This is a genomic window from Ruegeria sp. BG3 (assembly GCF_056538485.1).
The window spans coordinates 115344-170926 of sequence record NZ_JBQFTE010000009.1 but is presented as its reverse complement, the minus strand read 5'-3'; the positions used below and the strand labels follow the sequence as shown (position 1 = coordinate 170926).

The window sequence follows — 55583 nt, the reverse complement described above, 5'->3', positions numbered from 1 at the left end:
CGAGGTCACCTGGAACGAAATCCGGGTCGGGAAGTTCGCCTTGATCGTACCGGTGATCACGTCGACCGAGGGGCGCTGTGTGGCCATGATCAGGTGGATACCCGAAGCCCGCGCCATCTGCGCCAGTCGCTGAATACAAGCTTCGATCTCCTTGCCTGCGACCATCATCAGGTCGGCCATCTCGTCGACGATGACGACGATATAGGGCATCGCCTCAGGCGCGAACTCTTCCGTCTCGAAGGTGGGTTCGCCGGTCTCATCGTCAAAGCCCGTCTGGACCGTGCGGCTGAACATCTCGCCCTTTGCCAGCGCGTCCTTCACCCGGCCGTTGTAGCCTGCGATGTTGCGGACACCCATTTTGGACATCTTGCGATAGCGATCCTCCATCTCGCCCACGACCCATTTCAGAGCGACAACCGCCTTTTTCGGGTCTGTCACAACCGGCGACAGCAAGTGCGGGATGCCGTCATAGACCGACAGTTCCAGCATCTTGGGGTCGATCATGATCAGGCGGCATTCGTCCGGCGACAGCTTATAGAGCAGCGACAGGATCATGGTGTTGATCGCCACCGACTTACCCGAGCCAGTCGTACCCGCGATCAGCAGGTGAGGCATTTTGGCAAGGTTCGCGACAACCGATTCACCACCAATATCCTTGCCCAGCGCAAGAGGCAGAGCATGGTTGCCATCACCGAAATCGCGGCTGGCGAGGATTTCGCGCAGCACCACCATCTCGCGGTTTTCGTTGGGCAGTTCGATCCCGATCACCGAGCGGCCCGGCAAGGTCGAAACACGAGCCGACAGCGCCGACATCGACCGCGCGATATCGTCCGCCAGACCGATCACGCGGCTGGCTTTCAGACCCGGAGCAGGCTCCAGCTCATACATGGTGACCACCGGACCGGGACGGACGCTGACGATCTCACCCTTCACGCCGTAGTCGTCCAACACGTTCTCCAGCATCCGCGCGTTTTCTTCCAATGCTTCGTCGCTCAGGTGATGACGCTGAATACTGGCCGGGTTGGACAACAGGCCCAAGGGGGGCAATTCGAAATCGGAATGGCGTTCCTCGAACGACAGGGTCGGCTGCGCCTCGGCCTGTGCCCGACGGGACGGCGGCGGAGTGCGACGGACGGGTTGTGCAACAACCGGCTTGCGCGGCTCGGCCACTGGGATTTTCATCGCCGGACGGGCTTGCAGCGCGGGGTCGGGCGCATCCTCGAACACAGCCTCATCGTCGAAATCATGCGCGGCATAGTCATCCTCCGGCAGGTAATTCGCCTCGGGTGCATAGTCGGGCTCTGGCTGATAGTCATGCGCCGTGTCTTGCCGCGTCGGTTCAGCCGACAGAACAGGCTCGGGCGGCAGGCCGGCGGCGGTCATGGGCGGCTCGGGCGGCAATTCATCCACCCCTCTGGCGTTCAGGATCAGCGGGTCCGGCCCACGACCGCGGCCCTTGGTCAGAGGCAGGTTGGGGTCATGTTCCGGGGCCATCTCACCGGTCGCCACCTTACGATTGCGCACAGCGGCCGAAATCTTCGAGCGGATACGATCTTCACCCGGCATTTCATCAAAACCCTGCACTGGCATGGCTTCGACCAATTCAGGCTCTGGCAGCGGCTCGGGGCGACGGATCAGCGCGGGCATCCGGGCCAGCAGGCCGGTTTTGGGGGCAGGTTCGGGTTCTTCCTCGACCTCTTCGAAGATTGGGTCTTCAAACGCGATCTCATCATCGAATACGGGTTCGAGCCGCGCGGCGCGGTGCTCTTTCCATTGTTCACGACGCTCTCGAGCGGACTGTACCGTGGCCGAGGCGCCCCGACCCAGTAGGTTCATCAGCATGTCGTATGACATCACCAGCCCCAGCAGGAAAGCTCGCGTTCCACGCGCGACATCAACTTTGGTGAAGCCAAGAACAAAAATACCCAGCGCCAGCATTCCGACGGCCATGGCCAGCGACATCAGCTTGACTAGGAAATGCGAGGAGATCGGCAGAAGCGTCAGCAAGGCCCCCATGACAGTGTCGCCAAACAGTCCGCCCAAACCGTAGCTATGGGTCGCGCGCCAGACCTCGCCCGGAACCAAAGTGGCGGCGTAGACGGACACGATGGCAATCCAGATCGGCGCAAAAATCAGCCGCGCCACGGCGCGATCTTCGCCGAAATGACCGGCAAAACGCACACCCCAACCGATCAGAACCAGCGCGATCCCCCAGCTGCCCCAGCCAACGATCATGAACAACGGCGCAGCGATCGAGGCGCCAATCCGCCCCATCCAGTTCTGCACTGGCGCGTCGGTCGAGACCATCCAATTCGGATCTTCCGGCGTGTAGGACCAGATCATTGCCGCAGCGGCCAGCCCCAACAAGATCAGAGCGATCCCGATCAGTTCCTTGGTACGCCGCTCAATCGCGGCCTGAGTCGTGCTGTCCAGTAGTGGATCGCGGTTGCGCGCGTTCAATGATGCCATTTTGCCCTCGTACCTCACGAATAGATGCAGTCACGAAGCTTGATCAGCCCCTGCTGCAACTCTTTTTTTGGAGCCACCAAAGCGGCCCGGATAAATTGCTCTCCCGGGTTTTGCCCCGGATCACCCTGAGAAAGATATGCGCCCGGCAGGACCCGAACGCCGGTCTCCTGCCACAGCTTCAATGCGGTTTCTTCGCCGTTCTCGACTGGCAGCCACAAGAAAAACCCAGCCTCGGGCGGCATATAGCCCTGCAGGCCCGAGAAGACCTCATCCGCGATGGCGTATTTTTCCTGATAGAGCGCGCGGTTCTGGGCGACATGCGTCTCATCGGCCCAGACCCGCGCAGCGGCAGCCTGCAACGGCAGCGGCAATGGCGCACCCGCGTAATTTCGCAGCTGTTTGACCCGTTTGATACTGTCCGGCCCGCCCGCAATCAGGCCCGAGCGCAGCCCGGCCAAATTCGAACGCTTGGACAGAGAGTTGAACAGCAAGACCCGCTCAGGATCCGCGCCCAGCTCGTGCGCGACGGTCAGGGCACCAGTTGGGGCCTCATCGCGGTAAATCTCGGAATAGCACTCATCGGCGAAAATGCGGAAATTGTATTTCTCGGCCAGGCCGATCAACTCGGCCCAATAGTCGCGCGAGGCGACAGCCCCCTGCGGGTTCGCAGGCGAGCAGATATAGGCGGCAACCGTCCGGTTCAGCACATCCTCAGACAGGCTGGCATAGTCCGGCAAATGGCCGGTCGCCGCGGTGGCGGATACGAAATAGGGCTGCGCCCGGACCGAGATGGAGGCGACCATATAGACCTGATAAAAGGGGTTCGGACACAGAATGATGGGATCTCGCCCGTTCTTCTGTTCAGGGCACAGCGCCATCGCGGCATTGTACAGCCCCTCCCGCGTACCGTTCAGGGCCATCACGTTGGTATCGGGGTCCATCGTCACGCCGTAGCGGCGCTTGATCCAGTCGGTGATTGAACCTCGCAGCTCGGGCGAGCCTTCATTCGGGGGATAGCCCTGAAACCCGGCCGCATTTTCTGTGATGACGTCTGTGACCCAAGCGGGGAAATCATGCATCGGCGCGCCGATGGTCATGTGAATCACGTCTCCGCCCGGTTGATGATGGTCCAACAGGGTGCGCAGACGCGGGAATGCGTATTCCGGTAGGTTCGAAAACCGCTCGGGGAAATTCATATCTACTGCCTCAATATCGGGATCGTTTTCGCCCCGTTTGATTGGCAGATTACAGATCAGACCCCGCCCCGTCCAGACAAAGAGGTTCCGAATCAGGGGATTGTGGCATTCACGCCAATGCGGTTTCCGCCGCCGAACCCAACCGCAGCAGTGCTTCTTCCGAGCCGGGATAACCCAGCATCATCAATCCACAACCCGCAGTTCTTGTTGGTAGCGTCAGCGCCGCAAGCCCCATCAGATTGCCGATACGCGTATTACGCAGGGCCAACAGATTCTCGGTTACGTAGTAGTCGTGATCGCTGAGGAGCCGCTCTAGGTTGGGCGGTAGGATGGGAGCGGTTGGCGCCAGAACCGCATCAAACTCAGCGGTCGCCGCATCCCATGCCGCGCGGCAGGCCTTGAGCTTGGACCACGCGGCCACATAGTCGGGGCCTGAAACATCTTTGCCGGTGCGGAACCGCTCAAGAATCTCGGGATACATCGCCTCGGGGTTGGCTTCGATGACGTCTTTCCACAGCCCGTAGGCCTCAGTCGTGTAGAGCACACCCGAAAGCGCCATTGCATCGTGCAGTTCAGGCACCTCCAGCGGCACGATCTCGGCCCCGGCATCGCGCAAACGGTCCAGCGCATCGTCGAAGGCCTGTCGCGGCGCATCGCGCAGGTCGTCCTTGGCGACGTTTTGCAACTCGGCAAAGCGGCGGCCTTTCAGGCTGGCACCACGCAGATCCGCAGGTGTGCTGCCTTCCAGCAAGGCCAGCATATGCGCGGCGTCTTCGACGGAACGCGCCAGAGGGCCAACCGTGTCGAACCGCAGACAGAGCGGCACGACCCCTTCGAGGCTGAGCCGACCGGCCGTGGTTTTCAGCCCCACCAGATTGTTCCAAGCCGCCGGTATGCGCACCGACCCACCCGTGTCCGAGCCAATCCCGCAGGCCGCCAGCCCCCAGGCCACCGAGGCCCCGGCCCCCGAGGATGAGCCGCCCGGCACGGCGTCCTCATCATCCACACAAGGCGGGGTGTCCGTGATCGGGTTCAGGCCAAGCCCTGAAAACGCCAGCTCGCTCATATGGGTTTTACCAAGGCAAACGGTGCCCATGGCCGTTGCGTTGCGCAAAACCACCGCATCCGCGTCCGGCACGCGCCCTTTCAACAGGGCCGAGCCCGCCTCGGTTCCAATACCAGCCGTGTCGAACAGATCCTTCCAGCTGATCGGCACGCCATCCAGCAAGGATCGACGCAAGCCTAAGGCGGCGCGCTCTTTCGCGGCTTTCGCCTCAGACCGGGCGCGGTCATGGGTGACGCGCGCATAGATACGGTCGCGATGGGGATGGGCGTCAATGGCGGCCAGATAGGTCTCGGTCAATTCAACGGGGTCGATTTGCCCCATACCGATACCACGGCCCAAATCACAGGCCGTCATGGTTAGCCATTCCTGCATCACACCCCTCCTTGCGTCTGACTTTCTGGGACGGTAGCGACAGGACCGCACATGGACAATCCCGAAAGGGCGCGCATATTGCAGGGCATGACACAGGCATCGAAAATCCTGATCGTGGGCGGAGGCCTGAACGGCGCGGCCCTGGCATTGGCACTGGCACAAACCGGGCATTCTGTTTGCGTGATAGACACGTTGGGCGAAAAGGTCCGCAAAAACGCGGCATTCGACGGGCGGTCTTATGCGCTGGCGCTGGCGTCAAAGCGGTTGCTCGATGCAATCGGCGTGTGGGAGCGGGTCGAGGACCATGCCCAGCCCATGCTTGAGATCAAGGTAACCGACGGCCATGCGGGTATCGGGCCGTCGCCCTTTTTCATGCATTTCGACCATACCGAGATCGAGGAAGGCCCGATGGGCTACATGGTCGAAGATCGCCACCTGCGCCGCGCGTTTCTTGAGGCGATGGCGCAAGACAAAGCGATCACCCAGATCAACGGCAGAACGGTCGTTTCGCAACAGGTCGATGCAACCGGCGTGACGTTGAAGCTGGATGATGGTGCGAGTGTTGAGGGTCATCTAATCGTAGGCTGCGACGGGCGCAGCAGCGGAACCGCGTCCCGCGCCGGGATCAAGCGTACCGGTTGGGATTACGGCCAGACTGCCCTTGTCTGCGCGATTGAACACGAACTGCCGCATCACGGCATTGCCCATCAGTTCTTCATGCCTCCCGGCCCACTTGCGATCCTGCCACTGACCGGCAATCGTAGCTCGATCGTCTGGAGCGAACGCACCGAAGCCGCGCAGCGCATCAATGCCCTGCCCGAGGCCGAGTATCTGCAGGTCTTGCGCCCTCGGTTCGGGGATTTTCTGGGCGACATTCGCCTGCAGGGTGACCGCTTTACCTATCCATTGAACCTGACCATAGCCAATTCCTTCATCTCGGATCGCCTTGCCCTTGTGGGGGATGCCGCACACGGGATGCACCCCATTGCAGGCCAGGGCCTGAACGCCGGGCTGCGGGACGTGGGTGCCTTGGCCGAAGTGCTGACCTTGGCCGGACGGCGCGGCGAGGATATCGGGTCGGTTCTGGTGCTGGAGCGCTATCAGGAATGGCGGCGGTTCGACACGGCCTCGCTGGCGATGGCGACCGACGTGTTCAACAAATTGTTTTCAAATGACAACCCGCTGCTGCGCCTTGGGCGGGACATCGGGATGGGCATTGTCGGATCCCTGCCCGGCCTGCGCCGAGGGTTTGTCCGCGAGGCCGCCGGGTTGACCGGCGACCTGCCGAAGCTCTTGCAAGGACGGGCAATCTAGAGCATTCGTGAGCGTTCAGAACCGCTCAGTCCAGCGTGCGCGCCTCATCGACCAGCATCACGGGGATGCCGTTGCGGATCGGAAAGGCCAGACCCGCGGCCTTTGACACCAGTTCCTGCTTATCCGCATCATAGTGAAGCGTCGTATGCGTCTGAGGGCAAATCAGCGCCTCAAGCATGTGGCGGTCAAAAGCGTGTTCAGGCTCGCTCATTGCAGTTTTTCCTCGTTTGATCCGCCCCGCAGCGCGAATTCGATCAATGTCACCAGCGTCTCACGCCTTGTGCGTAGACAAGGGGCCTCTAACAGGGCCTGTTTGTCCTCCGGATCGAAATCCATCAGCATCGACAGTGAATTCACCAAAAGCTCATCATCTGCTTCTTTCAGCGAATCCCAATCCGTCGATAGATCGCGCGAGTCGAAAAAGCGTTCCAGCAGGTTCAGAAAGCGGCTGCGGTCGAAAATGTCGTCCTTCTCGGCCTTACCAAGATCGCGGTCAAACCCCTCCCAAGACACTTCGCACCGGCGGTAAGGTGTGAAGGCGTCCAGCTCGGACTTGATACGGAACCGGGACACGCCGGTCAGGGTGATCAGATAGCGGCCATCCTCAGTCTCTGAGAATTGCGTGACGCGACCGGCGCAACCGATCCGATGCAGCTTTGTGTCATCGCTCAGCGAGGGGTTCGGCTGAACCATTCCGATCAGCCGCTCCTTTGTTTTCAAGGCATCGTCAAGCATCTGAAGGTAGCGCGGCTCGAAGATGTGCAACGGCAGTCGCGACCGGGGCAGCAACAGCGCCCCGGGCAATGGAAACACGGATATAGTATCCGGCAAGTCGGCGGGATGAATCATAGTCCCGAGTCTAGCTCTGATCCGAAATTAGGCAAATATCATGGAGCTGAGTTTGCGCCGCCCGTTCAGAACAATCGGATCGTTTGGCTTGAGCGCGTCGAAGATCGTGAACAACTGCGTTTTGGCAGCGCCCTCGTTCCACTCACGATCGCGGCGGAACAGCTCCAACAGTTGCGTCACAGCCTCTTCCACATCGCCATTGGCGTGCAAGGCCTGCGCCAGATCGAACCGGGCCTGATGATTGTCGGGATCGGCCTCAACGGCTGCGGTCAAATCGGCCACCGGGCCCGCATCCGCCGCCTGCTTGGCCAGCTCCAACTGGGCATGAGCGGCTTCGAGTTCCGGAGCGTTGGATATCTCGGCAGGCGCACCATTCAGGATCGCCTCGGCCTGTTCCAGATCGCCCGAGGCAATGTGCGCCCGCACCAGACCACCATAGGCAGCGGCATGGTTGGGGTCCTCGCCCAGAATCGCGGCAAAGGTCTGCGCCGCATCCACGGCGGCGCCTTCAGCCAGCATTTCCTCAGCGGCTTGCACGGCGTCCTCCAGTTGACCACCGGGGCTTTCGCCACCCGCCGCCTCGATCACACGGTCGATAAAGGCCTTGATCTCGGACCCCGGCAAAGCGCCTTGAAAGCCGTCCACCGGCTGGCCCTTGAAGAATGCATAGACGGTCGGAATCGACTGAATGCGCATCTGAGACGCGATCATTTGCGCCTCGTCCACGTTGATCTTTACCATCTTGACCGCGCCTTTGGCCGCGGTCACCGCCTCTTCAAGCGCGGGTCCAAGTGTCTTGCACGGGCCGCACCAAGGTGCCCAGAAATCCACGATCACCGGAACATCCTGAGACGCCTCGACCACATCTTCCATAAAGGTGGCTTCGCTGCTGTCCTTGATCAGATCGGTGGCTGAGTTGCTTTCCGCGCCGCTCAGAAGGTCCATGGCATTCACACTCCGGTTCAAACGTGCGCCCTATATGCAGTCCCTTGCTGCAGAAACCAAGAGCCGAGTTGCAGGTCTAAAGGTCGAAACTGGCGAAAACCGGGGCGTGATCGCTTGGTTTTTCCCATCCGCGCGCATCGCGCAGGACACGGCTGGAATGCCCCGCGTTCGAGATATCCGGCGTGGCCCAAACGTGATCCAGTCGCCGCCCCTTGTCAGCAGCGTCCCAATCGCGCGCCCGGTAGGACCACCAGCTATAAAGCTGCCCTTCGGGGATATCCTGCCGGGTGATATCGACCCAACCGCCCGCATCTTGTGTTTCGGCCAGCGCCTCAACCTCGATCGGCGTGTGCGAGACGACCTTGAGCAGTTGCTTGTGCGACCACACATCATCCTCGCGCGGGGCGATGTTCAGATCACCCACCAGAATGGACTTCTCAGGCTTTTCCGCATGGAACCAGTCGCGCATGTCGGTGAGGTAGTCGAGCTTTTGCCCGAACTTCTCGTTTACCTCACGATCCGGCACATCCCCGCCTGCAGGGACGTAGAAGTTCTGGATAGTGACGCCATTTTCCAACCGCGCTGCGATGTGACGAGCATGGCCGAGACCGGCGAAATCCTTGTCGCCCACTTCCTCCATCGGGATGCGCGACAGGATGGCGACACCGTTGTACCCCTTCTGCCCACGGGCCACGATGTGGGTGTAGCCCAGTTCCGCAAACCCTTCGGTCGGAATTTTTTCGACCGGAGATTTGCATTCCTGCAAACACAGCACATCCGGTGCCTCTTCCTGCAGCAATTTCAGCACAATAGGCTCGCGCAGGCGGACCGAGTTGATGTTCCAGGTGGCAAGTGTGAAGGGCATGATTGGGGAATCCTCTGTCGCGATTGGGCTTGGCGTAGCACGGCGTTGGGCGCCACGGGAACAGGACACATACGGTTAGGGTTCGTCAATGACCGATATGCGGGTGATACGTGCTTTTGCTGCGATCAATCCACGTCGCCGAAATAGACGAAACTCATTTTGTTGCCATCAAGATCCCGGACATAAGCTCCGTAGAAGTCAGGGCCATATTGCGGGCGTGGGCCCGGCTCCCCTTCACTGGTTCCGCCAGCAGAGAGTGCCGCCGCATGGGCTGCCTGTACTTCAGCCTCACTATCGCACAGCAAACCGACCATATTTCCATTGCCAGGCGTTGCTGCTTCCTTGTTGTACGGCGGCGTGACCCAAATCCGCCCACCACCGCGCAGACCATAGCAAAATCCATGGGGCATGAGTTCCATGACCACCGTTCCACCAATCAGGGGCAGGACGGCATCAAAGTATTCCCTCGCCTTTGCCACATCGTTTGAACCGATCATCACGTAATTAAGGGACATAGTATACCTCACGAAATATAAATGGAACATATCGGGAACAAATGACATCCCATCGACCTTGGCGCAACCCCGAAATGCGTAGGCCACGAAATGACCTATAACTCAGGCGCTGGTTCAAGAGACGCATCTTGCCGAGTGAAACAAGCATTTATTGAGCGTGTAGTGATAGGCAGCCCGCAACCTGGGTATGAGCGATTGCGAAGGCGCCCAACGAAAAAAGCCGGGCCATCTGGCCCGGCAGTCCAACAGGGAGGTACATGTCATTACCCGGACATGCACGGGTTGGGAGTAACCTAATTATGACTTCAGGGTATCACTTTGATCCAAATCAATCCACCTCGGATCAAGATACCAGTCGATATCCACCTGACTCTGTGACCAAAAGGCGAGCATTTGACGGATCAGGCTCGATTTTCTGACGCAGGCGGTAAATGTGCGTCTCCAGTGTGTGAGTCGTAACACCCGCGTTGTAGCCCCAGACCTCATGCAGCAGGACATCCCGCGCCACCACGCCATCGGTCGAGCGGTAGAGGAACTTTAGGATGTTGGTTTCCTTCTCGGTGAGACGGATTTTTCGGTCTTCCTCGGTAATCAACATCTTCATTGCAGGCTTGAACGTGTAGGGGCCAAGCACAAATACGGCGTCTTCGGATTGCTCGTGCTGGCGCAACTGCGCGCGGATGCGCGCCAACAAAACCGGGAATTTAAACGGCTTGGGGACATAGTCATTGGCACCGGCATCGAGACCCAGGATCGTGTCGGCATCGCTGTCATGGCCCGTCAGCATCAGGATCGGGCTTTTAACACCCTGCTTGCGCATCAGGCGGCACAGCTCGCGACCGTCCGTGTCGGGAAGACCCACATCCAGAATCACGAGGTCATAGATCGCTTCGCGCGCGCGCTCCATCGCGGACGCTCCGTCCGAGGCTTCGAACACGTCGAAATCCTCGGTCATCACAAGTTGCTCGCTGAGCGCCTCGCGCAGATCCTCGTCATCATCCACCAACAGGATTTTCTTGAGCTGAGCCATTCTTGGGTCCTCCAAAGCCTTTCCCATCACTTGCGTGTGGAATATGCAATCAACAAGATTTACTGCAACCGTCTCACGCCTTCGTGTCAGACGCAGCGGAAATGTTTCACAATTCCAGCCGAAAGCGCTAGGAAAAGGGTCGAACGTTATAGGGTAACATAGATGAGTCTCATCCCCGATATCACCGAATTGCTGGCGCGCGCGCGGGCTGACCTGCGGATGGGCGTGCCAATCGTGCTGGTGGATGACAATGGCGGCAGCGTTCTGGCCATCTCGGCCGAAACGATCACGCCCCAGAGACTGGCCGATCTGCGCAGTTTGGGTGGGGCACCTGTTGTGGCCATCACCGGGCGACGGGCGGAAACGCTGAAAGCGCGCGCTTACGATGGCGATCTGGCGCGGGTGTTGATCCCTGCAGATGCAGACATGGCATGGGTTCAGGCCGTGGCGGACCCATCGGACGATCTGAATGCGCCGATGAAAGGCCCCCTGATGACCGAGAGGCAAGGCAATGCCAATCTGCACCGCATTGCTATCGCGCTGGCCAAATCGGCCCGATTGCTGCCTGCCGCCGTGGTGCTGCCGGTCGAAGACGGTCGTAATTTCGTGGCGACCCACGGGTTGACCTGCATCGATCACACCCGCGCCGCGCCGCATCTTGCAGATCGCAGCGCCCTGCACCCCGTTGTCGCCGCGCGCTTGCCGATGGAAGTGTCCGAGGCCGGTCGGTTGCACGTTTTCCGCCCCGAAGACGGCGGGGAGGAGCATTACGCGGTCGAGGTCGGACGACCGGATCGCAGCAAGCCCGTCTTGGCTCGGCTTCATTCGGCGTGTTTTACAGGCGACATCATGGGTAGTCTGAAATGCGACTGCGGCCCTCAGCTGCGCGGCGCACTGGCTCAGATGGGAGCCGAGGGCGCCGGAGTGTTGCTCTATCTAAATCAGGAAGGGCGCGGAATCGGTCTGGCCAACAAGATGCGCGCTTATTTCCTGCAGGATCAGGGCTTTGACACCGTCGAAGCCAACCATCGCCTTGGATTTGAAGATGATGAGCGCGATTTCCGCCTCGGGTCGGATATTCTGAAATCGCTGGGCTTCAGCTCGGTACGGTTGCTGACCAACAATCCCGCGAAGATCGCCATGATGGAGCGGACAGGGATCGCCGTCGCCGAGCGGGTTCCGCTGAAAGTCGGGGAAACCGCTCATAACCGAGGTTATCTTGAGACCAAGGCCGCGAAATCCGGGCATTTGCTGTGACGCCCGCAGACTTGGTGTTGACCCCACGGGGCATTCGGTTCCGGGGGCGGTCCTTTCCCTGCTCGATAGGGAAAGGCGGGCGAAGTAGCACTAAACGCGAAGGCGATGGCGCCACGCCAGTCGGTGTTCATCGCATTGTCGGCATGCTCTACCGCGCGGATCGGATCTCGGCCCCCACGTCATGGGCTATTCCGATCGGCCCGCAAGACCTGTGGTCGGATGATTCGAACGACAATCGCTACAACCAACTGGTCACTGCCCCCTATCCGTTCAGCCATGAACGGCTGCGCCGCGCGGACCCTCTCTACGATCTGGTGCTGTTGACCGATTGGAACTGTCCGAGTGCAGTGCCGGGCAAAGGCTCTGCCATCTTCCTGCACCAATGGCGGAGACCGGGTTATCCGACCGAGGGTTGTGTCGCTTTCCGCCGCGACCACCTGCGCTGGATAGCCGAGCGGATCACACCCGGCACGCGCCTGATCATTCCTGAGGTCTGACCCGTTCGCCAAAGATCGCCGAGCCAACGCGCACGTGGGTAGCCCCCAGCGCTATCGCCTGTTCGAAATCGCCGCTCATGCCCATCGAAAGACCCTGGAGGCCGTTGCGGTCGGCAATCTTCGCCAGCAAGGCAAAATGCAGCGCGGGTTCTTCCTCGACCGGCGGGATGCACATCAGACCACGTATGGGCAGGTCCAGCGCCCGGCATTCTGCAATGAACCCATCCGCATCGGCAGGGAGGATACCGGCCTTCTGTTCCTCTTCCCCCGTATTGACCTGGATGAACAGGTCCGGACAAGACCCCAGCTCTTGTGCCAACCGAGCCAGAGTTTTCGCCAGCTTCGGGCGATCGACCGAGTGGATAGCATCGCAAAGCTCCATCGCTTGGCGGGCTTTGTTGGTTTGCAAAGGGCCGATCAAATGCAGATCAATTCCGGCGAATTGCTCCTTGAACGCGGGCCATTTACCGGCGGCCTCCTGCACGCGGTTCTCGCCAAAGCACCGATGACCCTTTTCCAGCACATCCTGCACACGCTCATTTGGCTGCACCTTGGATACGGCGATCAGCTTCACCGTCCCAGCAGCCCGCCCGGCTTTGGCTTCGGCTTTTGCGATACGGGCGGAAATCTCTGACAGCGACATAGCGATCCTTAAATCTGGTTTGCAGCGAGACAAACACCAAGTCGGCGCAAAAGAAAAGGGCGGGTCCGAAGACCCGCCCCAGAACCATGTGGTTCAGATCAACTTAGAAGTTGAACTGGGCACCAAAGTCGGCGCGGACAAAGCTGTCTGCTTCACCTTCTTTGATTTGGCCGATACCACCGCGCAGCGATACACCGCCACCCAGGTCGTAGTGAGCGCCGATACCAACGTTGCGGGTATCGCCATCAGCCGAACCGTCACCGTAGACGAACTGGATGGTGGTCGCAGCGCCAACGTTGTAGGCGATCGACAGACCGTATGCAGTGCCGTCGGTGGCATCTACTTCGGTGTTATCGTCTGCAACAAACAGAGTACCTGCGAAGTCACCAAACTCACCACCCAAGGTCAGAACGGTCAGGCTTGGGTCGTCGCCCGAACCACCGTCGGTCTGACCGTAGGCCAGAGCAGCAGTGATGTTGTTGAAGGTGTAGGTCGCGCTGATGTCCCAACGGTCTCCATCTGTTTCAACCAGATCAAGTGTACCGACGGTTGCTGGCGGAACCGGAGCAACAGGGTTGCTTGCGGTGATGGTTGCAGCTTGGTCATACGACGCGCCGAATGCGAAGTCACCAACAGCGTACTGGAAGAACACGCCGTTTACGCCCGCACCGGTCGAGCTGTAGGTCGCGAAGCTGTAGTCAACACCCGAGTACTGACCCAGGAATGTTTCCAGACCTACTTCGTAGCCGTAGTAGTTTGCAAGGTTGTCGAACGAACCGGCGATGTTGCCAGCGTCAACACGCAGACCACCGAAGATGACCGAGTAACGTGCACCGTTCAGCTGAGCCTGACCAGCTTCACCTTGGCCGTCGTCGTCAGCCTGTACACGAATACGGCCTTCGAAGCGAACGCCGCCATCGGTTTCTGCGATGCCGTCAATGTTCAGACGGAAGCGCGAAACCAGGATAACGTCGTCAGACTCAGTCGTACCTGCATACGACACATCATCGGAAGTACCCGGAACGCCGTCGGCGCCAGCATCGGTCAGGGTGGTGGTTTGCGTACGGTCTTCCTGGTAACCCAGGCCGAACCGGCCGTAACCGCTGAAGTTAACTTCAGCTGCTGCAACGCCTGCGGTCGCTACCAGCGCCGTCGTTGCGAAGAGAACTTTTTTCATCTTGTTTCCCTCGGTTTCAAAAAGTTTATCTACTCGACACATGCAAAGCATATGTCTCAGCACGGACATCGTTTCGCTCTTTTCCCCCCCTTTGCGCAAGGTTGGCCTAAATAACAGGACCGCATTGAAGTTGGATTGGTGCAAGGATGCCACAGTCCTGATCGCCGCCCTGTCACGCGGATATAGTGGGATTTGATAAGAATAGGCTTGTTGCGCAAAGGGTCCTTGGCTAGGAGTAGCTTCCAATGACCGCAAATATAGCGAAACAGGACCGACCAACGATGCGCTTGCCGACGACTTTGGGTTTGATCTTTCTGACTGCCACTCTTGCAGCGTGCGGACAGAATCGCAGCGCCGTTACGAACCCCGACCTACTTACTTCCAACAGCACCCGCACCGATGAGCGCGAGCTGGATGATCCTGAACGTACGTCAATCTGGGATATCTTCGGCCCTAACAATGCCGAGCAGACTACAAACGTGAACCGTTACCTATGGGCGGCGTCGCTGGATGTTCTGAATTTCCTGCCCGTGCAAGAGGTTGATCCCTTTACAGGTGTAATCGTAACGGGTTACGGCACCCCTCCGGGCGGTGGGCGGCAGTATCGCGCCACCGTGCATATAAGTGACCCGGCGCTTGCCGCGCGGTCCCTTTCGGTTGCGCTGCAGTCCAGCGGGGGCTCTCCGGTCAGCGCCGCAACCACCCGCGCGGTCGAGGATGCAATCCTCTCGCGCGCAAGACAGCTACGGATTGCAGACAACAAGTTCTAGCAACCCGATCAAAATCGCTCTAAAGACCACGCCGGGTTCCTACCCGGCGTTTTCAGTTACGAAGGACCGCATGATGTCGCGCTACTCGGCCAGTGAAATCGAAGCAAAATGGCAAGAGGCCTGGGACAAGGCCGGAATCTTCACCGCCGACCACAAGGCGGACAAGCCGAAATACTACGTGCTTGAGATGTTCCCCTACCCCTCTGGCCGAATCCATATGGGACATGTGCGCAACTACACGATGGGCGACGTGATCGCGCGGCACAAGCTGGCGACCGGCCATAACGTCTTGCACCCGATGGGATGGGACGCGTTCGGGATGCCGGCAGAAAACGCCGCGATGGCGATTGGCGGCCACCCCAAAGACTGGACCTACGGCAACATCGCCGACATGCGCGGGCAGATGAAGCCTCTGGGCCTGTCGATCGACTGGTCTCGCGAATTCGCCACCTGTGACCCGGAATATTATGGCCAGCAACAAGCACTTTTCCTCGATATGCTCGAAGCTGGTCTGGTTTATCGCAAAAACGCCGTTGTGAACTGGGACCCGGTCGATATGACCGTTCTGGCCAACGAGCAGGTCGAAAACGGACGCGGCTGGCGCTCGGGCGCCTTGGTCGAACGCCGTGAACTGACGCAATGGTTCTTCAAGATCTCGGACTATTCCGAGGAGCTGCTGGACGCCTTGGACACGCTTGAAAACTGGCCCGCCAAAGTCCGACTGATGCAGGAGAACTGGATCGGCAAGTCGCGTGGCCTGCAATTTGGCTTTGAACGCACCGATGGAGGTGAGCCGATCACCGTCTACACGACTCGCCCCGACACCCTGCTAGGCGCGTCTTTTGTCGGCATCTCGCCAGATCACCCGATTGCCAAACAGCTTGAGGCTGAAAACCCAGAAGTCGCTGAATTCGTTGCTGAATGCCGCAAAGGTGGCACCACCGAAGAAGCCATCGAGACCGCCGAGAAGCTGGGCTATGACACTGGCATCAAGGTCAAGCATCCGCTGGATCCGAATTGGGAACTGCCGGTCTGGATCGCGAACTTCATCCTTATGGACTACGGCACCGGCGCGATTTTCGCCTGCCCGGCCCATGACCAGCGCGATCTGGATTTCTGCCGCAAATACGGCCTGCCCGTGGTCGATACGTTCTTTGCGCTGGACGATGAGTCTCCGGTCGACAAGCTCGCTTTCGTTCCACCAAAAACCGAGAAAGTCCGCTGGGTGAACCATTTCGCGGGCTTGACCGAGGCAACCGGCGAAGAGGCCATCAACGTTACCGTCGATTTCGCAGAAAAGGCCGGTTGGGGCGAAGGCGTCACCAAATTCCGCCTGCGCGACTGGGGTCTTAGCCGCCAGCGCTACTGGGGCTGCCCGATTCCCGTGGTTCACTGCGAAAAATGCGGCACGGTGCCCGAGAAGAAAGAGAATCTGCCGATCGAGCTGCCCTATGATGACGGCAACGGCAAACCCATCGACTTCTCAATCCCCGGCAATCCGCTGGACCGCCACCCCAGCTGGCGGGATACGCCCTGCCCGTCCTGTGGCGCTCCGGCCAAGCGTGAAACCGATACGATGGACACGTTCGTCGATTCGTCTTGGTACTACGCGCGCTTCACCGCCCCACGCGCGGAAACCCCGACCGATCTGGCAGAAGCCGAGTACTGGATGAATGTCGACCAGTATATTGGCGGCATTGAGCATGCCATTCTGCACCTGCTCTATTCGCGCTTCTTCGCACGGGCGATGCAGATCACCGGCCACCTACCGAAAAAGGCCATCGAGCCGTTCAATGCACTGTTCACTCAGGGCATGGTAACGCATGAGATCTACCAGACGCGCGACGCCAATGGCCGCCCGGTCTATCACCTGCCCGAGGACGTGACCGACGGCAAATTGGCGGATGGCACCGAGGTCGAAATCATCCCTTCGGCCAAAATGTCTAAATCCAAGAAAAACGTTGTGGACCCGGTCAGCATCATCTCGGCCTTCGGCGCAGATACCGCCCGTTGGTTCGTCCTGTCCGATTCGCCGCCCGAGCGGGATGTGGAATGGACAGCCTCCGGCGCTGAGGCCGCGTTCAAGCACCTCAGCCGTGTCCATCGCATCGCCTCCGAGATCGCCAAGTCGGACGTACCGTCCAATGGCGAAGACGAAACCCTGCTGCGCGAGATGCACAAAGCGATCCATGATGTTTCGGGTGGAGTCGAATCCTTTGGCTTCAACGCCTCGATTGCCAAGCTTTATGCCTTCACCAATACTCTGGCGAAGTCGAAAGCGGGAACCGAGGCCAAGCGCGAAGCCGCTAAGACTTTGGCGCAGTTGATGTCGCCGATGACCCCACACCTGTCCGAGGAACTCTGGCAGCTGCTGGGTGGTGAGGGTCTTGTGGCAACAGCTGCTTGGCCGGTCGCGGATGAGGCGATGCTGGTTGATGACACCATCACCCTGCCGATCCAGATCAACGGCAAACGCCGCGCGGAAATCAGCGTTCCCAAGGATATGCCCAAGGATGAGGTTGAAAAAATCGCGCTCAACACCGAAGCTGTGCAAAAGGCGTTGGAGGGAGCCGCGCCGAAGAAGGTGATTGTTGTCCCGGGCCGGATCGTGAATGTCGTCGTTTAACCGCAGAAGTTTCTTGTTTGCCCCGCTGGCTGCCTGTTTTCTTGGGGCCGCCTGCGGGTTTGAACCGATCTATGCGCCCGGTGGGGCGGGGTCGGAACTCTTTGGCAAGGTTGAGGTATCGGCCCCGAACACGGTCGAGAGTTACCTACTGGTTCAAAACCTCGAACAAAAGCTAGGGCGCAGCGCGACCTCAGGCAATGCCTACCATCTGGATGTCCGTGTTGAAACCTCCACCCAGGCCGCCGCGATCACGACCACAAACGAAATCAACCGCTTGTCCATCGACGGGCGTGCGGAATACACGCTAAAATCGAATGAGACAGGGCAGATTCTGGCCTCGGGCGAAGTTACGGATTTCGTGGGCTATTCCGCGGCAGGCTCGACAGTTTCCACCCTTGCGGATGAGCGCGACGCCCGTGAGCGCCTGATGGTGATTCTGTCCGACCAGATCGTCAATCGCCTCTATGCGACTCCGGGCCTGACCTCATGAAGTTGAGCCCGCGCGAGGCTGACGGGTATTTTGCCAGACCGGACGCGGACAAAACCGGGTTGCTGATCTACGGCGCCGACACCATGCGCGTGGCTTTGAAGCGCCAACAGGTTCTGACCGCCTTGCTTGGGGCAAATGCCGAAGAAGAGATGCGTCTGACCCGGATGCCTGGCAGCGATCTGCGCGGCGACCCGGCGCTATTGCTGGATGCGGTCAAAGCGGTTGGTTTTTTCCCCGGCCCCCGCGCGGTGTTCGTGGAAGAGGCAACCGATACCGCCGCACCCTCGATCCTTGCTGCGCTTGAGGATTGGGCCCCCGGTGATGCTCAGATCATCGTGACGGCGGGCCAGCTGAAAGCCAGTTCGAAAATCCGCAAGGCCTTCGAATCGCATCCGGCGGCCTATGCGGTGGGCATTTACGACGATCCGCCCTCTCGGGCCGAGGTTGAACGGATCCTGACACAAGCCGGTTTGCAGAACATCCCGCGCGACGCGATGTCGGCGCTGGGAGAGTTGGCGGTCAGCCTCAGCCCCGGCGATTTCACCCAAACGGTCGAGAAGCTGTCGCTGTATAAACGCGGCGACGATAGCGAACTCAGCCTTGAAGACATCGAAGCCTGCGCGCCGCGCTCGACCGAGGCGGCGCTGGATGATGTATTGAACGTGGTCGCCGAAGGCCGCGCCGGAGAAATAGGCCCGCTGATCCGTCGCCTGCAGGCGCAGGGCACCAATGGGGTGACGCTGTGTATCGGCGCGACCCGGCATTTTCGTACGCTTTACGCTTGCGCTTCCGACCCCGGTGGGGCGGCGCAAGGGATCGGCAAACTGCGCCCGCCCGTCTACGGCAAAAGACGCGACCGTATTTTACGGCAGGCTCAAGGGTGGGGTGCGCCAAAGCTACAGACGGCGCTGACAGTGCTGACCGATACCGACCTGTCCCTGCGCTCGGCGGGGCAAACGGCCCCCGCGATGGCCTTGGTCGAACGCGCAATGATCCGGCTGGCGATGCTGGCCCGGTCGCGTTAGCGGTTCAGCCAGTCCGCCGCAGCCCGTCCAGCCCAGCGCCCCGTCGCCAGACAGGCGGTGAGAAGATATCCGCCGGTGGGTGCCTCCCAATCCAACATCTCACCGGCGCAGAACACACCGGGCATCACGGTCAGCATCAATTCGTCGGTCACGGCAGCGCGCGTGATGCCTCCGGCGGTCGAGATCGCCTCATCCATCGGGCGCAATCCTGCGTGGTGTACCGGCAGGGCCTTGATCAACGCCGCCACGTCGTCGGGTGTAGTTGGAAGGGGGCGGGCGAACTCCATAAGCAACGCGGTTCGTACCGGCCCGAGTTTCAGCGCTTTGCGCAGGTGATTGGACAGGCTCATCTTGCCGCGCGGTTTTGCCAGACGCGCGGCTACTTCTGTGGGCGACAAGTCAGGCATCAGGTCGATCGTCAGGGGCGCCCCCTCTCGCACGGGCTTACAGATGGAGTAGATGCCCCCGCCTTCCAAGCCGCGGGCCGAGATCACCGCCTCGCCCCGTGAGCGCTGGGTGCCGGCCTGTAGCGCGACCCCTTTGATCGGTGTGCCGAAATGCGCGGTCATGTGATCCGACCAGTCAACCAAAAGCCCAGCATTTGCGGGTGCAAACGGCGCAAGCTGCACACCCCTCGCCGCCAGCCAGGGTGCCCAGGCCCCATCTGAGCCCAATCGAGCCCAGCTGGCCCCGCCCATGGCAAGCACGGTTGCGTCTGGCTGCAAGCGTTGCGGGCCATCCGGGGTGTCAAAAACCAGCGCGTCGCCCTCCCACCCGGTCCATCGCCAGCGGGTTCGGATCTCGACACCGCGATCAGCCAGACGCGCCAGCCATGCGCGCAGCAAAGGTGAGGCCTTCATAACGATCGGAAAAACACGGCCCGTTGAACCGGTGAAAAGCTCTTGTCCTAAGTCGCGCGCCCAGTCCTGCACGGCCTGCGCATCAAACTCGGTCAGCATCGGGCGCAGCCAGTCTGCGGCTTCATCATACGATTGGATAAGGGTATCAAGAGGTTCATCTTTGGTCAGATTCAAACCCGACTTGCCCGCCATCAGGAACTTGCGCGCGACCGAGGGCTTGGCCTCGGCCACCAGAACCGAGTGACCGGCAAGGGCAAGCTGCTCGGCCGCCATCAACCCGGCCGGTCCTGCCCCGATCACCACTGCCTGCGCCATCTTCGCCCTCTTGCCTTCGCCGCCCGCAGGCGCATCATTCTCAACCATGACGAACAGCGATCCGATCTGCCCGCTTTGCGACCGCCCCATTCCCGATGGCGGCGGCAGCCTGCATCATCTGATCCCAAAACTCAAAGGAGGCAAGGGCGGACCAACCGTTCTGCTGCACCAGATCTGCCACAAAGAGGTCCACGCCACCCTGTCCGAGGCAGAGCTGGCGCGCAGCTTCAACACGGTCGAGGCCCTGCGCGCCCATCCAAGGCTTGAGAAATTTCTGAACTGGGTGCGCAAACGCCCGCCCGGTTTCCGGTCGAAAGTCCCCGGCAAACGACGCGGGCGCTGATCAGAAGGGCAGAACCGGATCGCCAAACGCATCCGAAAGTGCGGCGGGCAGACCTTCGACCTCGATCCCCTGATAGTCGGGAACAGGCGCAAATTGGGCGCCTTGCACATGCTGGAACTCGAGCGTTGTGTAGGGTCGTTTCCAGAGCCATTCGCGATTCTCGACCGCCCAAAGGTCAGGATCGGGCGGAGCCTCTTGCGTGAAGGCGTAGAAATGCAGGTCAAACCCATAGGCCGCCACATCCTGCATCGACAGAAGCTTCATACCCTGAGCACGGCAGAATGCATCCTCGGCGGCGATATCCCCTGTGCGCAAGGTGATCTGCCCCACTCGTGCCCCGGTAAACGGGGCCGCAGGGTCGGCGGCATTGTCCGGGCGGTTGCCTTCAAAATCATGCTGCAAAAGCTCAATCACAAAGCCTTCGGGGTCGCTGAGATGCGCCATATACCCGATATCGAGGAACTGGCGCGGCTCGCTGACAGCATAGCCTTTGGCCCGCAGCGCCTCGGCGGCCAGATCGACATCGGGCAGAGTGATCCCGATCTTCCAGTAGCGATGCCCCTGATCGTGGGAATACCCCCTGCCCCCTGGTAGCAGCAGCAGATCAGCATCTTCGCCGACGTATCCGACACGCCGGGATTCGCCGATTTCCTGCACGGACATGCCCAAAACATCCCGATAGAACCCGGCCAGACGAGCCGGATCAGCGACGCGCAGCCTGACTGCGGACAACCTCAGCGACAAAGTTCTGCAATCCCTGTTGCGATCTCTGGTTTAGCCGCCAGACTGTCGGCCACCAGCTCGCGCGCCGTCGACATCAGATCGTCAGGCGAGACGATGCGATCCACCAGACCGAACGCATACGCCTCCTCAGCCGAGATCTTCTGGCCCGACATCAGAATCAACTTGGTGCGCGCCGGACCGATCAGTGCGGCCATGCGCTTGGGGTCGGAGGGCTGCGGCAAAAAGCCCAGCTTCATCACCGGATAGAAGAACTTGGCCGAAGGCACCGCGATTCGAAGGTCGCAGGCCAACGCCATGCCGTTTGCACCACCCGCCAGCGTTCCGTTCAATGCCGCAACGGTCAAGCATGGCAGCGCCGCGATTGAACCCGACAACCGCTCCCAGACGTCCGAGGTCGCAAGCCCCGCGCGGGCTTCTTCCAGATCAGCACCGGCGCTGAAGACCTTGCCTGCGCCGGTCAGGATCAGGGCGCGAGCCTCGGTTGCGGCCTCAGAAATTTCGGCCAACTCAGTCAGCATCGCGCCTGTCAATGCGTTGGCCTTGCCCGGATTGTTGATCGTGACGGTCCACAACCCGTCTTCCTTGGTCAGTTCGATCACGTCAGGCCGATCCTTTGGCGAATGTCGTCCTGGCGCAGGGAAATTTCGGCCCCCAGGTATTCATCGGCGTCAGAAGAACTCATCCAGAGCAATGCCCGTGCAGGCCAGTCCGCCGGGATGTGAACATCCCAGTCCAGCTGGCTGACGGGGTTGATGCCGCTGGCCTTGATGACACGCTGCATATCGGTTGCCACTGTTCCTGGCGACAGGCCCATGGCGCGGATGCCGTTATGAGCCTCTTCCAGATGCAGACATTCCGTCAGCATCTTGGCCCCGGCTTTCGAGGCGCAATAGTGGCTCCAGGCCTCAACCGGGTTCGAGGCTGCGCCTGAAGAAACGGTTAGAACGGTCCCGCCGCCCGCCGCCCGCATCACTGGCAGAGCGGCACGCATTCCGTAGAAAACACCTTTGAGGTTGATATCAATGGCCTGACTCCAGGCGCTGACATCGGCATTTGACAGGTGAAAGATAGGCTCGATCACACCGGCATTGCCGATCAGAACGTCCAAACCGCCGAAACGCGCGACGCAATCGGCCACCGCTTGTTCGACCTGCGCGAAATCGCTGACGTCGCAGGCCAGTGCCATCGCATTGCCGCCCAACGCAGCCGCAAGCGTATCAATTTGATCATGACTACGAGCCACCAGCGCGACATTCGCCCCTGCTGCGGCAAACACGCGCGCGGCCTCGGCACCGATTCCGCGGCTGGCCCCTGTTATGAGTACTGTTTTTCCCTGCATTTAACGCTCCTCACGTCTTGGGCTGACCTTTGACTACAGGCGTAACGCGGAAACGGGGAAAGGGTCCAGCCCTTGCCCCCTTGACGATGCCTGCCACAACCCCGACCATGCGCGCAAATTGATCAAGAAGGGTTACCTTATGTCTGTTTTCATCCGCCGCAGCTGTGGCGCCGCTCTGGCCTATGCCGTCGCAACTCAAGGTGCATATGCCGACCTGACTGCAAATGACGTCTGGAACGACTGGCAAGAGTATTTCCGATCCGTAGGTTACACGGTCGAGGGCGAACCCAGCAGTGCTGGCGATGTCATGACCATCAACGATATGACCCTGTCCATGGACTTCCCCGAAGAGGACGGACAGTTCCAGATGACCATGCCCGAGGTCACGTTGACCGAAAACGGCGATGGCACCGTCAACGTCGGCTTCCCCGGTAGCTTTCCGATGGTCATTTCGGGCGGCGTTGAAGATGAAAAGTTCACAGCAAACCTGACCTACAGCCAGACAGATTTGGAAATGGTTGTGTCAGGTGATCCGTCCGACATGACCTATGACTACTCGGCGGCAGCCCTCGGGATTGTGTTGGATTCGATCGAAGGCGGCGACGAGCCAATTCCTGAAGATGCGCTTGAAGGTGGTATCGAATTTACAGGTATGGCTGGCACATCGCGCATGCTGATCGGCGAAAATCGCGAGATCACGCAGACGCTCGACGCCGACCAAATGGCCTATAAGTTCAGCTTCAAAGACCCTGAAACCGGGGAATCGGGGTTGATTGATGGGGTACTGAACGGCCTGACATCCAGCGGCGACAGTGTCCTGCCTTCTGGGTTTGATCTGGCAGACCCGCAGGCACTGTATGACGCAGGCTTCGCCTTTTCCGGCATGGTCGCCTATGGCTCGGGCAAGACAGACATCAGCGGCGTTAGCGAAGGTGAGCAATTCACCATGGCAAGCTCGTCGCAAGGTGGCCGACTTGAGGCCAGCGTAGATGGCGAACGTGTGGCCTATGACCTTGAACAGAATGACGCGAAACTGGCAGTGACCACCGGTGACCTGCCCTTCCCGATCGAGATAGCAATGGCTAAGGCGGGCCTGAACCTAGACATCCCAGTGCAAGAATCGGAGGAGGCCGCGCCCTTTGCCTTCGGCCTGAACCTGACCGATTTCACCATGTCTGACGTCCTTTGGAGCATTTTCGACCCCGCGGGCAACCTGCCACGCGATCCTGCCACCATTGCGCTGGACACCACCGGCACCGCGAAAGTTCTGTTGAACATCTTCGATCCGGAACAGGCCGCTGCGCTTGAAGAAGAAGGGGAAGTCCCTGCCGAGCTGCATTCGCTGAAAATCAACGAATTGCTGGTCTCGATGGTTGGCGCGCGCTTGACCGGGGATGGTGATTTCACGTTGGACAACGAAAACCTCGACGAATTCGGCATGCCCATTCCGACTGGCGTTGCGAACCTGCAATTGGTTGGGGCCAATGCACTGATCGACAAGCTGATCGGCATGGGCCTGATGTCCGACAACGACGCCTTGGGTGCGCGTATGATGATGGGCATGATGGCTGTTCCGGGTGATGAACCCGACACGCTGAATTCGACAATCGAATTCACTGAAGACGGTCAGATCAAGGCCAATGGTCAGCGCATTAAGTAATGATATCAGGGAGGGCCGCACGTGATCGGCCCTCCCACACAATACCGTCAGGGTCTTGCGAGAGGCGCGGTGCAAGGCTAGGTCCTTGGCAACACATCCGGAGGCCGCATGACCCGCACACCAGAAGAAATCAGCCAGCACTTGCTTGACGCCGCACGCCTCGCCGGGGCCGAGGCGGCAGATGCCATCGTGATCGACGGATCATCCGTTTCGGTCGAGGTACGTGGCGGCGCGCTGGAACATGCGGAACGCTCGGAAGGCACCGATCTCGGGCTGCGGGTGTTTCTGGGGAAGCAACAGGCCATTGTTTCAAGCTCGGACAGCCGTCCCGAAACGCTGACGGCCATGGCCGAACGGGCCGTCGCCATGGCGCGCGAAGCGCCTGAGGACCCTTTCACCGGTCTGGCGGCCAGCGAGGAATTGACCAACAACTGGGATCTCGACGCGCTTGAGTTGTTTGATCCCTCCCCGGAACCCTCTGCCGAAGCGCTGATGCAAGATGCGCTGGCGGCTGAGGCTGCCGCTCTGGCCGTATCCGGCGTATCGCAAGTCTCGGATGCAGCGGCAGGCTATGGCACGCACCGGGTGCATCTGGCGGCCACCAACGGGTTTTCGGGCGGGTATGCGCGCAGCAGCCGGTCAACATCCTGCGTTGCGATCTCGGGCGAAGGCACCGGGATGGAGCGGGACTATGACGGCGACAGCCGCACCTTCCAAGCCGACCTGCGGGACGCCGAGGAGATTGGGCGCAAGGCAGGGGAACGCGCGGTCGAACAGGTTGGCGCGCGCCAGCCCGCAACGGGCAGTTTTCCGGTTCTCTTTGACGAGCGCATTTCATCCTCACTGATCGGGCACTTGCTGGCCGCCAGCAACGGCGCGGCGATCGCGCGTGGGGCGTCGTGGCTACAGGATTGTCTGGGCGAACAGGTTCTGCCGGAGCATCTCTCGCTGATCGAAGACCCGCACCGCCCACGTATCTCAGGCTCACGCCCATTTGACGCTGAAGGGCTGGCAACGCGCCGCCGGGCGATTGTTGAGAACGGAGTGCTGACCGGCTGGACGCTGGATCTGGCCAGCGCCCGCAAGCTTGGCATGACCTCAACCGGAAATGCAGCGCGCGGTGTCTCGGGGCCGCCCTCGCCCAGCAACTGGAACCTCAGCCTGACCCAAGGCACCCAAAGCCGCGCGGATTTGATGCGCGATATGGGAACAGGGTTGCTGGTCACCTCGATGATCGGATCGACGATCAACCCCAATACGGGGGACTACTCGCGTGGGGCCTCTGGCTTTTGGGTCGAGAATGGCGAGATCACGCATCCGGTCAATGAATGCACCATCGCGGGCAACCTGCGCGACATGCTGAACCGGATCATCCCAGCCAATGACGCGCGCCGTTACCTGTCGCGCGTTGTGCCCTCGGTGCTGATCGAAGGGATGACCCTTGCCGGCAACTGACCTGCCACTGCTGATTGACGCCGCATGCAAGGCCGGAGAGATCGCGACCCGTTTCTCGGGGGCGCAGGCGCAGCGTTGGGACAAGCCCGACGGTGCCGGGCCGGTTACCGAGGCCGATCTGGCCGTCAACGAAATGCTGGAACAGATGCTGCCCAAGGCGCGACCCGACTATGGCTGGCTCAGCGAAGAGACCGAGGATAGTCCGGAGCGCCTGTCGCGGGACCGCGCCTTCATTATCGACCCGATTGACGGCACCCGCAGTTTTGCCGAAGGCTCGCGCACTTGGGCGCATTCGCTTGCCGTTACGGAGCACGGAGAAGTCACCGCAGCCGTGATCTATCTGCCCCTTCGCGACCTGTTCTATGCGGCGGCGAAAGGTCAGGGCGCCACCCTGAACGGTGCGCCAATCCGCGCCTCGGAGGCTTCGACGCTTGGGGCTGCCACAATTCTGGTCGCCAAGCCCAACATGAACAGCCACCATTGGCGCGATGGTGACGTGCCGGAGTTTGACCGTGCCTATCGCCCGTCGCTGGCCTATCGCATGGCCCTGGTCGGTGAGGGGCGTTTTGACGGCATGTTGACCCTGCGACCCAGTTGGGAATGGGATATCGCGGCGGGCGACCTGATCATTCGCGAGGCCGGAGGGATATGCACCGACCGCGCTGGCCAGCCCCTGCGGTTCAACAACGCGCGCCCCCGGCTGAATGGCGTTCTTGCCACGGCGCAGGATATCCACAACCAGCTTTCGTCCCGGCTTGACCCGAACGGCCCCGGCATCGCCTCATGAGCAAACCGCGATCTCTGAGTCTTGCGGCCTACCGGGTCCTGTCCTGGGGGGGTGCGCAGCAAAGCATCCGACCGGATCAGCCCCGCCCGGACGGAGAGCTTGTGTGGGTGCACATCGCAACCCGCGACCGCATGCGTGCGATCAGTGACTTTTGCCTCAGACTGCAACAGGCCCGACCCGGCCTGTCGATCCTGCTGAGCGCCCCGCCAGAGATCGACCTGAATCGCTGGACTGGAAGTCCCTTTCACATGGTCAACCTGCCCGCCGAACAAACCGGCGCGGCGCGGGCTTTTCTGGACCATTGGAAACCCGATCTGGGTCTGTGGGTCGGAGGGGGATTGATGCCCAGCATCATCACCCGCGCGGAAGAGCGCAAAATCCCGATGCTTCTGATCGAGGCGCAGTTGGATGTCGTCTTGTCCCGCAATGCGCGGTGGCTGCCGGATATCAGCAGATATACGTTCGATTGCTTCGAACATATCCTCACCACCACTGACGAAACGGCCCGCCAGATCCGGCGGATGGGGGTTGCCTCCTCGAAAGTGCGCAAGGCGCCCCCACTGCAGTTCAGTCCGAACCCGCACCCCTGGCCCGAGGACGAATTGATCGAGACCAACCACGCCCTCGCCGGACGTCCGGTCTGGCTGGCGGCGCGGGTTCAGGCGAAAGAGTTCATCTCGGTCCTCAGTGCCCATCGGCAAGCGCTGCGCATTCTGCCGCGATTGGCGCTGATCTTGCACGTGGCGGATCGGGCCGAGGCCGCGCCGCTGCAGCGACGGCTTGAAACCATGGATCTGCGCTGTTCCAATTGGGATGACGGCGGCCCTATCGAGGACACGACGCAGGTGATTGTCAGCTCTGAGCCCGAAGATCTTGGCCTGTGGCAGCGTGTGTCACCTGTGTCCTTCATGGCCAGCTCGCTGGAACGCGGCGCGGGCGGGCAGGACCCGCTGGATGCTGTCGCGTTGGGATCGGCGGTTATCTATGGCCCTCATGTCGATATCTATCAGACGGTTTATGCCCGCCTTGCCGAGGCCGGTGCCGCCCATCCGGTCAAAACCGCGACCGAGCTTGGAGATGCGGTCGTCGCCCTTCTGGCCCCGGATCGCGCGGCGGGGATGGCGCTGGCAGGTTGGCAGGCGATCACCGAAGGGGCACCTCAGGCCGAGCGGCTAGTCGACATGCTGCAGGACCTTTTGGACCAGCGGAGTAACCACGATGCGCGCCCCTGACTTTTGGAACTCGGACCCCGCACGCCCGGCGCTGCGTGCCCGACTACTCAGCCCATTGGGGCGGCTATATGCGGCGGCGACGGCTCGCCGGGTCAGCTCTCATCCCGGGTTGAAACCGGGTGTGCCGGTAATCTGCATCGGCAACCTGAACGCAGGCGGAACCGGCAAGACCCCCACGGTGATCTGGGTACTGGAACAGCTGCGCAACGCCTGGCACGAGCCGCATGTTGTCACGCGCGGCCATGGCGGTTCGCTGGAAGGCCCGGTTCGGGTTGACCCCACCAAACACAGCGCCGCGCAGGTCGGGGATGAGCCGCTTCTGCTGGCCATGTTCGCCGAGGTCTGGGTCGCCAAGGACCGTGCCGCAGGTGCGCGCGCCGCGGCCGAAGCGGGCGCAAGCGTGATCGTTCTGGATGATGGCTTCCAAAATCCCGCAGTCGCCAAAGACTTTTCGATCATTGTAGTGGATGCCCAGCGCGGATTCGGCAACGGGTTGTGCCTGCCAGCCGGTCCCCTGCGCGAACCCGTAGAGGTCGGCTTGAAACGCGCCGATCTGGTACTGTCATTGGGCGATACGCAAGCGCAAGAAGACTTCGCGGCGCAATGGGACCGCAAGCTAACGGTGCCTCATGCAACGGGCGTTGTCGCGCCGTTGCAAACCGGCATGGACTGGGCTGGATCGCGGGTTCTCGCTTTTGCCGGGATCGGTCACCCCGAGAAGTTCTTCCAGACCCTGCGCCAACAAGGGGCTGAGCTTTTGCGCGCTGAGGCACTCGACGATCATCAACCGCTGACCCCTGCGCTGATGACCCGGCTTGAAAATGAGGCACGTCTGCTTGGCGCTCAGATGGTCACGACGGAAAAAGACGCAGTGCGCCTGCCGCAAACCTTCCGCAACAAGGTCGTTACCCTGCCCGTCCGGCTGCAAGTGAACGACCCAGAGCAGGTCAGAGAGATGATCCTGAAGGCGGCCCCATCCCCCAAGTGACCGAATTGGTCGGCCCGAGAACAGGCCGACCAAAGAGCAATTAGCTGCCCAACTCGTCTTCGATCAGCTTCTTGAAGTCCTCATAGGACTGGTTCGAAACCTTCTTGCCGTTCACAACAAAGGATGGGGTGCCCGTTACATTGTCGCGTTCAGCGTTTTCCTGATACCAGGCCACCAGAGTCTGGGCGCGAGTACCGTCCTGCAGGCAGGCTTCCAGCTTGTCATTGTCGATACCCGCCAGACGGCCGATCTTGCGCAGCTCATCCACGATCTCCGTTGGACCACCGGCGCGGGTCCATTCGGACTGACCCTGATAGATCAGATCGGTGATGCCGAAGAACTTCTCGGGCCCTGCGCAGCGCGCAACCATCGACGCCCACAGGCCATAGCGGTCAAAGTAGACCTCACGATAGATGAATTTGACCTTGCCGGTGTCAATGAAGTCCTTCTTCAGCTGCTTATACGCCCCCTGATGGAAGGTGGCGCAATGCGGACAGGTATAGGAGGCATATTCGATGATCTCGACCGGCGCATCCTCGGCCCCCTGCACCATCTCAACAATCGTAGAGGTGTCGAGATTGGCCTCTTGCGCGATGGCGCTGCCAACCAAAGGATTGACGGAAGACGTGTTCGAAGCTGTCATCCAATAGCCACCAGCGGCTACGGCGACAGCCGCACAGATTACGGTTGCAATACGGCTCATTCTCAGCCCTTTCTCAGCGTTTCTGCTTGGATAAAACGTTGCGGCCCAGACGTTCAAGGGCCGCACGTAAATCTTCATCATGGACATCCTGCGAGACCCTGCCCGCTTCGGCCATGATTTCAGGTTTGATCTCTGGTTTCGCTTGTTTCGGCTTGTGGTCGAAACTGGCCTGCCCCTCGGCAAATCCGGTCGAAGCGGTCTGGGTGATGCGCACTCGGCTGATCGCGTTGTAGCCGTAAACGGCGTTCACCTTGCCGCGCAGTTGTTCTTTCTGCATTTCCAGCATTGGCGCCTGTGGCCCGGTTGTCAGTACGGTCAGGGTCGCCCCCATTCCGTTCCTGCCATAGCCCACATTCACGGGTCTTGCGATGGCGGCAGTGTCCTGACCGACGATCTCGGCCCAGTGGGTCAGAAGGCGCGACACGGCAAAGCCCCGGCTTTCACCGGCGCGCCTGATCTGATCGTTCAGCAATGTCGCGGTGCGTTTGAACCCGCGGGTCGAAGAACGTCTGCGCTGCATCTGGTTTCCAACTCCTGCACCGCTATTGTAGTAGGCAGGCCAGCAGGCGCCAGCGAAACCCGACAGTGAGATAGATAAAACTTGCGTGACAGCCCCGAATTTAACCTGAGCGCTGAATTGCTCGACTGGTATGACCGCCACGCGCGCGAGATGCCATGGCGTGTTGGCCCCGCCGATCGCGCCGCAGGCGTGGTGCCGGACCCTTACCGGGTCTGGTTGTCCGAGGTCATGCTGCAACAGACAACCGTCGCCGCCGTGCGGGACTATTTCACCCGCTTCACCACGCGCTGGCCGACCGTGCAGGCGCTAGCCGCAGCCCCCGATGATCAGGTCATGGGGGAATGGGCGGGCCTCGGCTACTACGCCCGCGCGCGCAACCTGCTGAAATGCGCCCGTGTCGTGGCCGACAAGCACGACGGACAGTTCCCCGACACCTATGACGCGCTGTTGGAGTTGCCGGGGATCGGCCCCTACACCGCAGCCGCGATCTCGGCCATTGCGTTTGACCGGCCTGAAACCGTACTGGACGGCAATGTCGAGCGGGTGATGGCACGGCTTTACGACATTCACGACCCGTTGCCCGGATCAAAACCTGTTCTGAAAGAGAAAGCGGCCGCGCTGACACCGCAGCTGCGCCCCGGAGACTACGCGCAGGCCGTAATGGATCTGGGAGCCACAATCTGCACACCAAAATCCCCGGCCTGTGGAATCTGCCCCGTACAAACCCCCTGCCTCGCCCGCGCCGAAGGCACGCAGCCAGAACTACCGAAGAAAACACCCAAAAAGCCGAAACCCACGCGATTCGGCCACGTCTACATCGCGCAACACCCAAACGGAGCGTTCCTGCTGGAACGCCGCCCCGACAAAGGTCTGCTGGGTGGTATGTTGGGCTGGCCCGGCTCGGACTGGTCCGAGGCCCCGCCCGAGGCCCCTCCGTTTTCGGCAGAGTGGCGCGCGCTGAACGGCGAGTTGCGCCACACCTTCACACATTTCCATCTGGTGCTGCGAATCTGGACCGCACCACTGCCCGAGGGCCCCGAACCCGACGGGCTGACCCTATTGCCCAAGCATGACTTCAAACCCAGCGACCTGCCAACGGTGATGCGCAAAGCCTACGACCTGTGGCGGGGTCAATAAGCCCGCTGGGCAAGCCCGGTCTGTCCAGCTACGATGCACCTGCCTATTCGGAGCATCATGGATGATCGCGACTCAAACCCTTTCGCGCTGGCAAGCTGCCCTGCCCTATTGGGTGTCCTTCCTGTTGATCCCGCTGATCTGGGCAACGGCCTTTGCAGGGGGTTGGTGGGTTTTGCTGATCCCCCTGTCCACATGGTGGGCCTTTGCGGTTCTGGACCGCTTGACCGGCCTCAACCTGCAAAATGCCGACCCTGAAACCCCCGATGATGCGCTGCATTGGTACATCCTGCTGACCAAGCTCTGGGTGCCTGTCCAGTTCCTCACGCTATTTGGCCTGATCTGGTACGCAACCCATAGCGATCACTTGTCGAGCTGGTCGAAGATCGGGCTGTTCTTCGGCATGGGCGTCATCTCAGGAACGATCGGGATCAACTACAGCCACGAGCTGATGCACCAGAAATCCCGCTCTGAGCGTTGGCTGGGCGATCTCCTTCTCGCGATGGTCCTCTATTCTCATTTCCGGTCCGAGCATCTGCTGGTCCATCACCGTCATGTCGGCACTCCGCGCGACCCGGTGACGGCGCGCTACAACGAAGGCTTCCACCGCTTCTACCCCCGCGTCCTGCTGCAATGCTTGATCTCCGCCTTCCGGGCCGAGCGCGACAAGCTGGCCCGCAAGGATCGCCCCTGGACTGACCACTCGAACCCGTTCTGGCGCTACTGGGCACTGCAAACCGGCATGCTGATCCTTGCCGCCCTGATCGGAGGGTGGCCCGGCCTCGCCTTATTCCTACTGCAAGCGGGCGTCGCGATCTGGCAGTTAGAGCTGGTCAACTACGTGGAACACTACGGCCTGACGCGAAAACACTTGGGTGAGGGCAAATACGAACACGTTCTGCCCCGGCATTCGTGGAACGCCTCGCAAAAAGCGTCGAACTGGCTACTGATCAACCTGCAGCGGCACTCGGATCACCACTACAAACCCAATCGTCGCTTCCCGCTGCTACAAAACCACGCGCAAGAGGACGCACCGCAATTGCCCTACGGCTACCCGGTCATGACCGTCGCCGCGATGATCCCGCCGCTGTGGCGCCGCGTCATGAACCCGCGCGTCCGCGCCTGGCGGCGGCACTACTACCCCGAGATCACTGACTGGTACCCGTACAACAAAGCACTGAACCCCGACCCAAGGGCGTGACCGCAGCGCGCACCGCGCGCTGCCCGGCCCAACTGGAGGGGCTGCATCTTTGATGCTGTCCAAACAGGCGGGAGCCGTTCACAACACCCAGAAATCCATAGGGGTTTCAACTCCGCGAACGGTCTGGCCCTGGCGTTTCTGAAACCCATCCATCAACGCTCCGCCTTTCGGATTCTCGCGCAAGGCCTGCTCGCGCAACGCATCACTGACCACGATCCGGGCGTTAAAATCACGGGTCATCGCCTCCAGCTTGGCCGAGACGTTCACCGCATCCCCAATCACAGCAAATTCCAACCGGTTGGCCCCGATATCCCCCAGAACGACGGAACCAAAATGCACGCCGATCCCAACATGGATAACATGCTCTCCCTCGCGAAGCCGTTCCTGGTTCCAATCGTCGATGACGTCAACCATCGCACGCGCACATCCCAGCGCATTGTTGGCGTCCAAAGGCGTTGCGACCGGAGTGCCAAACGTCGCCATCAGCCCGTCACCCAGATATTTGTCCAGCGTGCCATGATGACGGAACACCTCAGCCTCCATACGAGCGTGAAACCCGCGCAACACCTCAATCACCTCATAGGGGTCCCGACCTGCCGCAAATTTCGTAAAGCCCACAATGTCGATAAACAGCACCGCAATATCCGCCTTGCGTACCTGTTTAAGCGGCTCGTCATTCTGGCTGAGCTCATCGACCACATTGGGCGAGAAGTAACGCGAAAGATTCGCCCGCTCCCGCTCCAGCCCTGCATTGCTCATCAACAAGCGATTTAGCCGTCGCATCGACACGCCAAGCGTCACTGCGACCATAACGAACACGATCACCTGCTGAATACGCTGCGGGATATCGAAACTGTTGGGATCCAACAACTCCGCGACGTCCGGATAGCCCTGCAGAACCGCGGCCACCTTCTGGCTGATCCCTGGAATCGGCGTGGCCACCCACCAGGCGATGATCCAACCCGCCGTCCAAATTAGTGCCGTCCAGGAGCCAATCGCGACAACCGTGCGCCACGAATAGGCCAACGTGCCTGCGGCCAGAATAATGAAGAAATACTGAAAATTGTCGAACCGGTACTGCATGGCCAGCGGTCGCACATCATCGCTGAACGGGTTCGGCACAATCATCCCAAGCGTCATGATCAGGAGATCGACAAAGATCAGCAAAAGCTCGGTCCGCGATTGCCCAACCCGCCCTGCGCGCCGGATCAACCAGCCATTGGCGCAGATGAGAAGCAGGATGAAATGATACCAAAGAACCTCCCATTGCGGGTTCAGAAAGATCAACAAAACCCCGGTCAAAGCCATGGCGATCCACCGGGCGCGGACGGCCAGTTCCAGACCCTCCTGCTTGTGCCGTTGCATTGCGGCTTCGGTGTATTTGTTGTCCAGATCTACAGCATCCGGCTGCGTAACGGCGAACCGTTCCAGTCTGGATGGGCTGGCAGTTGTCTCGCTCATGACGGGAACCTCTGAGGCAGTACTGGCGACGCGCCCATGCAATCACCTCTGGCTGGAAAACAAAAGACCCCGCCGAGAACGGCGGGGCAAGGCGTAGTGCCTTGTGTCAGGCCACAGGCACCGGCGGTTTTCGTGATATCAGTTGTGCATCTCGGCCCGGATCTGCTGGCGAAGCACATCGATCGGCACCGTTTTGCCATCTCGCTTGAAACACCAATAGGTCCAGCCGTTACAGGAGGGGGCGTTCTCAAGATGTGCGCCAACCTGATGAATCGAGCCTTTGACGTTCTGCCCTACTAGCGTCCCGTCGGCGCGAACCTTCGCCTTGTGGCGCTGGTTCATCGAATACAGCTCTTCCCCTGGGCGCAGCATCCCGCGCTCGACCAATTGACCGAAAGGAACACGCGGTTCGGCACGTTTGCTGGCGCTGACTTCCAGTGCTTCGCGGTCGAATTTGCGCACCTTCGAGATGCGCTTTTCAGCCACTTTGCGATAGCTTTCTTCGCGCTCGATCCCGATGAACTCACGCCCCAGCATCTTGGCGACGGCACCCGTTGTGCCGGTGCCAAAGAAAGGATCCAAAATCACGTCGCCCGGATTGGTCGAGCCAATCAGAACGCGGTGCAACAGAGACTCGGGCTTCTGTGTCGGATGTGCCTTGTCGCCGTTTTCGTCCTTGAGGCGCTCATGCCCGGTGCAGATCGGCAAAACCCAGTCACTGCGCATCTGTACGCCCTCGTTCAGCGCTTTCAGAGCTTCGTAGTTGAACGTGTATTTCGCGCCTTCGCTCTTCGACGCCCAGATCATCGTCTCATGCGCATTGGTGAACCGCTTGCCGCGGAAATTCGGCATCGGGTTAGACTTGCGCCATACGACGTCGTTTAAAATCCAATATCCCGCATCCTGCAGGGCCGAGCCTACGCGGAAGATGTTGTGGTACGAGCCGATCACCCAGATCGCGCCGTTCGGCTTGAGCAGACGATGCGCCGCCTTCAGCCACTCACGCGTGAACTGGTCATAGGCACCGAAACTTGAGAATTGATCCCAGTGATCGTCAACCGCATCCACCTGGCTGTTATCGGGGCGATGCAACTGGCCTTTCAGCTGCAAATTATAAGGCGGATCCGCAAAGATCAGATCAACCGACGCCTCGGGCAGACTGTTCATCACATCGATGCAGTCCCCAGATAGAATCGTGTTTAAAGGGAGCGCCTTTGCGCCCTTTTTGGTGGTCGTTGTCATATCACTGCCTCAAGTATCCACGGCGCTTTTGCGCTCATTTGGTTGAGACAAGGATGAGTCAAAGACGATTCGCCGTCAATTTCTTTTTTGAATCAGCGACTTACGATTTACTCTTGATACAAGATATTGTGTACCGTCTTGAACGAACGCCTATGATGTGGGGTCACGCCAAGATTTTGCAGCGCCTCGCGGTGCTGTTTTGTCGGATATCCGGCGTTTGCCTCCCAGCCGTAACCGGGATGCTGTTGCGCTAAATCCACCATCAGCTGATCGCGCCAGTTTTTCGCGATGATCGAAGCCGCCGCAATCGACACGGATTTGCCATCCCCCTTGATCACGGCCTCGGACGGGATCTGCAGGTCATTCGGAATCATATTCCCGTCGATCAGTAAGAAATCGGGCGCCGGATCCAGTGCCTGCACCGCGCGAACCATGGCCAGATGCGAGGCGCGCAGGATATTGAGCTCATCAATCTCGGCAACCGAGGCCTCGCCCACGGCGATCTCGGCCCGGTCCCGCAACTCTGCCTCCAACGCTGCGCGTCGCTTGAGCGAGAGCTTCTTGGAGTCGTTCAGCCCGTCAGGAACATCGTCTGGGTTCAGGATCACGGCAGCGGCGACCACGGGGCCGGCCAACGGGCCGCGCCCGACCTCATCCACGCCTGCTATCAGGATATGGCCCTGCGCCTGCAGCCCTTGTTCAAGTTCATAAGTCGGTTTTGTCATCCCTTGGGAAAACCGCGTTTTCAAAGCCGCCGCAACAAAAAAAGAGAGGGCAGCTTGCGCCACCCTCTCTCAGCGCGGTGCTGTTTCGCACCACTCCTGCTCGACCGTGTTACTTGTAAACAACGCGGTATCCGTGATGGCGCAGGCATGCAGGTTCATACGCCCGCTTTACCTTGTTGCCATTCCAGAAACCGACCTTGCACTCTTGCGGCAGGCTGTTGGCATGTTTGTAGTGTTTGTTGAGGCAGTTTGTTCCTAGCAGCGGACGCTGCCCATAATTGTCATGCTGGCGTAGGCAGCGTTGTGGCAGGTCATAGCGTGCCACGTGTCTGGGCAAAGGCTTTACCTTGGGATGTTTGACCTGAGGCGCAGTTTGCACATGGTTGTATTGTCGCGCGGCCTTCTCACGGTCCTTGCGCTTTTCCTTGTTATAGTAATGCACCCCTGCGCCAATGAGCGCGATCGCGGCCAGCCCCCCAAGGATATCCCCCGTATCCGCAGCACGCGCCTTTGAGGCCGATACGCCTGTAATCGCCATAGCCGTCGCGATGATCAGAGCGATGAATTTCTTGTGCATGATGCCTGTCCTTTCCGAGATTTTGGCGACCCCGTGATGGACCGCGTCTTTGATGCCTCAACACTGGGTCCACCCCCCTCAGACAAGCAATATCGGCCCCGTGTTATTGGATATCAGGCGCCGCAAACCCCTTTGGTCATTGAATATCAGCCCAAGCCGTGCGCAGGATGCAGCTTATGAAACAGATCTTCTCTTCTCTGGTCGCAGCTGCGCTGATATCGATGGCCCCGGTGGTCTTGGCCGCGGAGTGTTATGCCGACTACAAGGCGAAACAGGACAACCCGCTGCGCCTGCACTACGGCGTGATGCAGGTTTCGTCCTGCGACAAGGGTCAGGCAACGAGTGAAGTCGCCCAGCGCCTTAGCGGTTCTGGGTGGACCCTGCTGAATGTCCAGTCCGTCTTCGGGCCGGAAGGGTTGGATCAAAGGAAGGCCAATGCCGGAAAATTCTATCTCCGTTTCTGAGGCGCGACGCTCGGGCGTGCGTCTTGTCGGTCTGGGCATTGCCGCCATTGTCGTGATCCTGATCACCGCCGCGCTGTTCCTGTTCTGGACGCTGCCCGATGCCAACGCATTCAACGCCCGCGTCGAACGGCTGTTTGTCGAGGCGGATCTGACCTCACAAACGGAAATCCGGTTGCTTGAGATTCTGGCCCAATCGGGAACTGCCTTTGCCGATACGCTTTCCAGCTATCGCATGGTGATCTATGTGCTGTTGGTCTTTGCCTGCGCGATGATGATCTCAGCCCTCGTGTTTCTTGTCATGCTGGCGCTATTGAACCGGCGCATGGCACAGATCGAACGCACCGGCATTCAGGTGACATCCCTGCTGATCAGCCGCGAAGAGAATACCGTCTACCTGAACAACATGGATTTCAAACTGACCCCCGCGGCGATGGAGACCCTCTCGGTTCTGGCGGAATCGCGGTTGGATGATGAGGTCCTGTCAGGCGCACAGATCGAGGCGACGATCTCGGGTCGCGATGCCGCCGATTGTGACGAGGCCGCAGGCGCCACCCGTATAAAACGCCTGCGCGACGCCTTGGGCAATCAGATGGTCAGTGAGTTGCTGGTCAAGAACATCGCCAAAAAGGGCTATATGCTTTCGATCGAAAAAGACGTCATCCAGATGGTTTAGAATCCGCGCCCCTCTTGGAATGCCCGACCAAAACGCCCATTCTATATGGACCCCGGGCAAGGGAGGGATGGCGATGAACGTCCACACCACACCAAAATCCAACGGCTATGACATCTCGGTCGAACATCTGTCCGACAGGATCGCGATTTTTCGCGATGGCCTCCTGTTGGCCGAAAGTCGGAATGCCAAGGTGATGTATGAAACCCGGCTTCCGCCGACGATCTACGTCCCGCGTGCGGATGTGTGCGTCGACCTGAGCGGTGAAACCGACCTGCAAACCTTTTGCCCCTTCAAGGGAACCGCCACCTATCACGATATCAACCTGCCCGGAGATCGCCTGACCAATTCGGTATGGGCCTATGACGACGCCCTGCCAGAGAGCGCTGTAATTCAGGGACATATTGGGTTCATGCCCAGTGCCTATACGGATATCGACTTGGGCAAGAACCAACTGCGTGACACCGAAGACACCAATATCAGCGGTCCGCTGATCGACTGGCTGATGCGTGGGGCGTCGCTGTCGGATACGCCCGAAGCATTCACCAAGGCGCTGGCCGAAAAGATGCTGGAACACGGTATAGCGATCCAGCGCCTCAGTATTCTCGCGTGGTCCCTACACCCCTTGATCGCTGGGAAACACTTCATCTGGGAAAAGGGCGAGGACGAGATTCTGACCCGCGCGCCGACCTATGAAATCTACGACCACCCCGCGTTCATCAACAGCCCCTTGCGCCACGTCTCGAATGGGTTGGGCGGCGTGCGTCAAAGGGTGAACGACGAGAATCCGCATAACAGCTTTCCCATCATCGAGGATCTGCGCGCCAAAGGGGCCACGGACTATGTCGCCATGCCGCTGCCCTTCTCGGACGGGCGAACAAACGTACTAACGCTCAGCTGCGATCATCCCGATGGGTTCACGACAGAGAACCTGGGTCTGGTGTTCGAATGCTCCGCCGTGATCGCCCGTTTTTACGAGGTGTTTATGCAGCGCGAAAACGCACAGGTTCTGCTGGAAACCTATGTCGGCAAACGCTCAGGCGCGCGCGTGCTGGGCGGAGAGATCCGGCGCGGCGACGGGGATGAGATTGATGCGGCCATCATGTTCTGCGATTTGCGCAACTCGACCAGCCTGGAGGAAAGCCTTGGCCGGGATGCCTATATCAATCTGCTGAATGAGTTCTTTGAGACGGTCTCGGGTATCGTGGATAAAAACGGGGGCGAGGTTCTGAAATTCATCGGCGACGCCGTTCTGGCCGTTTTCCCAGCGGGTGAGGAACCCGCGCAGGCCCGCGCGAATGCCCAACAGGCGGCAACAGCAATCGTCGAAAAACTTGCCGAGCTGCGTTCAACGGATCCCGATATCCACTGCGACTGCTCGATCGGCGTGTCCTATGGCCGGGTGACCTATGGCAATGTCGGCTCGCGCGAACGGCTGGATTTCACCGTCATCGGACAAGCCGCCAACGTCGCTGCACGTCTGGGTGAGCATAGCAAGTCGACCGGGTACCGCATTGTCGTCTCACAAGACATTGAGCCCGCATGCTGCAATGCAATCCCGCTCGGCGATATCAAACTGCGCAACGTGTCCCAGCCTGTCACTTGTTTTGCCCTGCGAACGGCGGCTGATGCTGAGGTCGAGGACCCAGCTTAACCTCGGCGAAGTATCAGGTTCGCTGCGTTTGATTTAGTTCGACCATATGATGCGCAAAATAGACTGGGACCCGTCCCGCCACCCTGTCGATTGGCGCGAAATACACGATTTTTAGACCGTGCCCAACAAGATCAAAGCGGTCTGCGCCGGTGATATTGTGCTTTGCAGCTGCGCGATCTGACTGCGCGCCAGATAGGTATCCGTCAGTTTCTGAATGGCTTCAGGCTCGGTGAATTGGGCCAGATCATCAGACCCGGTCAAGCCTGACAAACGGTCCTTGAACACCTCTAGTTGCCTGTCCAGGTCGAGCTGTGAAAACGAGGATGGCAGGCCAAGTGCGGTCTCCATCATGCTGCGCAAGGGCGGCAAGCCCATCAAATCGAACCATTTCGTATCCGCGCTGCTGTCACCGGCAGCCAGTTCACCAAGCGCATGTTGCGTGTAGAGGGAAATCCGCATTGTCTCATTCGTCTCACCGACCGAAACTTCGAAACGGGACACCAGGTTGTCTTCGGCGATCTGCTCCATATTCGTGATCAGTCCAGTCTTGCGCACCTCTCCTGGGCCAAAACCGAAGGCTTGAGAAAACTCGCGATACCGCTTGTCGGACAATCGGTTGGACAGGGCATCATCGGCTCTGGTTCCATCCTCCAATATCTTTTGGATAAAGAACCGATTGTTGATATCCTCTTCCAACCCGAAGGCGCCCAAGGCCACCTGTAGCAACCGGCGATCCGACACCAGATCTTCGGCGGATTGAACCTTGCTTATGTTTTCCAGAAAATACTGCCTGTCCCTCTGGTTGACGCTGGAGTTCGTGAAGCTCTCCAGCTGTGCGTCATAGGTCCGCTGCAAAAAACGCCAGCCGACAATGCCTCCAGAGGGTATGACAGGCTGGAACGTCATTGTTTGTACGCCATCAGCCGCTCTTCCCGTGGCAACAAAGAGCGGAGAGACTTGAGGCTTTTATAGTATTGCTCAGCCACCAGTGCTTCGGTCGCTTCGCTCAGAACGCGCCGACTGTCTGAATCCGTGAACACCTGGCTCAATTCCTCAATCCGGCGCAGCAATTGCTGTCGCGCCTGATCGGGCTCCATATCACCGGACAGTACCAACTGCGCGGCATAGCAAACGCGGCGAACAGGTGTTGTGACTTCGTCTGGGTGGATCGCATCGCGCAGACGCAAAACGTTGGCTTGCGGTGTCATGATCGAAAACCGGCTGCGGCGGTCTCCATTTTCGATCACTACACCATTGATCAACACCCGTTCTTTCGGGGCAAGTTTCAGAACCAGACCACTCATCCGGCAGCCCTCATGTGTCGCAGACCGCGCAGAACGGCCATGTTGATCTCCAGCAAAGGTTCTACTGTCGCGGTGTTCCCCAAAACCTGTGCGCTGTGCTGCTCGGTAAATTCGGCCAAGTAGAAAATTCGCGCGCGCAAATCCTTCGGCAGCGAGTTATCCGAGTCCGCCACGCCGGTCGCCAGCACGGTCCACAACCGCCGATTTTCATGCAGAGCTTGAACAAATCCAGAAAAATCGGTTGCCTTCCGGGCCGCTGCTGCCTTGAGACTATGCGTGATTTTCGAAATCGCCTCATACTCTGCATCCCGCGGCGTGCGGGTCGGAGCGGCAGATTGCGCATAGGCGCGTTGAGCGTAGTTTTTCGGTGTCACTTGAAATCCTTCCAATAGGCCGTCTTCAGGCAGTCAGGACCGGGGCGCGGTGTTTACGCCCCGGCCAGGTTCCGGATTTAGCGGAACAGAGACAGGATCGACTGCGGCGCCTGGTTGGCAATCGAAAGCGACTGGGTGGCCAGCTGCTGCTGCACCTGCAGCGCCTGCAACCGGGCCGAGGTTTCTTCCATATTGGCGTCCACCAATGAGCCGATGCCCGATTTAAACGAGTCAGTCAGGTTCGAAATGAACTCTTTCTGGGTCTCGATCCGGCCCTGGGCCGAACCGAATGCGGCCGAAGCGTCGATCGAGGTGTCGATCAGCGATTCAACAGCTGCCAGCGCGGCGGTTGCTCCCGGACCGGTCGACACGTCAATGCCAGTCAGCGCTCCCAGACCACCCGAGCCTGCGTTCACATACTGAGCAGAGAACGAAACATCTGAACCCGTGCCATTCGTAACGGACAGAGTGCCTGCCGTGCCCGAGTCGTAGTCAACGGTCAGACCGGTTATGCCTAATTCTTCGATCTTGGCTTTCAAACCAACGGCAACAAGGTCACCGGTCGTGGTGGCTGCCGCATCTGCCGCAGACACGGTGTAGGACACAACTTGATCATCAATAGCGACAACCACCTTATCGCCCGCCGCGAAAGCACCACTGGACTCATCGGTCACCAATGCGGTTGCCGATGTAGCACCAGCGGCAATGGTGGCACCGACGCGGTCATTGGCTGTCGACGAGCCGGTCGAGCCGTCGAATACCGCCGCTGATGTATAGCCACCGGTCGACAGGTTCTGACCCGCCACCGTGATGGAAGAAGCTGTCACAGCACCGGTGTTGTCCCGATCCAGAGAAGCCAAAATGGAAGCCGAGCCAGCTGAACCGTCAACAAGGTTCAACCCATTGAACTGGGCAGCCCCTACGACCGAAGTGATCTGGTTCTTCAGCGCAGTCACATCATCGTTGATCTTGCCGCGGTCCACGTTGTCTTCCTGCGCCGCGACGATCTTTTCCTTCATCTGGGTCAGAAGGTCGGTGACAGTTTCTGACGCGTTCCGTGCGACGGCAACCGTCGATTCACCCAGCGAAAGGCTGTCTTTGATCGCGTTAAAACCTTTAACGTCCGATTCCATCACTTTGGAAATCGCCCAGACGGCCGAGTTGTCTTTTGCTGTTGCGACATCCTTGCCTGTCGAGATCGCATTCTGGGTCATCTCGAGGTTTTTGTTCACCGATTTCAGGGTCTGCAGCGCAACCATCGCGCCGTTGTTTGTCAGAATACTGGACATAGTTCCATCCTTTTGCGTTAGGGCTTCAGCGCCCAAGATCACCCCGCTAGACAAGCGGGCTTTGATGTCTTTCTGACCTGTGCGATGCGCCGCCCGACCCATCGCGCCACCCGCTGTTTCAGGTGCAGGACCACCTTTGACCTCGATCCCCTAACGGAGTGCTAAAGCGGCCCGACTCAAAATTTTGGATTTGAATCAACTCCGGCCCTATGCGCGTTTTTCAAGCTTTACCTGACTCCGCACGGCAAAACCGTTGCGTTGCCCGTCGGCCCCATAAGCGCTGAATTCCTGCCGCACGCGGCGCAGCTCTGCCATGCGGCTTGCGACCGCGCGAATCCCCTCGGCCGCGCTGTTCAGCAGCGCCTGATTGCGCTCCACCTTTTGATGGACGCGAAGCAGATCATCGCTGCTCAGCACCTGAAGATCGTTGATCGCACCGATCAGTTTCTCTTTTTCAGGGACCATATGATTGAGACGCTCAAGATCACCGTCCACAAGCGCGACGCGCTCAAGATCAAGAACCTCTTCCAGTGATTTGATCAGAAGACTGGGTTCATGTGTCATCGGAATTCTCCATCAAGGATTGGAACAGAAGTTCAGACAGGCCAACGCCACCGGATTGCGCCATTTGCCGGGCCTGTTGCTGCACAAGAAAGAATGAGAACTGATCTTCTCCGGCGCCGCCACCGAACGAATCGCGTGCTTTGCCCAAACCTGCGGAATTCAGCATTTCGGCAAGAAACGCTGCCTCAAGTTCGACCGCAGCAGCTTGCAGGCGGTCTTGGGTAAAAGGCGGCGACGGCATCGACTGGAGGGGAGGAATATTCATCGGCTTCTCCGAAAATTGCATCGAACTTTCTTGATCCAAGACGAAAGCGGTTAAAATAAACGTAACCTCCTTTGGGCAGTTTGACGGTCAACCACGACGGAGCCGGAGCAAAATGCCCAACCCTCTTACGCTGATGACACCCACGCAAACCGCGGCCACGAAACCGGGGGCGCGCGAAGCCGCATCCGAGGCATCCACACGCTTTCAGGATGTTCTGGAGGAAGAGACGTCGCAGCCTGAACCCGAGGTCGCAGCTGAGGATGAAACCGCTGTTGAACAAGACATCATGCCCGAGGAACCTGCCCCCGAAGGCGTGCTGAAAGACCATCTGCCAGTCCAGCCCGACGCTCCTGAGGAACATGTGTTTGAAGACCTGACCGCACTGCCCATGCCGAGCGTGACGCAGGTCCCGCAAGGGTCTGAATCCGTTCCTATTCCGCCGAAACTCGATAGGACAGAGGCACCAAAGACCGACACTGGCGCAATACATCAGGTTTCAATTGCTTCACCGCAACGACCAGAGGTGGAAAACACACGCAGTTCTCCTGTTCAGCCACACCCCAACATGGTCCAACCGGTTTCCGCCAAGGCGTCGGACGGTCATGTCTTGCCTGCAAAGCCGATTGCGGTGCAGCCTGCTCCAGCTGAACGGGCGCAATCCTCAGCTTCGGCTCTACCCGCTCAAACAGCGGCTTTGCCTCAGATAAATGCGGCTCCAAGCACGCCTCAACCCACCAGATCCTCGCCGACTCTTGCCCAGATGCAGGTGATGGCGTCCGTGCGGGACGCAGATGCCGAAACCGCCACAGCGATTCGCGAAACTAACGGTGTAATCGACACGCGCGAGGAACCGCTTTTGCAGAACACCCGCGATTCGGCTTCTGTTGCGCAGCCCGCGACGCAGGCTGCCAGGGCTGAGATCACACGAGCAATCGCCGGGCAGATGGCAGCGGCGATTCAGGTTCGGGCGGGTTCCGGCGCGATCGAGATTGCCCTCAGCCCAGAAGAGCTTGGGCGGGTTTCCATCACGCTCAACGGTCGCGAGGATGGGATGGTTCTGATCATAGCCGCCGAGCGCCCCGAAACACTGGACCTGATGCGCCGGCATCTCGCGGTTTTGGAGGCTGAATTCCAAAACCTTGGATATGGCGACATCTCGTTTGACCTAAGCACATCGGACGATGCGCAGGATGATACCGCAACCCCGAAGGCAAGCGACTATGGCCCTTCCCATTCGAATGAACTGGATTCGCCAAACGCTCCAATCATTCCCCGAAACCTCTCGGGTCGTGGCATTGATATGAGGCTTTGACCAATGATCACTCCTACAAGTACCGCCCAGGCTGCGGCACAGGCCCCGACCTCGACCGCATCGAAGGCGTCCAAGCTGACCTCGGATTTTGAGACCTTTCTGCTGATGTTGACCGCACAAGCGCGAAACCAGGACCCGCTGGAGCCTATGGATTCCTCGGAATACGCCTCTCAATTGGCTCAGTTTTCGATGGTTGAACAGCAGGTTCAGACCAATGATCTGCTGTCTTCCCTAAGCACGGCGCTGGGCGGGCAAAAGCTGAGTGAGCTGTCCAATTGGGTGGGCGTTGATGTTCGATCAGCTTCGGCTTTTCGATTCGAGAACCAGCCGGTCACTCTGTTTGCTCAGGCCGATGCAACAAGCGATGAAGCCATCATGGTGATCCGCAATGAAACCGGCACCGTGATTGACCGCATTCCCGTCAATCACAGAGACACCGAATTTCTCTGGGCCGGAACCGACGTTTCGGGCAATCCGCTAAGCCAGGGCACGTATTCCGCCACGTTGGAGAGTTACAAGGAAGACGAACTGTTGTCTCAGCGTCTGGCCGCCAGCTACAACCGCGTGGTTGAGGCCCAAGTCGCTGATGGGACGGTGCATCTGTCCCTGCAAAGTGGGGCCACTGTCCGCTCGGATGAGGTGACGGCGATCCGAACAGGCGCTTGATCTGACCGGGCTGGCAGTCCAAACCTTGGCAAATCACGATTCCCTTGCTGAGCGGTACATCCCCTGCCCCATGTCAACGCGCCTCTACCAGACCTGATTGACCAGCTGCGCACGCGCGGGCTGATCAAGGGGTCCGTGCAGTTCGAACCTCTGTTCGGGGGTCGGACCAATATGGTGTGGAAGGTTCTGGGGGAGAGTGGCGACACGGTATTGAAGCTTTACCGAACCAAACTGCGCAACCCCATGTTCCGCAATGACGCCCAACTCGAAGCGCTGTGCTTACGCGCGTTTGAGCAAGACGGGTTCGTACCCCGGTTGCGGGCAACGGGGCAACATCAGGGCGACGCCTGGGTTCTGTACGATCACGCGCCGGGTCGCCCGTGGGAAAGTGACACGGCTCAGGTCGCCTCTTTGCTGCGCAGATTGCATGGCGCGACGGTCGACTTGCCGCTGCCTACAGGACGGAACGGCAGCGCTGATCTGGCTCGCCACGGGGCCGAGCTTTTGGCGTTGTGTTCCTCGGACTTTAAAGATCGCGTCACCGCGATGCGGCCTGAGGACCCTGTACCGCCAACAAAAAGAACGTGTCTGATCCACGGCGACCCTGTGGCCGGCAACATTTTGGTGGACGGGTCAAACCTAACCCTGATCGACTGGCAATGCCCGGTGATTGGCGATCCCTGCGAGGATCTGGCCCTTTTTCTATCGCCTGCCATGCAGCATCTGTATCGCGGCGTTCAGCTGAACCCAGATGAGCACGCGCGATTCCTGATTGAGTATGGCGACCCCGAAACAGTTGCCCGCTACGAAGCGCTGCGTCCGTGGTATGCGTGGCGAATGGCAGCCTATTGCCTGTGGCGGTTTGAGAACGGGTCAACAGACTATAAAAAGGGCCTGCAGCTTGAGCTAAAGGCCCTTGAGGATCGCGCTATTTCTGAATGACGGCGTCTTCCCAGGCCGTCAGGAATTTCCTGCGCTTGAGCGTGTCGAGGTAGGTCAGCAAAGCAGGTTCCAGCGTAATTACCGCGCTCTCTTGCGCCTGCTGTGACGTGAGCAACGGCAAAGGTGCCAACTCAGGTCCTGCAACGATCAGATGGCGGACAAACGCCTCGGCGACAGCAGGATATTGCGTGTTTTTCACCACCATTGCCGTTCGCATCATGGTGGTCTGAAAATCGCTGGGCAGAATGACCTTGAGCGCTTCTTTGCCGTCGACCCGCGCCGTCGCGTAGCTGCCAAGCACGTTATAGGCCACCGCGATCGAGCCGTTTGTCAGATCGTCAATCATTTCGCCCGAGCAGCAATACAGACGCAGGTCCAGCCCGCCCATGACCTCCATCAGACGCCAAAAGGTCTCAGAGGCGCGGGCATCTTGCGTAGCGAACAAATAACCCAAGCCAGATTGCCGGATATCATAGGTGCCGACCTTTCCAAGGAAGGCTTCGGGGCGCGCGCGCAGGGCCTCGATCAGTTCCTGCCGGGTTTGCGGAACGGGATGCCCAGCGAAGGCCGCACGGTTGATGACGATGGCCGCCGGTTCCTGGGTAAAGGCAAACAGGCTGTCATGCCACTGGGCCCATTCTGCGCCCGGCATATCCTTTAAAGGCATTGCAAACCCATCATTCGCGAGTTTCAACTGCAGATCCATTGCGCTAGAAATGACAACATCAAACGCCTCGGGCGTAGCACGCACACGCGAATCTAAATCAGCGGTTCCCGTAACCAGATATTCGACAGAGACGCCTGGGTTTTGCGTCAGGAACCCCTCGATAAACGGCGCGAAAAGCGCGGTGTCGGTGCTGGAGATGATACGCAAACGCGGGCCTTCAGCGGCAGCGTTGAACACCCGTTGGTCCTCCCACTCCTCGGCCACGCAGACTGAGGACAGAAGTGTGACGATCAAAGCAATAAGGTAACGCATGCGCCTGCGCCTCTCCGGTTGGTCAGGATCAGATCGCCGCCATGGGCCTTCGCGACATCCTGAACGATGGTCAGACCAAGCCCCGAGCCAATGGTCCCGGCCGCATTCTTACCGCGCTCGAACCGCCGGGTGAGCGTGTCAATTTCGCTTGGTGGAAAGCCCGGCCCCTGATCGCGCACGCTGATCTGCGCTTGCGTCCCTTGCGAGACCTCGATCTCGACCACGCTTTCGGCAGGGGCATATTTTAGCGCGTTGTCGACCATGTTGCGTACCGCATTCTGGATCAGGATCGGATCGCCGGAATAGGTCACAACGGGGTCTCCGACCAATGTCAGGGAAAGGTCCTTCATCTCGGCAATGGGCGTGAGGCGCTGAACCAGATCGCGGACGAGGGCGACAAGATCAATCTCTTCCCGCTCAAGATGATCGGCGCGAAAAGTGATCATTGCGTGATCCAGCAATTGCCCCGCCGCCCGAGAGCTTTCGTCAATCGCCCGAACCATTGAACGCAAAGCCTCTCGATTCTCTTCTTTTTCAACACGTTGCAAGGTTGCATCCGCATAGGATCGAACCGTTGCCAATGGCGTCCGGACCCGGTGTGCCGCCTCGGCTATGAAATCCTCAGACTGGCTGAGCGACTGATCCAAACGCCCCATCAAAGAGTTCAGCGACGACACTAGCGGGGCCATTTCCCGCGGCACCGGTTTTCTGAATGGGCTGAGGTCTTGTGGGCCCCGGCGAGTCACCGACGTCGTCAGCTTGTTCAACTGTCCGATGGTGGCTGACGTTGCCCAGAATGATAACCCGGCGACCAAGGTAAAAAAGCCGATCCCCAGATACGCCGCGTTTCGTGAAATCTGCCTGAGGGTTTCGGCCAATGCGTCTTGCGTTTGACCAAGGGCCACTTCGACTTCGGTCCGGGTGCCCAAACCCACGAGAGTGCGGCTGGCGCTGACCTGGCGAATGGTCTCTCCGCGCACCTCGCCCGATTGAAACGTCCATTCGCCGTTGGGCGTACCATTCGTGGCTGAAAGATCGTCGTAGCCGGATAGCAGTTCTCCGTCCTGAAAGATGGCGTAGAACACCCGATCATCCGACGGCGTGCTGAGCATCGAGAAGGCGGCGTAGGGGATGTCGACCTCAAGCTCTCCGTCCCGCAGGGCGACGGCATCAAGGATCGAGGTGACCGAGGCGCCAAGGATATTGTCCTGCCCTTGCTGCGCGACGCGAGCGGCATAGCTGCGCACTGTAAAGAACAACAGCAACGCCAGAATGGCCGCGCCCCCAATCAAGGTCAGCACCAGACGGTTGCGCAGGGATCCTGAAACCGCGGGGCTAGCTGACATGATCCAGCCTGTAACCCAGGCCACGCAACGTGGTGATCTTCAACTCCGAACGCTCAAGATGTTTGCGCAGGCGGGCGACATAGACCTCGATTGCATTGTCCGAGACATCGTCGTCGTAGGAAAACAGCCTGTCCGCCAGTTTTTGTTTCGAGAACACCTGACCGGGCGCATTGATGAAGAACTCCAACAGGCGCAGTTCCCGGTTGCGCAGCGACAGCGTCTCACCACCGACAATCAGGTGACCGGCAACCGGGTCGAAGACGATACCGCCGATCTCGATGGTTGATTTGGCAATCCCGGATTTGCGGCGCAAAACGGCGCGGCAACGGGCCTCAAGCTCTGCGTGATCGAAGGGCTTGGTGACATAGTCATCGGCCCCCAGATCCAGCGATCCGATTCGATCCGAGACCTGGCTGCGGGCCGTCAAAACGATGACAGGTGTGTCCAGATGACTTGCACGGTGGCGTTTGAGGAAATCGCGCCCATCCCCATCGGGCAGCATGATGTCCAACAGGATCAGGTCATATTCCTCAGCCTCGACGAACGCGGTCGCATCGTCCAAAGTTGCTGCATGATCAACGACATGGCCGTCCAGTCGCATCCGCGAACCGATTGCGTTCGCAAGGTCCATATTGTCTTCGACCAGTAGAAATTTCATGAGGCGTTCGCAGTATTTTCACGCATGACAGGTTGATGTCAGGTTGATGTGTTTTCTTAATCACAATCTGTGCCGTCAAGCGGCCAGTTGTCAAATGGGAGGACATCATGACAACTTTCAAACTGGGCCGTCGCGCCCTGATCGCGGCTGTGGCCGCTGTTGGTCTTGCAGGACCTGTTTTGGCTGACGGCCACGAGGTCGTAGACAGCATCCACTTCCTGATCCCCGGCGGCGCAGGCGGCGGCTGGGACGGTACGGCCCGCGGAACGGGCGAGGCGCTGACCAAGGCAGGTCTTGTCGGCACCGCGTCCTACGAGAACATGTCGGGCGGCGGCGGCGGTAAAGCCATTGGCTACCTGATCGAGAACGCCGACAGCAACCATGGCACGCTGATGGTGAACTCGACCCCCATCGTGATCCGCTCACTGACGGGTGTGTTCCCACATAACTTCCGCGACCTGACGCTGGTCTCGGGCACAATCGGCGACTACGCGGCCATTGTTGTCGGTAAGGACAGCCCGATCAATTCGATGGCGGACCTGCTGGCCGCCTACGACGCGGACCCGGGTGCAACAGCAATCGGCGGCGGCTCGGTTCCGGGCGGTATGGACCATCTGGTTGCGGCCATGGTGATGGAAGCAGCGGGCAAAGACGCGCTTGGCGTCAAATACATTCCTTATGATGCAGGCGGTAAAGCCATGGCAGCCTTGCTGTCTGGTGAGATCGCAGCGCTGTCCACCGGTTTCTCGGAAGCCGTCGATTTGGCAAATGCAGGCGAGGTGAAAATCATCGGTGTGACTGCGGATGAGCGTGTAGACGCCGCGCCTGACGCACAGACCATGAAGGAACAGGGCATCGATACCACCTTCGTCAACTGGCGCGGTTTCTTCGCAGCGCCCGGCCTGCCCGAAGACAAGCTGGCCGCCTACCAAGACGCCATCGCCAAGATGTATGACACCCCCGAGTGGGAAGAAGTACGTGCGCGCAATGGCTGGGTGAACATCCACAATTCGGGCGACGACTTCTCGACCTTTCTCGAGCAGCAAGAGCAGCAGATCAGCGATCTGATGAAAAAACTGGGCTTCCTCTAAGCACCACTCACGGCAGAGCGGCCCGCCCGCTCTGCCACAATCAACAAAAAACACGAGGGAGGGGATGTCATGGCGCTGGATCGCTGGATCGCGCTTGTTTTGCTTGGGGTCTGTCTGGCCTATGGCTACGCCGCCTGGTTTACGATGGATGGCAGCCTGCCCCCCTTCATGCAGCGCAACCCCATTTGGCCAAGCACCTTCCCTAAAGTGCTATCTGTTCTGGGCATCATCGCCTGCACGATCATCCTGCTGGGGTTTGAGAAATCCGAGCCGAAAGCGGCCGATATCGACTACCGCCGTCTGGGTGACTACCACCTTGATCAAGCTTTGATGCTGTTGGCCCTGATGGTGATCTACGCCTTGTGCCTGCGGCCCGTCGGCTTTCTGATCTCAACTTCTGCCTTCCTGATCCTTGGCTCGTTCATACTGGGCGAGCGCAAGTGGCACATCATGTTGCCGGTCGCCTTCATCGCCACAGGCGCGGTCTGGTATCTGGTTCAGGAAGTCCTGGGCATCTACATGCGCCCCCTGCCGGGCATTTTCGGAGGCTGATATGCTCGAAGGACTTCTGATCGGCCTGCAAACGGCATTCTCAATTCAAAACCTGCTGATGGTCATTGCTGGCTGTCTGATCGGCACCTTCATCGGCATGCTTCCTGGCCTCGGCCCGATGTCGATCATCGCCATCATGATCCCGGTCGCGATTTCGATGGGCGATCCCTCGGCAGCCCTGATCCTGTTGGCAGGCGTCTACTATGGCGCGATTTTTGGCGGTTCGACCTCGTCCATTCTGCTGAACGCACCGGGGGTTGCGGGCACCGTGGCCTCAAGTTTCGATGGCTACCCGATGGCGCGGCAAGGCAAGGCCGGTAAGGCGCTGACCATCGCGGCCATCGCCAGTTTCGCCGGGGGTACACTCGGGGCCATTCTATTAATGGTCTTCGCACCCGCGCTTTCTTCGGTCGCGCTACTATTCCATTCAGCTGAATACTTCGCCCTTATGGTCGTCGGCCTGTCTGCCATCGCGGCCTTTGCAGGATCGGGTCAGGTTGCCAAAGCCATGATCATGACAATCCTCGGCCTCATCATGGCAACCGTAGGCGAAGGTGCATTGTTCAACCTGCCCCGTTTCACCATGGGGATCATGGACCTGCAGTCCGGCTTTGGCTTCATTACGCTGGCCATGGCCATGTTCGCCCTGCCAGAGGCACTTTTCTTAGTCCTGAAGCCCAAAGACCTGCAAGGCGATGACGGAGAGATCAAGGACCTCCGCATTACCAAAGATGAGGCAAAAGCGATTGCACCCGTCATTGGCCGTCAGTCCGTTCAGGGCTTTTTCATCGGCGTCCTGCCTGGGGCTGGGGCGACAATTGCCAGCTTCCTCGGCTACGCGGTCGAACGCAATATTGCACCGAAGCAGGAACAGGAGGAGTTCGGCAAAGGCTCGATCAAAGGTCTGGCCGCACCGGAATCCGCCAACAACGCGGCCTGTACCGGGTCATTCGTACCCCTGCTAACGCTAGGCATCCCAGGGTCGGGCACAACGGCCATCCTGTTGGGCGCTCTGATCGCGCTGAACGTGACACCCGGCCCGCGCCTGATGGTGGATGAGCCTCAGATCTTCTGGGCCGTCATCATGTCGATGTTCATCGGCAACCTGGTGCTGCTGATCCTGAACCTGCCGCTGATCCCCTACATCGCCAAAGTGCTGGCCGTACCGCGCAATTTCCTGATCCCGTTCATCCTGTTCTTCACCCTGATGGGCGCCTATATCGGTCAGAACAACGCGACCGAGCTGCTGATCCTCGTGGGTTTCGGCATCTGCGCCACTGCATTGAAATTCGCGGACTACCCCCTCGCCCCGCTTCTGATCGGGTTCATCCTTGGCGGAATGATGGAGGACAACTTTGCCCGCTCGATGCAGCTCTATGACGGGATCGCCTTCATCTGGGAACGCCCGATGACCCTAGGCCTGTTGGTGATCGCCGTCCTTCTGGTGCTGCTGCCGAGCTACCGTGCGCGCCGTGCGCGGGCACGGGCCGCGGGTATTGCAGATGGGGACTGACCCTCTGGCCGGCATTCGCGTTCTGGATCTGACGAACGTGCTTGCCGGCCCCTATTGCTGCTACCAGCTCGCATTAATGGGGGCCGAGGTGATCAAGGTCGAACGCCCCGGCTCGGGCGATCTTGCCCGAGTGTTGGGCGCTGATCCTGAGCGCAACAAAGCTGGCATGGGGATCAGCTTTCTGGCGCAGAATGCGGCGAAGAAATCCGTCACGCTGGACATGAAATCCGACCGGGGCAAAGCCTTGCTGAAAAAGCTTGTTCGCACCGCCGATGTTCTGGTCGAGAATTTCAGGCCCAGCGTTATGGATCGACTAGGTCTGGGCTATGAAATCCTGAAAGCTGAAAACCCGCGACTGATCTACTGCGCGATCAGCGGCTTTGGGCAGGACGGACCCCGCCGCGATGATCCAGCCTATGACCAGATCGTTCAGGGGGTCAGCGGTGTCATGTCCATCACCGGCGCGCCGGACACGGCCCCTTATCGTGTTGGCTACCCTCTGGCTGATACGGTTGGCGGCCTGACCGCAGCATTCGCCATCTCATCCGCCCTGAACGAGACCCCACGTGGCGCATTTCTGGATATTGCGATGACCGAGGCGGTGATTTCTACGATGGGTTGGGTCGTCTCGAACCACCTGATCGGTGGCGTTACGCCTGCCGCGCATGGGAACGAAAACACAACCTCGGCACCCTCGGGCACCTTTGCCACTGCAGACAGTCCGATCAACATCGCTGCAAATCGGGATGAACAATGGCAAGCACTGGCTCGGCAACTGGGTCGGAACGACCTGCTGGACGATCCAGCCTACACAACACGAGAGGATCGCAAGGCTAACCGTCACGCCTTGCGCGCGGAATTGGAGCTCACGCTGACCACGCGACCGGCAAAGGAATGGGTGCGAGAGTTGAACGATATTGGAGTGCCCACCGGGCAGGTACTGACCGTCGCCGATGCGCTCGACGACCCGCAATTATCTGGGCGGGGTTTGATCGGTACGCTGGACATTCACGGTGAAGACCTACAGCTCGCTGGCAGCCCTATTGTCCTAGACGGCGCGCGCAAACATCCTGGGACCGCGCCGCCGGAATTGGGCGCAGACAACTTCAAAATCTGGTCTGAACTCGGGCTTTCGCAGGATGAGATCAACGCCTTGAAAAAGGAGGGCATCATATGAGCGATGTATCCGATTGGTGGCAAACCTCGATCATCGACATGGAGCCTGGCCGGATACACCTGCGCGGAGAGCCGATCCAGGATTTGATCGGCAATCTGAGTTTCGTCGAAATGATCTGGTTCATGCTGCGCGGCGAGAAACCGACCGAAGCCAAAGCCCATTTGTTCGAAGCGGCTTTGGTCGGGGCCGTTGATCATGGCCCGCAAGCGCCCTCAATCGCTGCCGCCAGAATGGCCGTGACCTGCGGACTGCCCCTGAACAACGCGATGGCCAGCGCGGTCAACATGCTGGGCGATGTGCATGGCGGGGCCGGAGAGCAGGCGGTGCTGCTCTATCACTTTGTTGCAGGGCATTCGGGCGAATTGGGGCAAGCGTTGGATGATTGGATCACCACTCACGGAAAGATTCTGCCGGGTTTTGGCCATCGCTTTCACACCCCGACCGATCCGCGCGCCCCGCGCCTGATGGCGCTGGTCGCCGAAGCCGTCGAACAAGGGGCATGCAGCGGTAATTTCATGCGGATCGGGCAGGCGATTGAGACCGAGCTGGCCCATCGCAAAGGCAAACCCGTCCCCATGAATATCGATGGCGCGACGGCCGTGATCTATGCCGAGCTAGGCTTTGCCCCACCCTTGGCGCGCGGGTTGTTCTGTCTGTCCCGTTCGGTCGGTATCCTGACTCACGCGTGGGAGCAGATGGAGCAAGGTGGCCGCAATAAGGGACCGACCCCGCCCGCCTATCGCTGGACTTATGTGGCCCCAACAACCAAGACCTAAACGTCCAGTCCTTCGGTCGACAGATCATCAAGTCGCGGCATCAGGTGCAATAGTTCCTTGGCGTAGTCCGTCTGCGGGTTGGCGAACAGGGCGTCAGTCTCTTGGATCTCAACCATCTGCCCTGCCTTCATCACGGCAACGCGGTCGCACATCTGCCTCACGACCGGAAGATCGTGGCTGATGAACAGCATCGTCAGGCCCAGATGCTCTTGCAGGTCCTTCAGGATGTTCAGGATCTGCGCCTGGATCGAGACGTCTAGCGCACTGGTTGGCTCATCGCAGATCAGGAACCGAGGCTGCGTCGCCAAGGCGCGCGCGATAGAGATACGCTGACGCTGCCCGCCCGAGAACTCATGCGGGTATTTCAGGCCCGCTTCCGAACCCAGCCCGACCTGATCCAACAGCTCATCCACCCGACGCTTGACGTCTGAGCCGCTCATGAGGCGGTGATGACGGATCGGTTCTGCCACGATCTCGTCCACGCGCATTCTGGGGTTCAAAGACGAATAAGGATCCTGAAAGATCATTTGGATGTTCTTGCGATAAGCATCCTGCACGGCTTTGTCGCCCAGATCACTGACCAATTGCCCATCAAACGTGATCGAGCCGCCATCGACCGGATACAAGCCAGCAATCATCCGCGCCACAGTGGACTTACCCGAGCCGGACTCACCCACCACGCCGAACACCTCGCCCGCGCGGATATCAAAGCTCACGTCATCGACGGCGGTAAAATAGGTCCGGTCCCAAGGTAAAAGTCCGCGCCGTTGCAGGAAGCGTTTGGTCAGGTTGCGGATTTCGAACACGGGCTTGGACGTGTCGTTATCCACTTTCGGCCAATGGCGCGCCATATCCTCGATCGCAAAGCGCGTCTCACGCCCGCCATAGCTGATCTGAGGGAAACGGTGCAGCTTGAGCGTCGGCCGCGGCACCGCCGCGATCAGCGAGCGCGTGTATTCGTGTTGGGGCTGCCCCATCACCTGCGCGGTTGTTCCACTTTCGACAACCTTGCCAGCATACATAACGGTCACGCGGTCGGTCGTATCGGCGATGACGCCCATGTCATGTGTGATCAAAATAACACCGACCTGCCGTTCCTGCGCCAATTCCTTGATCAGGTCCAGAATCTGCGCCTGAACCGAGACATCCAATGCCGTGGTCGGCTCGTCCGCGATGATAACATCCGGTTCGGTACACAGCGCCAAGGCGATCACCACCCGTTGGCGCATCCCGCCTGAGAATTGGTGCGGATACTGGTCCAGACGCGTATCAGGGTCCGGGATACCCACCCGGTCGATCAAGTCGCGGGCGCGTTGATTGGCCTCGGCGTCGGTGCAACCCAGATGGGCCAGGATGGTTTCGGTCAGCTGCTCTCGGATCGTGAACAAAGGGTTCAGAGAGGTCAGCGGGTCCTGAAAGATCATCGAGATCTTCTTGCCGCGCAGGCCGCGCATCGCCTCGGCATCAAGGCCACTGATCTGTTCTCCGCCCAGCTTGATCTGGCCGCTGGCGATCCGTCCGGGACGTTCCAGCAGCCCCATGACAGCCGCGCCGATGGTGGATTTGCCTGCACCGGATTCGCCCACCAAACCGTG

The 55583-nt window shown here is 59.6% G+C and carries 57 protein-coding genes (2 of these 57 cut by a window edge); 26 read left to right on the top strand and 31 right to left on the bottom strand.

Annotation, left to right across the window (positions count from 1 at the left end):
- The 3 genes from ACR0AI_RS15370 to ACR0AI_RS15360 form a co-directional block, all read right to left on the bottom strand.
- Window positions 1-2469: the 5' portion of a DNA translocase FtsK gene (locus tag ACR0AI_RS15370; protein WP_480675208.1), read on the bottom strand. It extends 459 nt beyond the left edge of the window; only the first 2469 of its 2928 coding nucleotides appear in the window; the start codon lies at window positions 2467-2469; the stop codon falls past the left edge of the window.
- A gap of 14 nt (window positions 2470-2483) precedes the next feature.
- A complete protein-coding gene (locus ACR0AI_RS15365; RefSeq protein WP_480675210.1) occupies window positions 2484-3665 on the bottom strand; it encodes an aminotransferase class I/II-fold pyridoxal phosphate-dependent enzyme in 1182 nt (393 codons plus the stop codon).
- Between the two features lie 109 nt (window positions 3666-3774).
- On the bottom strand, window positions 3775-5103 hold the full coding sequence (locus ACR0AI_RS15360; protein ID WP_170375574.1) for an amidase: 1329 nt from the start codon (window positions 5101-5103) through the stop codon (window positions 3775-3777).
- Between the two features lie 51 nt (window positions 5104-5154).
- Here ACR0AI_RS15360 and ACR0AI_RS15355 point away from each other — a divergent pair, with 51 nt between their 5' ends.
- On the top strand, window positions 5155-6417 hold the full coding sequence (locus tag ACR0AI_RS15355) for an FAD-dependent monooxygenase (RefSeq protein ID WP_480701385.1): 1263 nt from the start codon (window positions 5155-5157) through the stop codon (window positions 6415-6417).
- Between the two features lie 25 nt (window positions 6418-6442).
- Here ACR0AI_RS15355 and ACR0AI_RS15350 read toward each other — a convergent pair whose 3' ends face one another.
- The 6 genes from ACR0AI_RS15350 to ACR0AI_RS15325 all read right to left on the bottom strand — a co-directional run bounded on the left by ACR0AI_RS15350 (window position 6443) and on the right by ACR0AI_RS15325 (window position 10621).
- On the bottom strand, window positions 6443-6628 hold the full coding sequence (locus ACR0AI_RS15350; RefSeq protein ID WP_170471391.1) for a Trm112 family protein: 186 nt from the start codon (window positions 6626-6628) through the stop codon (window positions 6443-6445).
- The gene (locus tag ACR0AI_RS15345; RefSeq protein ID WP_170375580.1) at window positions 6625-7266 is read right to left on the bottom strand and encodes an LON peptidase substrate-binding domain-containing protein; all 642 of its coding nucleotides are present in this window, start codon (window positions 7264-7266) and stop codon (window positions 6625-6627) included. The genes ACR0AI_RS15350 and ACR0AI_RS15345 overlap by 4 nt, the downstream gene beginning before the upstream one ends.
- Window positions 7267-7293: 27 nt before the next feature.
- On the bottom strand, window positions 7294-8211 hold the full coding sequence (trxA, locus tag ACR0AI_RS15340; RefSeq protein WP_480675214.1) for a thioredoxin: 918 nt from the start codon (window positions 8209-8211) through the stop codon (window positions 7294-7296).
- Window positions 8212-8287: 76 nt separating this feature from the next.
- A complete protein-coding gene (locus ACR0AI_RS15335; protein WP_209252986.1) occupies window positions 8288-9076 on the bottom strand; it encodes an exodeoxyribonuclease III in 789 nt (262 codons plus the stop codon).
- Between the two features lie 125 nt (window positions 9077-9201).
- Complete coding sequence (locus tag ACR0AI_RS15330) at window positions 9202-9591, bottom strand: VOC family protein (protein WP_480675216.1); 390 nt, start codon at window positions 9589-9591, stop codon at window positions 9202-9204.
- A gap of 343 nt (window positions 9592-9934) precedes the next feature.
- Complete coding sequence (locus ACR0AI_RS15325) at window positions 9935-10621, bottom strand: response regulator transcription factor (protein WP_170375588.1); 687 nt, start codon at window positions 10619-10621, stop codon at window positions 9935-9937.
- A gap of 162 nt (window positions 10622-10783) precedes the next feature.
- On the opposite strand from ACR0AI_RS15325, the gene ribA reads away from it, so the two are divergent.
- On the top strand, window positions 10784-11878 hold the full coding sequence (ribA, locus tag ACR0AI_RS15320; protein ID WP_170460072.1) for a GTP cyclohydrolase II: 1095 nt from the start codon (window positions 10784-10786) through the stop codon (window positions 11876-11878).
- A complete protein-coding gene (locus tag ACR0AI_RS15315) occupies window positions 11875-12375 on the top strand; it encodes a L,D-transpeptidase family protein (RefSeq protein WP_480675218.1) in 501 nt (166 codons plus the stop codon). The genes ribA and ACR0AI_RS15315 overlap by 4 nt, the downstream gene beginning before the upstream one ends.
- Here ACR0AI_RS15315 and ACR0AI_RS15310 read toward each other — a convergent pair.
- Both ACR0AI_RS15310 and ACR0AI_RS15305 read right to left on the bottom strand, forming a co-directional pair.
- Window positions 12359-13018 (bottom strand): YggS family pyridoxal phosphate-dependent enzyme, encoded by a 660-nt coding sequence (locus tag ACR0AI_RS15310; RefSeq protein ID WP_480675220.1) that lies wholly within the window; start codon window positions 13016-13018, stop codon window positions 12359-12361. The genes ACR0AI_RS15315 and ACR0AI_RS15310 overlap by 17 nt on opposite strands.
- Before the next feature lie 103 nt (window positions 13019-13121).
- Window positions 13122-14195 carry a porin gene (locus tag ACR0AI_RS15305; RefSeq protein WP_480675222.1) on the bottom strand — a complete coding sequence of 358 codons (1074 nt, stop codon included), beginning with the start codon at window positions 14193-14195 and terminating at the stop codon, window positions 13122-13124.
- 281 nt (window positions 14196-14476) lie between these two features.
- Between ACR0AI_RS15305 and ACR0AI_RS15300 the strand changes: the two genes are divergently transcribed.
- From ACR0AI_RS15300 to holA, 4 genes are all read left to right on the top strand, one after another.
- Window positions 14477-14965 (top strand): DUF3576 domain-containing protein, encoded by a 489-nt coding sequence (locus tag ACR0AI_RS15300; protein WP_170376039.1) that lies wholly within the window; start codon window positions 14477-14479, stop codon window positions 14963-14965.
- 73 nt (window positions 14966-15038) lie between these two features.
- Window positions 15039-17591: a leucine--tRNA ligase gene (gene leuS / locus ACR0AI_RS15295; protein ID WP_480675224.1), complete on the top strand. Its 2553-nt coding sequence runs from the start codon at window positions 15039-15041 to the stop codon at window positions 17589-17591.
- Complete coding sequence (lptE, locus tag ACR0AI_RS15290) at window positions 17578-18081, top strand: LPS assembly lipoprotein LptE (RefSeq protein ID WP_480675226.1); 504 nt, start codon at window positions 17578-17580, stop codon at window positions 18079-18081. Before leuS ends, lptE begins: the two co-directional genes overlap by 14 nt.
- The gene (gene holA / locus ACR0AI_RS15285; RefSeq protein WP_170638231.1) at window positions 18078-19106 is read left to right on the top strand and encodes a DNA polymerase III subunit delta; all 1029 of its coding nucleotides are present in this window, start codon (window positions 18078-18080) and stop codon (window positions 19104-19106) included. The genes lptE and holA overlap by 4 nt, the downstream gene beginning before the upstream one ends.
- Here the strand turns inward: holA and ACR0AI_RS15280 are convergent.
- Complete coding sequence (locus ACR0AI_RS15280) at window positions 19103-20281, bottom strand: TIGR03862 family flavoprotein (protein ID WP_480675435.1); 1179 nt, start codon at window positions 20279-20281, stop codon at window positions 19103-19105. The genes holA and ACR0AI_RS15280 overlap by 4 nt on opposite strands.
- Window positions 20282-20327: 46 nt before the next feature.
- Between ACR0AI_RS15280 and ACR0AI_RS15275 the strand changes: the two genes are divergently transcribed.
- Complete coding sequence (locus tag ACR0AI_RS15275) at window positions 20328-20624, top strand: HNH endonuclease (RefSeq protein ID WP_170483195.1); 297 nt, start codon at window positions 20328-20330, stop codon at window positions 20622-20624.
- Here the strand turns inward: ACR0AI_RS15275 and ACR0AI_RS15270 are convergent, their stop codons facing one another.
- From ACR0AI_RS15270 to ACR0AI_RS15260, 3 genes are read right to left on the bottom strand one after another with little or no spacing between them, the layout of a single operon-like run.
- Window positions 20625-21368 (bottom strand): VOC family protein, encoded by a 744-nt coding sequence (locus ACR0AI_RS15270; RefSeq protein ID WP_480701383.1) that lies wholly within the window; start codon window positions 21366-21368, stop codon window positions 20625-20627.
- A complete protein-coding gene (locus tag ACR0AI_RS15265) occupies window positions 21359-21967 on the bottom strand; it encodes an enoyl-CoA hydratase/isomerase family protein (protein ID WP_480675231.1) in 609 nt (202 codons plus the stop codon). The genes ACR0AI_RS15270 and ACR0AI_RS15265 overlap by 10 nt, the downstream gene beginning before the upstream one ends.
- A complete protein-coding gene (locus ACR0AI_RS15260) occupies window positions 21964-22707 on the bottom strand; it encodes an SDR family oxidoreductase (protein WP_170638225.1) in 744 nt (247 codons plus the stop codon). The genes ACR0AI_RS15265 and ACR0AI_RS15260 overlap by 4 nt, the downstream gene beginning before the upstream one ends.
- Before the next feature lie 139 nt (window positions 22708-22846).
- Between ACR0AI_RS15260 and ACR0AI_RS15255 the strand changes: the two genes are divergently transcribed.
- The 5 genes from ACR0AI_RS15255 (at window position 22847) to lpxK (ending at window position 28829) form a co-directional block, all read left to right on the top strand.
- Window positions 22847-24367: a DUF2125 domain-containing protein gene (locus ACR0AI_RS15255; RefSeq protein ID WP_170638223.1), complete on the top strand. Its 1521-nt coding sequence runs from the start codon at window positions 22847-22849 to the stop codon at window positions 24365-24367.
- A 108-nt stretch (window positions 24368-24475) separates the two neighbouring features.
- The gene (locus ACR0AI_RS15250; RefSeq protein WP_480675234.1) at window positions 24476-25822 is read left to right on the top strand and encodes a TldD/PmbA family protein; all 1347 of its coding nucleotides are present in this window, start codon (window positions 24476-24478) and stop codon (window positions 25820-25822) included.
- Window positions 25809-26609 (top strand): inositol monophosphatase family protein, encoded by an 801-nt coding sequence (locus tag ACR0AI_RS15245; RefSeq protein WP_480675236.1) that lies wholly within the window; start codon window positions 25809-25811, stop codon window positions 26607-26609. The genes ACR0AI_RS15250 and ACR0AI_RS15245 overlap by 14 nt, the downstream gene beginning before the upstream one ends.
- Entirely contained in the window at window positions 26606-27841 is a 1236-nt protein-coding gene (locus ACR0AI_RS15240; RefSeq protein ID WP_480675238.1) for a 3-deoxy-D-manno-octulosonic acid transferase, read from the top strand. Before ACR0AI_RS15245 ends, ACR0AI_RS15240 begins: the two co-directional genes overlap by 4 nt.
- A complete protein-coding gene (gene lpxK, locus ACR0AI_RS15235) occupies window positions 27828-28829 on the top strand; it encodes a tetraacyldisaccharide 4'-kinase (protein WP_480675240.1) in 1002 nt (333 codons plus the stop codon). Before ACR0AI_RS15240 ends, lpxK begins: the two co-directional genes overlap by 14 nt.
- Before the next feature lie 40 nt (window positions 28830-28869).
- On the opposite strand, the gene ACR0AI_RS15230 is transcribed toward lpxK, so the two are convergent.
- Both ACR0AI_RS15230 and ACR0AI_RS15225 read right to left on the bottom strand, forming a co-directional pair.
- Window positions 28870-29532, bottom strand: a complete 663-nt coding sequence (locus ACR0AI_RS15230; RefSeq protein ID WP_480675242.1) for a DsbA family protein — start codon at window positions 29530-29532, stop codon at window positions 28870-28872.
- Between the two features lie 13 nt (window positions 29533-29545).
- The gene (locus ACR0AI_RS15225; RefSeq protein ID WP_480675244.1) at window positions 29546-30052 is read right to left on the bottom strand and encodes a DUF721 domain-containing protein; all 507 of its coding nucleotides are present in this window, start codon (window positions 30050-30052) and stop codon (window positions 29546-29548) included.
- An 81-nt stretch (window positions 30053-30133) separates the two neighbouring features.
- Between ACR0AI_RS15225 and mutY the strand changes: the two genes are divergently transcribed.
- Window positions 30134-31189, top strand: a complete 1056-nt coding sequence (gene mutY, locus ACR0AI_RS15220) for an A/G-specific adenine glycosylase (RefSeq protein WP_480675246.1) — start codon at window positions 30134-30136, stop codon at window positions 31187-31189.
- A 61-nt stretch (window positions 31190-31250) separates the two neighbouring features.
- Window positions 31251-32387 carry an alkane 1-monooxygenase gene (locus ACR0AI_RS15215; RefSeq protein ID WP_480675248.1) on the top strand — a complete coding sequence of 379 codons (1137 nt, stop codon included), beginning with the start codon at window positions 31251-31253 and terminating at the stop codon, window positions 32385-32387.
- A 78-nt stretch (window positions 32388-32465) separates the two neighbouring features.
- Here the strand turns inward: ACR0AI_RS15215 and ACR0AI_RS15210 are convergent, their stop codons facing one another.
- From ACR0AI_RS15210 to ACR0AI_RS15195, 4 genes are all read right to left on the bottom strand, one after another.
- Complete coding sequence (locus ACR0AI_RS15210; RefSeq protein WP_480675250.1) at window positions 32466-33848, bottom strand: adenylate/guanylate cyclase domain-containing protein; 1383 nt, start codon at window positions 33846-33848, stop codon at window positions 32466-32468.
- A 138-nt stretch (window positions 33849-33986) separates the two neighbouring features.
- Complete coding sequence (locus tag ACR0AI_RS15205) at window positions 33987-35090, bottom strand: DNA methyltransferase (protein WP_480675252.1); 1104 nt, start codon at window positions 35088-35090, stop codon at window positions 33987-33989.
- Window positions 35091-35197: 107 nt separating this feature from the next.
- The gene (locus tag ACR0AI_RS15200; protein WP_480675254.1) at window positions 35198-35815 is read right to left on the bottom strand and encodes a ribonuclease HII; all 618 of its coding nucleotides are present in this window, start codon (window positions 35813-35815) and stop codon (window positions 35198-35200) included.
- A 109-nt stretch (window positions 35816-35924) separates the two neighbouring features.
- Window positions 35925-36392 carry a hypothetical protein gene (locus tag ACR0AI_RS15195; protein WP_480675256.1) on the bottom strand — a complete coding sequence of 156 codons (468 nt, stop codon included), beginning with the start codon at window positions 36390-36392 and terminating at the stop codon, window positions 35925-35927.
- Between the two features lie 176 nt (window positions 36393-36568).
- Between ACR0AI_RS15195 and ACR0AI_RS15190 the strand changes: the two genes are divergently transcribed.
- The 3 genes from ACR0AI_RS15190 (at window position 36569) to ACR0AI_RS15180 (ending at window position 39180) form a co-directional block, all read left to right on the top strand.
- The gene (locus ACR0AI_RS15190; protein WP_419738428.1) at window positions 36569-36856 is read left to right on the top strand and encodes a hypothetical protein; all 288 of its coding nucleotides are present in this window, start codon (window positions 36569-36571) and stop codon (window positions 36854-36856) included.
- Window positions 36828-37529 (top strand): winged helix-turn-helix domain-containing protein, encoded by a 702-nt coding sequence (locus ACR0AI_RS15185; RefSeq protein ID WP_170460025.1) that lies wholly within the window; start codon window positions 36828-36830, stop codon window positions 37527-37529. Before ACR0AI_RS15190 ends, ACR0AI_RS15185 begins: the two co-directional genes overlap by 29 nt.
- A gap of 73 nt (window positions 37530-37602) precedes the next feature.
- Window positions 37603-39180: a DUF427 domain-containing protein gene (locus ACR0AI_RS15180; protein WP_480675258.1), complete on the top strand. Its 1578-nt coding sequence runs from the start codon at window positions 37603-37605 to the stop codon at window positions 39178-39180.
- A 111-nt stretch (window positions 39181-39291) separates the two neighbouring features.
- Here the strand turns inward: ACR0AI_RS15180 and ACR0AI_RS15175 are convergent, their stop codons facing one another.
- The 6 genes from ACR0AI_RS15175 to ACR0AI_RS15150 all read right to left on the bottom strand — a co-directional run bounded on the left by ACR0AI_RS15175 (window position 39292) and on the right by ACR0AI_RS15150 (window position 42976).
- On the bottom strand, window positions 39292-40086 hold the full coding sequence (locus ACR0AI_RS15175) for a DUF1217 domain-containing protein (RefSeq protein WP_480675260.1): 795 nt from the start codon (window positions 40084-40086) through the stop codon (window positions 39292-39294).
- Window positions 40083-40484 (bottom strand): flagellar biosynthesis repressor FlbT, encoded by a 402-nt coding sequence (flbT, locus tag ACR0AI_RS15170; protein ID WP_480675261.1) that lies wholly within the window; start codon window positions 40482-40484, stop codon window positions 40083-40085. The genes ACR0AI_RS15175 and flbT overlap by 4 nt, the downstream gene beginning before the upstream one ends.
- On the bottom strand, window positions 40481-40858 hold the full coding sequence (flaF, locus tag ACR0AI_RS15165; RefSeq protein WP_480675263.1) for a flagellar biosynthesis regulator FlaF: 378 nt from the start codon (window positions 40856-40858) through the stop codon (window positions 40481-40483). Before flaF ends, flbT begins: the two co-directional genes overlap by 4 nt.
- A gap of 77 nt (window positions 40859-40935) precedes the next feature.
- Window positions 40936-42147: a flagellin gene (locus ACR0AI_RS15160; protein WP_170375639.1), complete on the bottom strand. Its 1212-nt coding sequence runs from the start codon at window positions 42145-42147 to the stop codon at window positions 40936-40938.
- Window positions 42148-42354: 207 nt separating this feature from the next.
- On the bottom strand, window positions 42355-42711 hold the full coding sequence (locus ACR0AI_RS15155; protein ID WP_480675265.1) for a flagellar biosynthesis protein FlgN: 357 nt from the start codon (window positions 42709-42711) through the stop codon (window positions 42355-42357).
- A complete protein-coding gene (locus ACR0AI_RS15150) occupies window positions 42701-42976 on the bottom strand; it encodes a rod-binding protein (RefSeq protein ID WP_480675267.1) in 276 nt (91 codons plus the stop codon). The genes ACR0AI_RS15155 and ACR0AI_RS15150 overlap by 11 nt, the downstream gene beginning before the upstream one ends.
- Before the next feature lie 112 nt (window positions 42977-43088).
- Here ACR0AI_RS15150 and ACR0AI_RS15145 point away from each other — a divergent pair, with 112 nt between their 5' ends.
- From ACR0AI_RS15145 to ACR0AI_RS15135, 3 genes are all read left to right on the top strand, one after another.
- Window positions 43089-44288 carry a flagellar hook-length control protein FliK gene (locus ACR0AI_RS15145; protein WP_480675269.1) on the top strand — a complete coding sequence of 400 codons (1200 nt, stop codon included), beginning with the start codon at window positions 43089-43091 and terminating at the stop codon, window positions 44286-44288.
- A 3-nt stretch (window positions 44289-44291) separates the two neighbouring features.
- A complete protein-coding gene (locus ACR0AI_RS15140; RefSeq protein ID WP_480675271.1) occupies window positions 44292-44954 on the top strand; it encodes a flagellar hook capping FlgD N-terminal domain-containing protein in 663 nt (220 codons plus the stop codon).
- A gap of 135 nt (window positions 44955-45089) precedes the next feature.
- Entirely contained in the window at window positions 45090-45896 is an 807-nt protein-coding gene (locus ACR0AI_RS15135; protein ID WP_480675273.1) for a phosphotransferase family protein, read from the top strand.
- Here ACR0AI_RS15135 and ACR0AI_RS15130 read toward each other — a convergent pair.
- From ACR0AI_RS15130 to ACR0AI_RS15120, 3 genes are read right to left on the bottom strand one after another with little or no spacing between them, the layout of a single operon-like run.
- Window positions 45883-46875 (bottom strand): ABC transporter substrate-binding protein, encoded by a 993-nt coding sequence (locus ACR0AI_RS15130; RefSeq protein WP_480675275.1) that lies wholly within the window; start codon window positions 46873-46875, stop codon window positions 45883-45885. The genes ACR0AI_RS15135 and ACR0AI_RS15130 overlap by 14 nt on opposite strands.
- On the bottom strand, window positions 46854-48221 hold the full coding sequence (locus tag ACR0AI_RS15125) for a sensor histidine kinase (protein ID WP_480675277.1): 1368 nt from the start codon (window positions 48219-48221) through the stop codon (window positions 46854-46856). The genes ACR0AI_RS15130 and ACR0AI_RS15125 overlap by 22 nt, the downstream gene beginning before the upstream one ends.
- A complete protein-coding gene (locus ACR0AI_RS15120; protein ID WP_170460004.1) occupies window positions 48211-48879 on the bottom strand; it encodes a response regulator transcription factor in 669 nt (222 codons plus the stop codon). Before ACR0AI_RS15120 ends, ACR0AI_RS15125 begins: the two co-directional genes overlap by 11 nt.
- Before the next feature lie 107 nt (window positions 48880-48986).
- Between ACR0AI_RS15120 and ACR0AI_RS15115 the strand changes: the two genes are divergently transcribed.
- From ACR0AI_RS15115 to ACR0AI_RS15095, 5 genes are all read left to right on the top strand, one after another.
- Window positions 48987-49970, top strand: coding sequence for a tripartite tricarboxylate transporter substrate binding protein (locus ACR0AI_RS15115; protein ID WP_170375647.1), 984 nt, complete (start codon window positions 48987-48989; stop codon window positions 49968-49970).
- A gap of 69 nt (window positions 49971-50039) precedes the next feature.
- Window positions 50040-50522, top strand: coding sequence for a tripartite tricarboxylate transporter TctB family protein (locus ACR0AI_RS15110; RefSeq protein ID WP_170460001.1), 483 nt, complete (start codon window positions 50040-50042; stop codon window positions 50520-50522).
- Between the two features lies 1 nt (window position 50523).
- Complete coding sequence (locus ACR0AI_RS15105) at window positions 50524-52035, top strand: tripartite tricarboxylate transporter permease (RefSeq protein WP_480675280.1); 1512 nt, start codon at window positions 50524-50526, stop codon at window positions 52033-52035.
- On the top strand, window positions 52025-53212 hold the full coding sequence (locus ACR0AI_RS15100; RefSeq protein ID WP_480675282.1) for a CaiB/BaiF CoA transferase family protein: 1188 nt from the start codon (window positions 52025-52027) through the stop codon (window positions 53210-53212). Before ACR0AI_RS15105 ends, ACR0AI_RS15100 begins: the two co-directional genes overlap by 11 nt.
- Complete coding sequence (locus ACR0AI_RS15095) at window positions 53209-53988, top strand: citryl-CoA lyase (protein WP_480675284.1); 780 nt, start codon at window positions 53209-53211, stop codon at window positions 53986-53988. The genes ACR0AI_RS15100 and ACR0AI_RS15095 overlap by 4 nt, the downstream gene beginning before the upstream one ends.
- Here the strand turns inward: ACR0AI_RS15095 and ACR0AI_RS15090 are convergent.
- Window positions 53985-55583 carry the 3' portion of an ABC transporter ATP-binding protein gene (locus tag ACR0AI_RS15090; RefSeq protein ID WP_480675286.1) on the bottom strand. Its footprint extends 105 nt past the window's final position, so 1599 of the gene's 1704 nt are visible here — the last part of the coding sequence; its start codon lies beyond the right edge, outside the window; it ends in the stop codon at window positions 53985-53987. The genes ACR0AI_RS15095 and ACR0AI_RS15090 overlap by 4 nt on opposite strands.

Coding starts and splice junctions, on each gene's coding strand:
- ACR0AI_RS15365 (WP_480675210.1), bottom strand. CDS start 3,665: ATGAATTTCCCCGAGCGGTTTTCGAACCTACCGGAATACGCATTCCCG.
- ACR0AI_RS15360 (WP_170375574.1), bottom strand. CDS start 5,103: ATGCAGGAATGGCTAACCATGACGGCCTGTGATTTGGGCCGTGGTATC.
- ACR0AI_RS15355 (WP_480701385.1), top strand. CDS start 5,155: ATGGACAATCCCGAAAGGGCGCGCATATTGCAGGGCATGACACAGGCA.
- ACR0AI_RS15350 (WP_170471391.1), bottom strand. CDS start 6,628: ATGAGCGAGCCTGAACACGCTTTTGACCGCCACATGCTTGAGGCGCTG.
- ACR0AI_RS15345 (WP_170375580.1), bottom strand. CDS start 7,266: ATGATTCATCCCGCCGACTTGCCGGATACTATATCCGTGTTTCCATTG.
- trxA (WP_480675214.1), bottom strand. CDS start 8,211: ATGGACCTTCTGAGCGGCGCGGAAAGCAACTCAGCCACCGATCTGATC.
- ACR0AI_RS15335 (WP_209252986.1), bottom strand. CDS start 9,076: ATGCCCTTCACACTTGCCACCTGGAACATCAACTCGGTCCGCCTGCGC.
- ACR0AI_RS15330 (WP_480675216.1), bottom strand. CDS start 9,591: ATGTCCCTTAATTACGTGATGATCGGTTCAAACGATGTGGCAAAGGCG.
- ACR0AI_RS15325 (WP_170375588.1), bottom strand. CDS start 10,621: ATGGCTCAGCTCAAGAAAATCCTGTTGGTGGATGATGACGAGGATCTG.
- ribA (WP_170460072.1), top strand. CDS start 10,784: ATGAGTCTCATCCCCGATATCACCGAATTGCTGGCGCGCGCGCGGGCT.
- ACR0AI_RS15310 (WP_480675220.1), bottom strand. CDS start 13,018: ATGTCGCTGTCAGAGATTTCCGCCCGTATCGCAAAAGCCGAAGCCAAA.
- ACR0AI_RS15305 (WP_480675222.1), bottom strand. CDS start 14,195: ATGAAAAAAGTTCTCTTCGCAACGACGGCGCTGGTAGCGACCGCAGGC.
- ACR0AI_RS15300 (WP_170376039.1), top strand. CDS start 14,477: ATGCGCTTGCCGACGACTTTGGGTTTGATCTTTCTGACTGCCACTCTT.
- leuS (WP_480675224.1), top strand. CDS start 15,039: ATGTCGCGCTACTCGGCCAGTGAAATCGAAGCAAAATGGCAAGAGGCC.
- lptE (WP_480675226.1), top strand. CDS start 17,578: ATGTCGTCGTTTAACCGCAGAAGTTTCTTGTTTGCCCCGCTGGCTGCC.
- holA (WP_170638231.1), top strand. CDS start 18,078: ATGAAGTTGAGCCCGCGCGAGGCTGACGGGTATTTTGCCAGACCGGAC.
- ACR0AI_RS15280 (WP_480675435.1), bottom strand. CDS start 20,281: ATGGCGCAGGCAGTGGTGATCGGGGCAGGACCGGCCGGGTTGATGGCG.
- ACR0AI_RS15275 (WP_170483195.1), top strand. CDS start 20,328: ATGACGAACAGCGATCCGATCTGCCCGCTTTGCGACCGCCCCATTCCC.
- ACR0AI_RS15260 (WP_170638225.1), bottom strand. CDS start 22,707: ATGCAGGGAAAAACAGTACTCATAACAGGGGCCAGCCGCGGAATCGGT.
- ACR0AI_RS15255 (WP_170638223.1), top strand. CDS start 22,847: ATGTCTGTTTTCATCCGCCGCAGCTGTGGCGCCGCTCTGGCCTATGCC.
- ACR0AI_RS15250 (WP_480675234.1), top strand. CDS start 24,476: ATGACCCGCACACCAGAAGAAATCAGCCAGCACTTGCTTGACGCCGCA.
- ACR0AI_RS15240 (WP_480675238.1), top strand. CDS start 26,606: ATGAGCAAACCGCGATCTCTGAGTCTTGCGGCCTACCGGGTCCTGTCC.
- lpxK (WP_480675240.1), top strand. CDS start 27,828: ATGCGCGCCCCTGACTTTTGGAACTCGGACCCCGCACGCCCGGCGCTG.
- ACR0AI_RS15230 (WP_480675242.1), bottom strand. CDS start 29,532: ATGAGCCGTATTGCAACCGTAATCTGTGCGGCTGTCGCCGTAGCCGCT.
- ACR0AI_RS15225 (WP_480675244.1), bottom strand. CDS start 30,052: ATGCAGCGCAGACGTTCTTCGACCCGCGGGTTCAAACGCACCGCGACA.
- ACR0AI_RS15215 (WP_480675248.1), top strand. CDS start 31,251: ATGATCGCGACTCAAACCCTTTCGCGCTGGCAAGCTGCCCTGCCCTAT.
- ACR0AI_RS15210 (WP_480675250.1), bottom strand. CDS start 33,848: ATGAGCGAGACAACTGCCAGCCCATCCAGACTGGAACGGTTCGCCGTT.
- ACR0AI_RS15205 (WP_480675252.1), bottom strand. CDS start 35,090: ATGACAACGACCACCAAAAAGGGCGCAAAGGCGCTCCCTTTAAACACG.
- ACR0AI_RS15200 (WP_480675254.1), bottom strand. CDS start 35,815: ATGACAAAACCGACTTATGAACTTGAACAAGGGCTGCAGGCGCAGGGC.
- ACR0AI_RS15195 (WP_480675256.1), bottom strand. CDS start 36,392: ATGCACAAGAAATTCATCGCTCTGATCATCGCGACGGCTATGGCGATT.
- ACR0AI_RS15190 (WP_419738428.1), top strand. CDS start 36,569: ATGAAACAGATCTTCTCTTCTCTGGTCGCAGCTGCGCTGATATCGATG.
- ACR0AI_RS15185 (WP_170460025.1), top strand. CDS start 36,828: ATGCCGGAAAATTCTATCTCCGTTTCTGAGGCGCGACGCTCGGGCGTG.
- ACR0AI_RS15180 (WP_480675258.1), top strand. CDS start 37,603: ATGAACGTCCACACCACACCAAAATCCAACGGCTATGACATCTCGGTC.
- ACR0AI_RS15175 (WP_480675260.1), bottom strand. CDS start 40,086: ATGACGTTCCAGCCTGTCATACCCTCTGGAGGCATTGTCGGCTGGCGT.
- flbT (WP_480675261.1), bottom strand. CDS start 40,484: ATGAGTGGTCTGGTTCTGAAACTTGCCCCGAAAGAACGGGTGTTGATC.
- ACR0AI_RS15160 (WP_170375639.1), bottom strand. CDS start 42,147: ATGTCCAGTATTCTGACAAACAACGGCGCGATGGTTGCGCTGCAGACC.
- ACR0AI_RS15155 (WP_480675265.1), bottom strand. CDS start 42,711: ATGACACATGAACCCAGTCTTCTGATCAAATCACTGGAAGAGGTTCTT.
- ACR0AI_RS15150 (WP_480675267.1), bottom strand. CDS start 42,976: ATGAATATTCCTCCCCTCCAGTCGATGCCGTCGCCGCCTTTTACCCAA.
- ACR0AI_RS15145 (WP_480675269.1), top strand. CDS start 43,089: ATGCCCAACCCTCTTACGCTGATGACACCCACGCAAACCGCGGCCACG.
- ACR0AI_RS15140 (WP_480675271.1), top strand. CDS start 44,292: ATGATCACTCCTACAAGTACCGCCCAGGCTGCGGCACAGGCCCCGACC.
- ACR0AI_RS15130 (WP_480675275.1), bottom strand. CDS start 46,875: ATGCGTTACCTTATTGCTTTGATCGTCACACTTCTGTCCTCAGTCTGC.
- ACR0AI_RS15125 (WP_480675277.1), bottom strand. CDS start 48,221: ATGTCAGCTAGCCCCGCGGTTTCAGGATCCCTGCGCAACCGTCTGGTG.
- ACR0AI_RS15120 (WP_170460004.1), bottom strand. CDS start 48,879: ATGAAATTTCTACTGGTCGAAGACAATATGGACCTTGCGAACGCAATC.
- ACR0AI_RS15115 (WP_170375647.1), top strand. CDS start 48,987: ATGACAACTTTCAAACTGGGCCGTCGCGCCCTGATCGCGGCTGTGGCC.
- ACR0AI_RS15110 (WP_170460001.1), top strand. CDS start 50,040: ATGGCGCTGGATCGCTGGATCGCGCTTGTTTTGCTTGGGGTCTGTCTG.
- ACR0AI_RS15105 (WP_480675280.1), top strand. CDS start 50,524: ATGCTCGAAGGACTTCTGATCGGCCTGCAAACGGCATTCTCAATTCAA.
- ACR0AI_RS15100 (WP_480675282.1), top strand. CDS start 52,025: ATGGGGACTGACCCTCTGGCCGGCATTCGCGTTCTGGATCTGACGAAC.
- ACR0AI_RS15095 (WP_480675284.1), top strand. CDS start 53,209: ATGAGCGATGTATCCGATTGGTGGCAAACCTCGATCATCGACATGGAG.